This window comes from Leptolyngbya sp. UWPOB_LEPTO1 (assembly GCF_017302695.1).
Lineage (GTDB): Bacteria > Cyanobacteriota > Cyanobacteriia > Leptolyngbyales > Leptolyngbyaceae > Leptolyngbya > Leptolyngbya boryana.
In genome coordinates this window covers 57,672-115,342 of record NZ_JAFLCJ010000003.1, presented here as the reverse complement: position 1 = coordinate 115,342, position 57,671 = coordinate 57,672, and the positions used below count along the sequence as shown (strand labels likewise).

Genomic DNA, 57,671 nt, shown 5'->3' with positions numbered 1-57,671 from the left:
ATTGCCAAGCTGCCGGATCATTTCGGCTGCAACTTCATCAGACTCGTAACCTGAAGGACTCATAACAATAATTTCTCCATTCACTAGCTCCATTCGATAGTCAGGGCAGTGCTGCTGGAGTACTTCTAAATCCTTAACGGTAAGTGCCATAACTGTTTTTAGAGTTTCTTCAATTATCAGCTAATTTTCTGCTCTGTGACTAAGGTGAGGCTGACCCATTCCCCTTTATGGCTGTAGCTTCGCATCAACCGCTGACGCAGATCGGGCTGCAATAACCAACCTACTTCTAAAACAAAGGGATATCCTGATTTCACTTCGGTTGGGCAATTGGAAGAAGCTCCATCAGGGAGCATGACAATCTGACTGCCACTGTCAAACTTGAGAATCGTTCCTTCAATTAAGGCACTGGTTGTGATCGTGCGCCCGAACTGTAATTCTTGATTCAAGCGATCGCCGTCTCGCCAAACCTTTAAATCTGTTGTGTAAGTATCAGGAGATCGCCAATCTGGATAAATTGTTGTCGCTTCTCCTTTCCAAGTCCCGATCAAATCTTCAACCTGAAGCGGCAGACGTTCTGGCGTCTCGGATTCTGCCAGCTTTTCCCGAATCAGCGTCAGTCCAGAAAGCTGCGATTGTTTGTCAAAGAGTTGCACTAAACGCAATCGACGATCGCCATGAATCAATCCTAGCTCTGCCCCAAATTCGGAAAAAGGCGCGCGCTGAATGGAGCCGAACGAAAACGCGCCGTTCTCAAAGAACAGAATATTTCGACCGAGCGTACTGTATTCCAGAACTTTCTCGCTCACAGGCTGATTTGCTGGCTCTAGGCGGACAATTTGCCGCATGGTTCGATTGTCATTGAGTCCCGTGAAAGACACGATCGAGGGAGTATCTTCAATCAATTCCCCAGAGGGCGAAAGCCTTGTAAATGAACCATGCCAAGCCCCTAGATTCTCTAGCAAACAGTCCCATTGAGACTTCATTCAATGCTCCTAAATTTTTGCAAATCGCCGCACAGCGAAGATACTACCCAGGAGTCCAACAAGTCCACCAAACGTCAGCAAAATTAAAGGTAGCGCAATCAAATCGATCGGGCGAGTGGCTCCCGTCGTCAGAAATTGAACAAACTCAGCTTGTCCACTCAGTTGATTGCGAATCAGTTTTTGAATGCCTTGAATCAGCGCAAATGCGATCGCGGAGCCAAAAATCCCAAATGCGACTCCCTGCGCCAAGAATGGCAAATAAATCCAGCTTCGAGTTGCGCCAACTAACTGCATAATCTCAATTTCTTTTCGACGTGCGACCACGATAAACCGAATCGTTGTATTGATTACCGCGATCGCAGTTGCAGTGAGTAGTCCCACGATCGCTGTACTGACTCGATTAAATCCGGTGTTGAGTTGAGCAATCCGCTGCACGGCTTCACTCACGTACTGCACTTCATCGACTCCGCGAACTTTTTTTAATTTCTCGGCTAGAACCGGAACCACGTCCGACGATCGCGCTTTCACTTTCAATTCATCGACCAGTGGGTTGCCTTCAAGCTGCTGCGTTGCATCTCGCAAATTCGATAAGCCGAGTTCTTTTACCAATCGGCTCCAAGCTTCTTCCTTTGTCACATCCTCAACTGAGGCAACTTCAGGAAATCTCTCAACGGTCGATCGCAACACATCTGCTGACACCCCGGTTTCGAGATAGGCTGACACTTCAAGCTGGCTACCAAACTGAGTTAATAAACTCTCTAGTTGCCAAGAAGCCTGTAAACTCATTCCGAACAAAAACAGCAGCACAGTCACCATACTGACCGCTGCCCAATTCATCCAGCCTCCACGTCGCAATCCTAAAAACGTTTCCCGCAGCAAATACTCTAACTTTGTGAAGAACCGCATCGCGCTATGTCTCTCTTTCAGTGCGAAGACCCTTGTAGCCTGCTCAATTGAATCGGGCATCCGAAATTGCCGTGGGATGCGAGATGTTTTCAACTGAAACTTCCTAGTTTTGGGGGATTTTAGCGAGATGAACTTGCGCACACCCAAGCCAGCAAATTCATCAAACTGACGCTAAAATAGAACCAACACGGAATCACTCCGACCTTCGATCAGATTTTTAGGTGAAACATCCCATGCCCTCCTCAGTTCTAGTTGAGAAGAAAAAGTTAGAAAATCCGCCCTTACAGATGCACCATATGGGCGATCGCGTGTTGCGTCAGCCTGCAAAACGAGTCGCTAAGGTAGACGATGAAATCCGTACGATCGTGCGCCAAATGCTGCAAACGATGTATAGCGAGGATGGGATCGGGTTGGCTGCACCGCAAGTTGGTATCCACAAGCAAATCGTTGTCATTGATATCGACCCCGATAAACCTGAAGCTGTGCCGCTGGTCTTGATTAATCCGGTGATTAAGAAATTCGGCAAAGAAACCTGTTCTGGTCAAGAAGGCTGTCTCAGCATTCCGGGTGTTTATCTGGATGTCGAACGTTCTGAAATGATCGAAGTGTCTTTCAAAGATGAAACGGGTCGGATGCGCACCTTGCAAGCGGATGGATTATTGTCTCGTGCGATTCAACATGAAATCGATCACTTGAATGGCGTATTGTTTGTCGATCGCGTGGAAAATCAAATTGCGCTGAATCAAGAATTGAAAAAACGCGGCTTCTCGGCAAGCGATGTCCGCCACATCGGATAATGGTTGTTACCGTCAGTCAATTCTGGCGGTTTTTTAATCATTTAAGGAATTGATATTATGATCATGACTCCTAAGAGCGGCATTCTGCTAGGCGGTTCTTGTGTTGCGGCGATCGCAGCAGTGGGCTGCGTTTTTGAACTGACTTCAGGTAATCCTGAATACGGCACGCTGGTTACAGGTATCATTTTGGCAGTCAGTGCGCCGTTAACTGTCATTTGCTTTCTAGCAGCGGTCGCAGATGCGAGAGCAAATAATCAGTAATTTTAAAGATTTTTAGGGATTTCCTGTTTGTTCTAGCTAAACGTGATAGATCCCTGAAGATAGGTATAGAATGTTGCGCTAGAGTTCTACCTACAATTTCATTTATCTCCTATTTTTCTCTAGCGAACACCCCTTGTTCCACTCCCTTCTATGACGGGCGAAATTAGTCCCATAGCTTGCCTCCGACAACTGTCGATCGGCAATAGTTCTGATCCAAAATTAATTGTTCACGCTTTGTCGATCGACGACACGACTGTGATCGGACGCGATCCTCGTTGCCAAATTGCCGTCGATCCAGTTTTATTTGGGTCGGTCTCGCGTCGTCATGCAGAGGTTCGTCCTTCAGAACAAATCGAAGATGCAGACCGCCCGACCTGGTGGGTCTGCGATCTCAATAGCTCGAATGGAACTTACCTGAACGGCAAGCGATTGCGGGGATGCCAAATTTTGCGATCGGGCGATCGTATTTCATTGGGAAACGATGGACCTGAATATATTTTTGAATATCTAGCAGATTTCAATACTAGTCGTGCGGCGGTAACGGAACGCGGTGCAGTCGTCCCGCCCGCTCGTGAATCAGTCACGTTGACGCAGCTTTTCCCAATTGTTTCAACCGGACGAGATTTAACCAGCAAGGCGTTCTTAGTTCCGGGCATTGTCACAATCGGATTTGTGGTGTCGCTATTTGTTGCTGTTGGACAACCGATTTTGTTCAATCGCTTGTTAGCGGGATACATTGCACTCGTTGGACTGTACTTCGTCTATCGACTATGTGGAAAGCGAAAACCGTGGTGGGTGATGGTGATTGCGGCAATGGGCACTTACTTCTTACTGCGGAGTCCAGTGCTGCTACTGTTTGCAGAATTTTTTAGATCGGTCTTACCTGGACAAGTGACCGCGCCTGGAGAATTGATTAATCCGTTGACGCTGTTTATCCGCATGTTCTTTGGTGCAGGGTTGATGGAAGAATTGCTGAAAGTGATTCCGATCGCGGTTTTGTTTGCGATCGGGCGATTTTTGCCTGCGCCTTGGAACGATCGCGTTGGAATTTGGGAGCCATTGGATGGAATTCTTTTAGGGGCGGCTTCGGCAGTTGGATTTACCCTGGTAGAAACGTTAGGGCAGTATGTGCCCGGAATGATCGAATCGACCTCTCTGCAACTCGGACAAGAAGGCGGATGGGATCAGCTTCGAGGCTTACAAGTTTTGATCCCAAGATTGCTCGGTTCGATTTCGGGGCATATGGCGTATAGCGGATATTTCGGCTATTTTATTGGACTTGCGGTATTGAAGCCTCGGCAGAGTGGGCTGATTTTATTGATTGGATATTTCACGGCTTCGGCGCTACATGCACTTTGGAATGTCATGGGAAGCGTGAGTGAGATTTTATTAGCGTTAGTTGGAATGTTGTCCTATGCGTTTTTGGCAGCGGCAATTCTGAAAGCTCGAACTTTATCACCAACGCGATCGCAAAACTTTGCAACTCGCCTAAAATCGTGACAACAGAAAAATCGCACCTCAGATAGAGACTCCCTGAGCCTTGAGAAGGACGTGATTTCATAGTGCAATGATTACGCTCGAATGGCAGGCATAGATACTGCCTGAACACACATATAGATGTTTCCATTCGACTATGACTTCCTTAAAACTCAAACTGCTTTTACCACTGACGTTTATCTCGATCGCATTTTTTTCAGGCGAACTCAAGGCGAATGCTAATGAAAAGCCGGTCACCTCGAACGGGGCTGCTCTCTTAGGTCAACCGTCGATCGACGTGAATGAATTGGCGGATCTACAAACGGGGCGACTCACCGTCGCTCAAACGACACCTTCTACTCCCAGTGAAATCGCTCCGGGTCGTGCAGTGCCCGGAAGTACACCTTCTGGGACTGAAACCAACCCCGCAGATGTGACACCGAGCAATACAACGCCTGTCACTCCGCAAAATACAACCCCGATCACACCGAACACGACAACCCCGACTACGCCAGATACCTTCACCCCTGGCACAACCCCAGTTACGCCAGATACGACAACCCCTAGCACAACCCCCGGTACAACCCCGATTACGCCGGATAGTACGCCAGGTACGACAACACCAACACCCACTACGATTCCGACTCAAGAATTCGTTCCGGGTCGAGCGACTCGCTCAGGTTCGAGCTATGTTGGAGTTGGTGGCAACATTGGGATTGGCGATGGTGATATTTCGCTAGGGCAAGGAAGCTTTGCTGTCATTAGCAAAATTGGCTTGACTCGCAATTTCTCAGTTCGCCCCTCTGTCCTGTTTAATGATGATGTTGCAATTTTGATTCCTGTGACCTATGACTTTAGCTTTGGCGAGGGTCCGACAGAGGGATTAGGATTTTCAGCGGCTCCTTATTTGGGCGTGGGTGCAGCAATTTCAACAGGCGATCGCGGCAGTGTTGGACTGCTGTTGACGGGTGGTGTTGATGTTCCCATTTCTTCTCAGTTCACAGCGACTGCTGCAGTGAATGCTTCTGTAACAGGACAAGCAGCCGTTGGCATTATGCTTGGAGTTGGCTACAACTTTGCTGGCTTCTAGGTTTGGTTCAGAACAGTAAGAAACTCCGGGTCTCTTCCAAAACTCGGAGTTTTTTGCTGTTTAAATCGCCGTGATGGTTAGAGCGCGGTCATGACTTGCATGAGTTCGTTGGAGAGATCGGGAGTTCCAAAGCTGGAATGCTTGAACAATACGCCTGCGAGGAAGTAAATATTTTGAGAATAGAAGGCTTGTCCTTGCTCGCGTAGTTGTCCAATCCACTTTTTCACTTTTGGCTCAGAACTATAGCAGCCAAACTTTAACGGAGTGACCATAAAATCTGCAACGGTATAGCCTTGGCCTGCTGCCCATTGTAATGTTTCGATTGGGTTTGAATAGCTCGATATCAATAGCATCACGTTTGGATAGTCTAAAGTGAGCAATCGATTGGTAATGGTTGCACCATCTGTTCCGCCATGCAGTAAAGGCATCCGAATCTTGTTGTCAGGAGCGGGGATGTAAGGCGGGTTCGCAATCAAATAGTTTGCATCTGTTGAAGCAAAGTCAAAGAAAGACTGATTGTGCAAAATGTACTTGTCCTGCAAGTTACATTGATCAACTCTAGATTTGGCAACCTCATAAGCTGCTGAGTTTAATTCAAACCCATGAATCTCACTCTGGAAGTGCGATCGCATCAATGAATTAATTACCGGACTGCCATCACCTGCACCAAATTCAACAATCAAATCGCAGTCTGTACATTGAGAAAAAACCAATCGCTCTAGACAATGCGAATAAAAATGAGACTCTTCAGGACAGAAGAAGACTTCGGGTGCTGTGATATTGCGTATAAGTGTTCCAGTCAAGATATTATCCTCGTTTGTTGCAAATTGCTGTGAAAAATGGTGGGGAGATAGGGGAATAGGGGCATAGGGAGAAAGGTAGAAGTGGTTCTTGCTTCCCATCTCCCTATCTCCCTATCCCTCTATCTTTCTCAATTTGACTAACTCCTAGATCCGCTCCCTATCCAATGGTGGGAAGTGACGCTGTTTGAACCCCGTGGCGAATTGTGTTGACGATCGCTGCTCCCGCTCGATCGCCCATCAATTTCTCTTGGTCGTATCCCAAGACTAGCTGCCATGCTTGTTCGGGGTACATGTCTACAAGCGGCAAAGTCACGTTTTCGATCATCCAGCGTCCGTGCCGTTCATCTTCTCGGATATGGAGATCCCAATATCCCATTGCACCATCGGATAGCTCTAACCGCTGTGCTGCTGCGAGATAGTTTCGATACGCTGAAGGACCTGCTACTTCAAAGTAGGCTAATCCACCGTTGTATCTGAGGAAATGCCGCTTACACTCGGTCAGGAGAAAGTTGTGATTCGTGGTTGCGAGTGCTTGCCACGGAACGAGATCAAAGTAAACTTCGGGCTGAGTACTCAAGCGCAACTCAGTCATCATTTGTGCAAAGAAAGTCGAATGCTTGCGAGCGAGACGACCATTCCCGTACTCTTCCAGTAATACCTTGGTTAAAGTTGCTTGCACTTCGTTGGCAGCACCCCCGAGAATTCGGGAGAGCCGACTTGCTTCGACTAAGCCATCAAAAGAAGTGATCGCTAGGAGATAGCGATACCCTTCAAAGGGCATGTGCTTACGCAGGTAGAGTGCATCTTCTGATAAGGTCGGATCGAGATCGGCAGCATAGCGATCGAGCAATGCCTGTTTGATATCAATATCGTGGTACGCCTCAACACTAAGGTGTGCTAATTCCCAGTCTTGCCAAGCCGTTTCGATCTGATTGCGAATTTTTTGGAGATAGAGCGATCGCTCGTTTGTATAATGCGTTAAGTCGTCATACCAGAATAAATTTAAGCGATTAATTCGATAGAGAACGCGCTGCAAAAATAGATGCGCCGCATCGCTACTTTGTGATTGCTGATAGGCTTCTTTGATTGCTGAATTGAGCGCAGTTTCAAAGTACCGAACTTGAGAATCAAATAAGTTCAATCGTTGATCTAAGTTCTCAACTTCGATCAAATTGCCTAACGTCTTTTCAGCTTTATAGTATGGATTGCTTTTGACATCTGCCTCGATCTCGTCTGGTAGTAACACTTGCGCCGACGGAGGCGTAACTAAACTGCCCTGCATGTATTTCTCTGAATCAACTATTTTCGCTCTCATCATGATTGATTTGAACAAAAAGATTCATCCTCCCAAGATAGAGGGTAAATCTTTCTTGAGAGGGGTTTTCAACTTGATCCTGACGAGGGAAATTGAGTATTGATGGCAGTCGAAAAGCCTATCAATACTCAATTTATACCTTTAAAAGATCTTTTAAGAGGATGTTTCAAGAGTATAAAACCCTCTAAGTAAGATCGAGTGAATCGATCGTCGCTTTAATCGCTTCTGCCAGCCTTTGCACATCAGGTTCTCGCATAATACTATGATGATCTCCGGCAAACACCTCAACTTCAATCTGATCAGAGACAAACTTCTCCCACCCAGATTGTTCAATCAGTGACTTAGATTCATCTGTGATCTGACTGAAGTAGAAATAGATCCGACCCGGATAAGCGCAAGATGGAATATAACTGTGAACAGCCTCCCCTCCTCGAAACATCCATTCTCGTTGTGCCTGCTGTGCTGGCGACTCTGGCTTGAACACCCGCTTGATTGAGGTAAGCAGGCGATCGATGAGAGAAGGAACTCGCTTAATCTCGTGCACAACATAGTCGAGCCGATCAGAAGGCTTCAACCCGATTAATTTCTGAGAATGGAAGTACAGCGTCCGAATCACAGGCAGTTCTGGGAGAGGTTTGGGTCTCTGGCGTTGCATCTGTGAAGCTAACCAGCTTTCTGCTAACGCGAGGAATGCAACTTCCTCGCCTTGAGCTTGAAGTTGGAGGGCTGTTTCAAACGCGACCAACCCGCCCATACAAAACCCCCCTAGTAGATAGGGGCCTTGAGGCTGAAGTCTTTTGAGTTCCGCAAGACAAAGCTTTGCTCGATCGCGAATGTGTTCGGCAGGTTCTAGAACCTCCAATAGTCCAGTATCTAGATAAATCAAAGGTTGATCTGCTCCAAGATGCTGAGTGAGTGCAGCGGCTTCAGTCGGATGCTGAGAATACCAAAATAGCGATCGCAGTTGAGTTTGGGCAGCATCAAGCTTGATTTGCTCTTGCTCTAATCGCTGCGCCATTTGCTTGACTGTTGGCGCTTGAAATACGGCAAATAAGGGGAGTTTTCTGCCGATCAGTTGTTCGATCGCGCTTTGAAGCCGCACAGCTAAGAGCGAGTGACCGCCAATCTCAAAGAAATTATCATCTGTGCTAAGTGACTGCATTCCTGAAACGCTCTGCCAAATCTGGAGCAGTTGTGTTTCTAAAGGACTGGTGACTAAATTCGGATTTGCACTATCAGAAAGGTTTTCAGATGACTTGAAATGGTGGAGTTTCGCGCGATCGACTTTACCATTTGGGGTGAGTGGGAAAGTTTCGAGAATATGGAATGCCTGTGGCAGCATATAGTCTGGGAGAGTTTGCTGAAGAAACTGCCGCAATGATTTCGGAGAAATCGTTTGTGTAGACGTGAGATAAGCCTGCAAGGATTTGTCTTGAGCGTCGGTGTGCTCAATGACAACGATCGCATCTTGCACATCAGGATGCTGTCTGAGCGCTGTCTCAATTTCTCCCAGTTCGATCCGAAATCCCCGCAGCTTAATCTGATGATCGAATCGTCCTAAAAAGTCTAGATTGCCATTCGGCAGATAGCGCGCTCGATCGCCCGTTCGATACAGTTGGACTGGAACTCCATCAATTTGAGTCGAAACAAACTGTGAAGCATCGGGACGATGGAGATAGCCCAATGCTAATCCATCTCCCGCGAGACAAATTTCACCGGGAATCCCAACTGGAACGGGTTGAAGATGGCGATCGAGTAAAAAGATTTGCGTATTTGAGATCGGGCGACCAATTGGCAGCGTTGAGGAAACTTGCTCAACGCGATACCAGGAAGAAAAAGTCGTGTTTTCCGTCGGTCCATACACATGTAAAAATTGATCAGGTGCGCCGCACTCGAACACTTGATTGACCCACTGTGGATCAGTTACTTCTCCACCTACAAGTAGATATCGCAGAGTTTGGAATGCAGTAGGAACATGCTGAGCGAGTTGATGAAACAATGCAGTGGTGAGAAACAACACCCGAATCGAGTGAGTCTGCAATGCTGCTGCAAATTCGTTAGGCGAGAGAAGAACAGCTTTGGGTACGATCGCGAGGGTTGTGCCATTGAGTAAAGCACCCCAGATTTCAAACGTAGCGGCATCAAACGAACAATTTGAAACCTGAGCGATCACATCTGAAGCTTGTAAATCGACATAATTCGTATTCAGGACTAATCGCATGACTGCACGATGTGGAACCATCACACCTTTGGGATTGCCAGTAGAACCAGAGGTGTAAAGGATGTAAGCCAAATCCTGTGCAGTATTGACAGGAGCGAGATTCTCTGGAATGTTCTCTAGCTGGAGCGCATCAAGATTGATCACTTGGCAGTTCGAGAATGCTGCCGGAAAGATTGATTCACTCTCATGCAGAAGAATGCGAGCTTGGGTATCTTCGAGCATGTAGCTCAGACGATCGACTGGATAAGTGGGATCGAGTGGGAGATAAGCCCCTCCTGCTTTGAGAATTGCCAGCAGCGCAATGATCAGCTTGGGCGATCGCTCTAAGTGAACTGCGATCGCTTGATTAGGTTGAACGTCTAAAGTTCTCAAATAGTGTGCAAGTTGATTCGCTTGCTGATTAAGTTCGCGATAGCTGTAGCGCTGCTCGTCCATGACGAGTGCGATCGCGTCAGGAGTTTGTTCGACTTGAGCTTCAAACTGTTGATGAATGCAAGTCGTTCGAGGATAGTCTGTATGGGTTTGATTCCAGTCTAGGAACTGCTGTTTTTCAGAAAGTGTAAGAATGGGCAGGGTTGAGATCGACTGATCCGGTGCTTCGATGATTCCATTGAGAAGAATTTCAAAGTGCTGGCTCATTTGTTCGATCGTGCTGCGGTCAAGAACCTCTGTGCGATAGAGCCACGAAACTTTTAATCCTTGAGTACTTTCGGTACAGGACAGCACCAGATCGAATTGAGCAGTTTCCGTGTCGATCAAAATTGGGGTTGAATTGGCAATGCTCAGAGACGAATCAGATGCATTTTTCAGCACAAACATGACTTGAACTAAAGGATTCTGATTCAAGCGGCGTTCTGGTTGCAGTTCTTCAACGAGCTTCTCAAAGGGCAAATCTTGATGTTCGTAAGCAGAGAGAACAACATCACGCACTCGACTCAAGAGCGATCGAAATGTGGGTTGATCGCTCAAATCTGTCCGAAGGACAAGTGTATTGACGAAAAAACCAATTAAGCCTTCAACATCAACCCATTTCCGATTCGCGATCGCAGAGCCAATCAGCATATCTTCTTGCTGAGTATAGCGGTATAGCAATGTTTTAAAAGCAGTTAGTAACATCATAAATAGAGTTACTTTTTCTTGCTGCGCGAATTGCTGAATGGTTTGAGTAAGTGTTTTGGAGAGAGTTAGAGAATATCTTTCACCTGCATCAGTTTGAACTGTTGAACAACTTGGGGTTGCCTTTGTAAAACAGTTGGAAAGTTCCAGAACGGGCAATTCTCCGGCTAAGCGTTGCTTCCAGTAATCAAGCTGTTGAGTTAAAACGTCGCCGCTGAGCCATTGTTTTTGCCATTGAGCAAAATCAGCATATTGAATCGGCAGTGCAGGGAGTGAGATCGGATTACCCGCTGTAAACGCAGTATAGTAGGCATCGATTTCGCGCAGGAGAATGTTCCCTGACCAACCATCTGAAGCAATGTGATGGAGCAATAAGAGTAAAGCTTGTTCACCATCGGGAAGACGAAATAGCGTAACTTTGAGCATCAAATCCTGACGCAGATCAAATGATTGCTGAGCCGCTCGAGTCAACGATCGCTGAAGTTCACTTTTCTGCTCCAAATCAATGATGACGAGATTTACAGGACGCGGCGGATGAATCACCTGAACAGGTTCATCTGCAATCAGATCAAATGTGGTACGGAGGACTTCATGACGCTCCACGATCGTATTGAGCGCTTGCTGTAGGGCAGAAAGATTTAGCTCAGACGGAAAGTGAAGTGCGATCGGAATATTGTAAATCGCAGTATCCGGTTGCAGTTGCGCGAGAAACCAGAGTCGTTGTTGAGCAAAAGAAAGCGCACAGGGGGATTGCTGCGATCGCTTTGGAATTTGAGAAATGGCAGGTTTTTGCTGTTTTTTGAGAAGCTGTGCTTCAAGTAAGGCACGTTTTTCGGGCGAGAGTTGCGCCAATCGCTGGTTGAGTAAATCAGTTGACCGCATCAGATCCGTCCTCAAGTAGATTGAGCAGTTGAAGTAACTCTTCGTCCTCTAATGTTTCAAGCTGCTGTTGAGTGATGGCGATCGCTAACTCTGCGATCGTCGGTGATTCAAACAAGCAACGGAGCGGCAAATTGATGTGCAACTCAGCATCAATGCGGGTGATGATTCGAGTCGCCATTAAGGAGTGTCCTCCTAACTCAAAGAAATTATCATTGACGCTGATTTCTTTGAGACCAAGTACCTGTTGCCAGATCTCTGCAAGCTTTGCTTCGATAGGCGTGCGTGGTAAAGCGGCATCACTCTCTAGCTGCTTCGTTGGAGCCGGAAGCGATCGCCGATCAATTTTCCCCGTTGGTGTGAGCGGCAAGGTGTCGAGAACCACGATCGCGTTCGGGATCATGTAATCCGGTAACTTTGATTTCAGAAACGATCGCAACTCAGCGACATCCACAGGTTGAGCGAGTACGACATAGGCGACAAGCGTTTTTTCGTTAGATTGGTCTTCTCGTACGATTGCGACAGCGATTTGTACTGCTTTTTGCTCCATGAGTACGGATTCAATCTCACCTAGCTCAATCCGAAATCCGCGAATTTTCACCTGATGATCGATCCGACCTAAGTACTCAACATTGCCGTCTGGGAGATATCGCACTAGATCGCCCGTTTTGTACAATCGGGTTCCTTTGGCAATGTCTTGCAAACTGGGTGGAATAGGAATAAACCGTTCTGTGGTGAGATCTGGACGATTAAGATAAGCGATCGCTAAGCCATCCCCACCAATGTGCAGTTCACCAGGAACGCCAATCGGCAACGGTTGTAAATGTCGATCAAGAACATAGAGCTGCGTATTCGCGATCGGGCGACCAATTGCAGGTGATTTTTCAGCCGTTCTCACTCGATAGAGGGTCGAATAGATGGTGGTTTCGGTGGGTCCGTAAAGATTCCAAACGCAATTACTCTGAGCGAGAAGACGACTCGCGAGATCTTTAGATAAGGCTTCTCCACCACAGAGGATTTTCAAGTGAGGCTGGCTCTGCCATTGAGATCCAAGTAAAATTTGCCAGGTTGCAGGCGTAAAATTTGCGATCGTTGCCCCGCTCGACTGCATTAACGCAGCAAGACGCTTGCCGTCGCGCACGACTTCTTGTGGAGCAATGACGAGTTTTGCTCCTGCAATTAAAGGCGAGTACAGTTCAAAAGCAGCCACATCGAAGCAAAAAGACGCAACTGCAACCCAAGTATCGTTGGCATTGAGTGAAAAAAATCTCTGTCCTGCCCACACTGCATTGACCAGAGATTGATGAGCAATGATCACTCCTTTAGGCTTTCCGGTTGAGCCAGATGTGTAGAGGAGGTAGGCTCGATCAGATAGGGTTGTCGTGAGTGTCGGATTTTCTGAATTCAGAATCTCACTGTGTTGATCGAGGACAATGAGATGGACAGGATGAGCATCAAAAGCATCAACATGCCAAGATTGAGTGACTAAAATCGAGAGTTCTGCGTCTTCTAACATTAAAGCTAGGCGCGATCTCGGATAAGTTGGATCAAGCGGCACATAAGCTCCCCCCGCTTTGAGAATTCCTAGCATTCCAACAATCATGTCGAGTGAGCGATCGACACACAATCCGACAAATTGGTTCGGAACAACTCCCAATCGTTGCAAGTGATGAGCAAGTTGATTTGCGCGTTGATTCAGTTCTCGATAGGTCAGGGATGCTGCTGAAAATTCAACAGCGATCGCATCGGGTGTTTTCTCAACTTGAGCTTCAAATAACTGATGAATGCAACAATCTGGATAATCGTGCTCAGTATTATTCCATTCGACTAAAGACTGATATTGTTCGGCTTCTGTGAGTAAAGGAAGTTCTGATAATGTGCGATCGCAATTCTGTACAATCCCGGAAAGTAACGTGAGTAAATGCCCACTCATGCGCTCGATCGTTTCTGGCTCAAATAAGTCTGTGTTGTACTCAAACCTTGCTTGTAGCTGTCGATCAACTTGACTCATTTCCAACGTCAGATCAAACTTAGCAATCTCTCTGTCTAGAGACATAGGGTGCAATTCCAGCCCAGAAAGAGTTTGCACTTTTTCTGGTAGGTTTCGCAGTGCAAACATCGTTTGGAACAGAGGATTTTGACTCAGACTGCGCTCAGGCTGCAAAGCTTGTACTAGTTTCTCAAACGGAAAACTCTGGTGGCTGTAGGCATCTAATGCCATTTCTCGCACGCGTTTTACCAAAGTGCGAAACGTCGGTTGCCCACTCAGATCTGATCTCAGCACGAGCGTATTGGCAAAAAAACCAATCAAGGGTTCAGTCTCGATCCGATTTCGATTCGCGATCGGAGTTCCAATCCAAAGGTCTTCTTGCTGCGTATAGCGATAGAGTAAGGTGTTAAACGCTGCCAGAAGTACCATAAACAAAGTAGCTTGTTCTTGCTGCGCGAGTTGAATCAACGCTGTGGTTAATGCTTCCGGCACTGTGAAACGGTAGTGTGCGCCTGTGAAGGTTTGCACGGCTGGACGGGCGTGATCTGTGGGTAGCTCCAACATTGGAATTGTTCCACCCAATTGCTTTGTCCAATACTCAAACTGCGATCGCAATTTTCCCGTTTCAAATTGCTGGTGTTGCCAGAGTGCAAAATCTCCATACTGAATTGGTAATTCAGAAAGCGATGAGGGGTGTTGCTTCAAAGCTGCTTCGTAGAGTTCACCTAACTCTTGCCAGAAAATCCCGACTGACCAACCATCAGAAATCAAATGATGCTGAACGAGTAAAAGCACAGATTCAGCGTGATCAAGCTGCAGTAAAGTCATTCGCCATAAGGGGTTTTCAGCCAGATCAAACGGTTGGCAGATCACTTGCTGAATGTGCTGTTGGCAGATAATTTCCCGCTCAGACTCAAGCTGAGATCGCAAATCAATTTCGGCAAACTCGATCGCAGGGTCGCCTATAATCTGCACAGGTTCGCCATTGCTCAGTCCAATCGTGGTTCGCAGGATTTCGTGTCGTTGAGCGATCGCGCTTAATGCCTGTTGCAACACCTCAACGTTCAACTGTCCCTGCACTCGCACCGCATCAGCAATGTTATATACCGGACTCTCTGGCTCTAACTGTGCCAAGAACCACAATCGCTGCTGTGTGAACGAAAGTGGAATGGGCTGTGCTGGATCGCGATGGGGAATAGTTGCAGGTTTAGCGCTCTGTTCCTGCTGCTGAAGTTTTTGTTGTAGGAGCGTGCGCTGTGCGGGAGATAGGTTGGCAAGGCGTTGGGCAAGATCTTTCATAGGTCTGGGGACTTTTACAACGATAGGTTTTCGATGAGTGCTAGGCGTTCCGCTTCTGGTCGATCCTGCAATTGATTGAACAGCGACATTAGCGTGCTAGACTCCGCACATAAGGCATCAATTCTTTCTGCTTGCTCCATGAGAGTTGGAGATTGAAATAAGGCGACCAATGGCATCTCAATCTCGAAGATCTGAGTAATCCGCACGATGATTTGAGTTGCTTTGAGTGAATCTCCTCCTAAGGCAAAGAAATTGTCGTGTCGTCCGAGGTTGCAGTCCGTTCCTAAAACTTCAGCCCAAATAGCAGCAAGTTTCTGTTCCGACTCAGTTCGAGGAACAACAAACTCAGGTTTCAATTGATCAACGAGCTTTTCAAACAAACCAATCCGTTGTAGCTTTCCAGTTGCGCCCGTGGGAATGGCATCGACCATCACGACTTGACTGGGCACTTTGAAATCTGCCATCTTTTGGAACAAGATCTGGCGAATTTTTATTGCACTCAAATTAGCTCCCGGATGTAGGACAACTGCGGCTGCAACATCTTCGCCCAGAGTCGGATGCGGGACTGCAAATGTCACCGCTTGAAAGACTTCTGGGATGTCCATCAGTACGGCATCAACTTCTAAAGGTGCAATCTTTTCTCCACCCCGATTGATGATTTCTTTTAATCGCCCTTGCAAGAATAGAAAGCCATCGGCATCGAAATAGCCTTGATCTCCGGTTCTAAACCAACCTTGAGTCAATGCTTTTGCTGTCGCTTCCGGATTCTGTTCATATCCAGATGTGACATTTGCACCTCGAATCACAACTTCCCCGATCGCACTCGGTTGAAGCAATTGTCCTGTTTCATCCATGATCGCAACCTCTAGCCCGATCGCTTTTCCGACTGAGCCAGCTTTACGATCGCTAGGTGACAGCAGATTACTGGTCATTTGATGGGCTGCTTCGGTCATGCCATACGCTTCGATGACAGGAACTTTAAAGGTTGTTTCTAGTAAATTTTTGACCTGAGTGGGGAGTGCAGCAGAAGAAGAACGAATCAAACGCAGAGCCGAGTGCTCAAGTCGATCGCGCTGTTGTTCGGCTTGAGTCAAAATGGCTTGATGAATAGTAGGAACTGCACTGTACCAAGTCGGCTGAAAAGTTTCAAACCAGTCAAAAAATCGAGCGGCTTGAAATCCCGGTGTACAAATCACTTGCCCACCTGCTGCGATCGATGCAAGTAGTACGCCGACCAATCCATGAATGTGAAACAGGGGCATTAAACTCAGACAGCGATCACTTGGCGTTAATTCCAAAGTTGTCGCCACATTGTTGGCAGAAGTCCATAGGTTGCGATGGGTGAGAGGAACCATTTTTGGACGAGAGGTTGTGCCTGAGGTGTGCAGGATCAGTGCGACATCATCAGGTTTTGCAAACTCAGGATGTCCATCACACACTGCGTGACCTTCTAGCTCAAATTGTCCTGCTGAGGTTGGAATGAGGTCGAGAACTGGAATGTTGCGAGCCTGGGCGCTCGAACGTGCGGGTGAGGGTTGTCCGGCGAGAATGATCAGTGCTTTTGCTTGCAAGTCGTCTAAATAGAAATCAAATTCTGCACGTTGATAATTTGGATTCAGCGGCGCACAGGTCGCACAACTCGCGATCGCGAGAAAAACAACTGCCATTTCCGTCCCATTGGGGAGCACAACTGCAATCCGATCGTTGGGCTGAATCCCGTGGGCTGTGAGGATGTGGGTAACTTTTGTAATCTGACTGTGGAGGGCTTCATAGGTTAAGCCAGATTGCGGAGGTTCGTAGACAGATCGAAGCGCGATTGAGCTAGGCTGACATTCCGCTTGAACTGCAACGAGATGATGAAGCGTGAGATTCGCATCGCTGTATCTCAATAGAAACCTCCATGACAGAAGTTAAAATTACAACATATTATACTGACGGACTCTCAGATGACCCGGAAATTGCGATCGGCGAATCTGAATGCCAAATCATGTCTTAATTGCGACGCATGATCCCTTGGCATTCAAAAATTTCAGATATACAGATAAACCAGACTAAACAGAGATTTGAGCGATCCAGTCTTTTCCAAAAGGCTCCGCACGGTTAGCCCTAGCATCCCATTTCGGTATGGGTGAATGGGTCTCAACGATTACCTGCAAAATATTCTCTAAGCCTTCTTCCCAAACTTTGACTTCAAATCATCTAACGACGCTGGCTTTTGCTGCGATTTCGATTTTTCTGGGGTTCTTCGTTCGGGTTGTTTCTGTCCTGAGGTCTTCACTGCTTGAGAGGCTTTTGAACCCGATTGTTCTCCTGACTTCATTGATAAACTGATTCGTTTCAGTGCTTCATTCACTTCTAAAACGCGCACTTTGACAACCTGTCCAACTTTCACAATTTGATTCGGATCGCTGACAAAGCGATCGCTCATTTGCGACACGTGAATCAAGCCGTCCTGATGCACACCGATATCAACAAATGCTCCAAAATTCGCCACATTGGTGACAATTCCTTCGAGTTCCATGCCGACTCGGAGATCTGAAATTTCTTTGATGCCTTCTTTGAAGGTTGCGTACTTAAATTCAGCACGCGGATCACGTCCAGGTTTTTCTAGTTCTGCAATGATGTCGCGCAGTGTCGGTTCACCGATCGCGTCTGTCACATACTTCTTTAAATTCGTTTTAAGTTGCGCTGCGATCTGCGCCGTTTGGGTCAGAGGGACGTTGAGATCTTTAGCGATCGCTTCTAAAATTGCGTAGCTTTCTGGGTGAACGGCAGTATTGTCTAATGGATTTTTACCGTCGCGAATTCTCAGAAAACCCGCAGCTTGTTCAAAGGTTTTTGCACCCAATTTTGGGACTTTGAGCAATGAGTTACGATCTTTGAACGCACCATTCTGATTGCGATAGTTCACAATGTTATTCGCAACCGTTGAACTCACACCAGAAACAAACATTAATAGCTCTTTCGATGCTGTATTGAGGTCAACTCCGACATAGTTTACGCAACTTTCAACCGTTTCATCTAGCTTTTTCTTCAGTAGCTTTTGATCCACATCATGTTGATACTGTCCGACTCCGATCGATTTTGGATCAATCTTGACTAATTCTGCTAACGGATCTTGCAAACGCCGTCCAATGCTAATTGCGCCTCTGACGGTGATATCAAGTTCGGGAAACTCTGCGATCGCAACTGGACTTGCTGAATAAATTGAAGCACCGGATTCATTCACAATCACTTTAATCGGCTTGCGTTCTAAAGTCGTTAAAACTTCTGCGACAAATTCATCAGTTTCGCGGCTCGCAGTTCCATTTCCGATCGCAATGAGTTCAATTTGATATTGCTCAATCAACTTCTTCAAAGACACGGCTGCTTGCTTGCGCTTCTCAGCCCCAGTGTGTGGAAAGATTGCTTCGTATTTGAGAAATTGACCCGTTTGATCCAGGACTGAAACTTTGCAGCCTGTTCGGAAACCCGGATCGACGGCGAGCGTTGGCTTCATTCCAGCCGGAGCCGAAAGCAGTAACTCGCGCAAATTAGTTTCAAAGGTTTTAATCGATTCGATATCGGCTTCTTGTTTTTTCTGCGATCGTACTTCTGAAATGATCGAAGTTTTCATCAAGCGATTGAACGCATCTTTGAGCATCGATTGATAAAATTCTCGAACAGGTTTTGCCTTTGTCCGAATCGTTTCTGACTCTAGATACTGCTGTACCGAATCCTCATCAAAGCTGAGATCAAAGCTCAGAATTCCTTCTGCCTCTCCACGGTATAGAGCGAGTAGGTTATGAGGTGCAATCTTAGTAATCTTCGCTTGATAGTTGCGGTACATTTCAAACTTTGTACTGCCCTCGGGATAGTCATCTTTGATCCGCGACACAAAGATTCCAGACTCCAAGAAAAACTCGCGCAGATACGCCCGAAATTCAGCCTTCTCGGCAACTTCTTCCGCCAAGATATCCGAAGCTCCTTGCAAAGCTTCCTCGATGGTTTTAACGCCTTTTTCTTCAGATAAATACCGCTTTGCTTCGTCTTCTAATGACGCGACAGATGCGTTGGGCTGATTCAAAGCAGCGATAAAAACAGCCAACTCACCTAAGCCTTTCTCGCGTGCGATCGTGGCTCTGGTTCTGCGCTTCGGACGATATGGCAGATACAAATCTTCTAGTTCATTCTTCTGCAAACAGGCTTCGATTTTGAGTTTCAATTCTTCCGTGAGTTTGCCTTGAGACTCGATCGATTCGAGAATGGTTTTCTTGCGTTCTTCTAATTCGGTCAGATAAGTAAAGCGATCGAACAAATCCCGCAACTGCACCTCGTCCATTTCGCCAGTTCGCTCTTTGCGATACCGTGCAATAAACGGAACCGTTGCCCCTTCTGCAAACAGTTCGAGTGCATTGCTGATCTGAAACGATCGCAGTGAGAGTTCTTCTGCCAGAAGTTGAGGGATATTCATGATCTCGGAACCCACGCTAAAAATTCTGCTGAGTTCCGAGTGTACCTTAGAATCGCTGAGGTGTCACAGTTCCCGGAGTTGTTGCGGGTGGAGCAGGCGTACTGCCGCCAGGAGAGGGCTGCGCCGGAGAGGGAGTAACGGGTGCAGGTAATGTGACTGGCGAAGTATTCGTTGCACCGGGTAAAACGGTCGGCTGCAAATCGCGGGTAATATCACTCGCGCTGATGCAAGCCGAGATCGATTGCTCGGTGGTCAACTTCAAGTCTCGACTCAAATCGACGACACAATTAGAAAACCGAGCAGGGAGCAAACTTTGACGGCAGCCATTTAAGACATTGACCAAAGCAGTTTGCGGCGCGCGACGACGAATATCGACAACACAGGTCGAAGCTTCTACTGGGCGGCGGACTTGCCGACAGACTGAGAGTGCATCCTCGGCGGACACTTCATTGCGGGTAATACGATCGACACAAATCCCCAAATCTTTGGGACGGATCGCTTTTGCACAGGCATCCGCAGCAATTTGAGCTTCGACTTTTCCACGCGTTAAATCCCGCGCACAAGCTCCAAAATCGGCTTCATCAACACCGGGACGAATAAATACGTCATCCAGCACGCCTGCTTTCACAGGTGATGCTAATGCGATTAAAGTTCCAATCACTGTCGATGTAATCAGCGATCGAGTGATTTTAGACTGCATCATTTTTGAGATCGACATCCTAAGAGTCCTCGCCCCACAGGTATACAGGAGAATTGTGGCACATTGCTGCTGAGTAGCGGCTATCAAATCGGTTTGTTCACTAAATGTTAAAAGCTAAAGTGCAATTACAAGGCTAGATTTTGCGTACGATCGCAAAAATGCAATAGAAAACTTTAAGATGACTGCCCCGGCAATTCCGACAAAAAACGCTCTACGTTTACAAGAACCTCCGGCAAGACCGTATTCATAATGTCCCACAGAATTTCATGATCAACCTGTTCGTAGCGATGAGCAATAATATTCCGTAATCCGATCATATTCCCCCAATCTACGTCAGGATGTGCCCGTTGAAACTCAGTTGAAACCCGACGAGCCGCCTCACCTAAAATCTCAAAATTGCGCTCGACTACACGACGTAACCAGAGTGTCTCTAGATATTCCATCTCAGAGACTCCAGCCATAAACTGTTGAATCTCTCGAATTGCTTCAGCTATATCCCAAAGTGCCGCAGCATCACGATCATGACTTTGCATAAATGATCTGACAGGTGCGTAAAATTTCTGCTCGACGATAAGGATTTGTCAAAAGCTCTTTTCGGACTAAATCCACTTTCCGCCCAAACAACTGCTCCAACTCAGTTTGCAAATTCTGCCAAGCTCTCCAAGACAGCCGATAACCTCTTTCAAACACCACTAAAACATCGACATCACTCGGATCGTTGCCTGTCACTCGAAAGTCATCTCGCAGTACCGATCCAAACACCCCAAATTCTGCAATGCGGTGACGATCGCACAATGCTTTAATCTCTAACACCTCTACTCTCAGACGCGCTTGCAACAGTTCCGCAATGGGTTGTGTCTGCAAAGCGATTGGTGCTGTTGTAACTGGCTCCATCGTCATGACGTGAAATACCACTCCTGTGTTCTACAGATCATAGCTAGCTTTGGAAAGAGTCAGTGAAAGTCTCACGACCCTGATTTTTGAGTAATGTGCAGCATTGTTATCGTGGCATCTTGTTTCTCAACAAAGTCACCGAATTTCTGAAGTGCGAAAATGCTTCAATAGCCGCTATTCCAACGCATTGAAGCGATCGACGATGAGGTGAGATGGGAATAGTCTGAGGTTTTCGTTTCATCGTCGATCGCTTTCACGACTCGTCGATACAAATCCTCTGCCTGCTGCGGAGAATTGCCAATGCTGGTCAATCCCAATTTCCCAAATTCAGACAGACATCCCATCAGGTGAAACACTGTTCCCGTTTCTGTACTCGTATCGAAGTGCAATTCGTGATAAGCAATGATATCCATCAAATCATTGGGTAATAATCCTCGGTATTGCGATTTCTGTAAATTATCCGTTGCCATATAGTACTTGGGTCGTCCCTGTTGGCTATAAAATAAGCCACTTGAAAGGTCATAACGCCCGTTAGTCAAAAATTTCAGCGTCATGAATGGGTGAGTTGTGCCACCTTTTCGGAGATTGATCTCGATCGCATAAACTTTCCATCCTTCTTCCCCACGTACTGCAACAAAATCGACTCCGAATCGCTCCAGCGCTCCCTTTGCGGCTAACGTCCGTCCCACGTGCAAGCTCAAATCCTGAATGCTCATTCGGTACGCTTCATCTGCCGGAAAACGACAGCCGAGATAGATTTGTCCATTCAAAATCTGGTCGTGAGTCGAGAGGATTTCGACTTCTCCATCGGGTGTGACGCGACCCTGCACACTTGGCGAAAACTTATGGTCTCCTTCGATAAAGGCTTCTGCGATCGCGCCCAATTCTGAAATTCGACCCCCATAATTTTCCCAAGTTTCCGACTTTGCCTCGAATTTGAGATGAGCAAAGTGATCGTAAATCTTTGCCACTCGCTGCTGATGCGAAATGGTTCCAGGCTTCACTTCTCCTAATTGTCGCAGATCTAAAATTGCATTTCCTTCTCCTGAAAATCCTTCATTCAGCTTAATCACGACTCGTTTTAATTCGGGATTGCGTTCCCATAACTCAGCGGTGGCAACCGCTAGATCTTTTGCATTCCAAACTAAATCACTGCCGTCTGGAAAAGGAATGCCACTTTCGGCAAAAATCTGCCGACTGCCGCTCTTGGTTCCCCAGTGCAGAAGGGTCGGATCAAGTGCATACAACGGAATGCCTAACTGCACCGACAAATCCCTCTCACACGCTGTCGAGTTGTAGCAAATCATGTATGCCCGCTCTGGGTTTACTGCTTGTCGAATCCGATCGAGTAAACGCGGTCGATCCAGAATTTTCTCAGTCAGAGGTTTCGTTGATGAATCATAAGTCGAAAGCAACAGCAAGCGATCGCGCGCATGGGAAAATGGAATACCAGGTAATAGCTGAAGATAATAATCGACGACACTCGGATGAATCGGTTGCGAAGTCACATAAACCAACCGAGTCCGAGGATTTCGCAATCGAATCAGCGAAAAGAGCAGTCGTTCTTCATAATGCAAAAAACCTTCAATTTTGAGCAGTTCATGCTGATCAATACTTAGCGACGGAATGACGATGATATCAGCATCACTCGTGTCAAACTCAACTACATTGCGCCAGCGATCGCGCAACTGATTCTGTAACTTCTGAAACTCAAGGGTTGGGTCAAGCATGTTCATGGCGCACAATTCGCGATCAAGCTGATACTCGCGATCATATCTACTGAGATTAAGGCACAGTGAAAATAGCAAGAAAGCGTAAAAATGAATAAATCAGACTTAAGAAAAATCTATCTTCAGAAGCGTCTTTCTCTCTCTCAAGTGGAGTGGAAATCAAAAAGTCACGCGATCGTTGAACATCTCAAAATTTCAGAGCTAGTGCGATCGAGCCAAACGATTCTCTCGTATTGCAGCTTCCGCCAAGAACCTGATTTAAGCGAATTGCTGACGCTGCCGAAAATTTGGGGACTCCCGCGCTGTGTGGATCAGTCTCTCTTTTGGCATGTTGCTGGCAATCTACGATCGGGCAAGTTTGGCATTCAAGAACCTGATCCCGATAGTCCTCAAATTAATGTTTCAGAAGTAGATTTAATCCTTGTCCCTTGTGTGATGTGCGATCGAAAGGGCTACCGATTGGGATATGGTGGGGGATTTTACGATCGCCTATTCAGTCAACCGGAATGGCGCGAGAAAAAGGCGATCGGCATTCTATTTGATTTTGCAGTTGTGGATGAATTAGCGATCGATGAGTGGGATCAGCCGTTAAATGCAATTTGTACAGAATCCGGACTCTACAGCCAATTGAATCATTAGAATGAGGGCATCAGATCGCTTCGGAGTGAATTTTCTGATGGAAAGCAACACTTCCCCACACCCGCACCAGGAATGGTTCGATCGAGGCAAAGAAGATGCTTGGTCAGGTCGCTCAAAGCAACCCCCTGAGCATGATCCACAGGCTGCTAGTTTTTACGACTTGGGCTATAGCGAAGGAGAAATCGAACACCCACATACAAGCGAGCCGCAGTTTAAAGCAGACTGACTTTTAGAAGATGTTTGAAAATATCAACAGTTTCCCCGCTTCGTTCTATCTCGCCCCTAGAAGTCGGGGCTAACAGTGTGAAGTCCTTTGGAACGGATTGAAGATCTGATTGTGATTGGCTGTTAGTCCCTTGAGTGGACTTCGTTCTACTAGCCCGGAATTCCATTCCAGGGCGGGTGAGTGCAAGGAACAATACTGTTCAAACACTCTCTTAAATCGCTTTCGTTGCTTTCAGCATGTGATACACAATCAACAACTGTGTCATGGCTAACGGATAGCTCTGAATCATCTCGCCCGTTGTCCCTGAAACTTTTCCCAACTCTGTATCGCTTGTCGGATTACAAACATTCGACAAGGCTGGAAGCTCATCACAGATAAAGCGCTCTAGATGCACAACTTGATCCTTCGTGGCATGTCCATCGATTTCTAGCACATCGACAGGCTTACCCATATCGCGATCGAGTCCCAACCGAATCGCCGACTGCGTGGGAGAATCTTCTCCAACGACCCGCGTTAACTCAGGATGAGGGATCGTCGGACGCAGCACTAATTTCACATCCAATTGTCCATTTGAATCCGTCGTCGATGGGCAAAAACTCACGACTAAATCTGACCAGCTTCGCTGCGGACGAATGTAAGCTTCAGAATCTGGCTCCCGCTTCTGCAATTCTTCTAAAACCTGTTCTTCTGTATAGCCCCGCTTTTGCGTATCTCGCTTAACCTTCCACTGTGCCCGTAACGTTTCGGGTGGGGCAAGATACACTTTCACGTCGTAAGCGTCTCTTGCCACACGAGTTGAATATCCGAGCAGTCCTTCTACAATGACAAACTTGCTCGGCTTGATATAAGTTGGGGCTTCAAAGGTTCCCGTCTTATGGCTGTAATTCGGCTTCAGAATCGGCTGCCCTGATCGCAGCAGCGATAAATGCTGCTGCATGATATCCAAGTGATTACAGTCAGGATGCAAGGCTGTAATTCCAATCTGGGCACGTTGGGTGCGATCGTACTTGTGATAGTCGTCTGTACAAATTGTCGTTACATTTTCTTCACCCAACACCTGAGCAATCCCGCGTGTCAGTGTGGTTTTGCCTGCTGCACTATCTCCCACAATGCCGAGAATGATTGGACGCGACATGATTTCTCCTAGGACTTCACAAGGGCAATCTATCCTTGTAAGGAAAGCACTAATCTCCCTAAATGGAAAGTGACGTGAATCAAATCTTTAAGAAGATTCAGTCTCCAGTGACAATCTTTGGCACTTTGAAGAAATCGCCGTCGCGATCGGGTGCACCTTCGAGAATGGTTTCGCGATCAGTATAGGGTTGAAGCCGATCGACTCGAACGACATTCGAGACATCGATCGCGCGTGTGGTGGGTGGTACATCACTGACATCCAACTCACTCAACTGCTCAAAGTAGTCGAGAATATCGTTCAACTGGGTTGTAAATTTCCCCTCTTCTTCAGGAGTCAATTCTAGGCGAGCTAAGTGCGCGACTTTCTGAACCTGTTCGCGATCGATCATACAAACTCTCTCAAACTAAATCGCTTAGAAGTATACATCCATCCCCGATCGACCGGTTGTTTTTAGCCAGTTCTGAGCTTCGATATAGTTGTTCGGAGCTTGTAGAATTGCCCGCTTCCAGTAGTCTGCGGCTTGATCAAAGAATTTGTCGCCTTCGTCGTCGTTACCTTCTTCTTTGGCTTTCTCGCCCAAATAGTGATAAATCACTGCAATGTTATTCAAAGCTTGAGGCAGGCGAGGATTTTCATCAATCGCTTCGTGGTATAGGGTCAAAGCTCTGTCGTGATCCCCATTGCTGGCGTAGATCAAGCCCATGTTGTAGAGAATGTAGCTACGATCGTTAGAATCTTCTTCGAGTTTCAGTGCTTCTTCATAGTTTTCAAGGGCTTCTGCATATTCCCCATCAGCCTGTGCAGACATGCCATCTCGATAATAAGCAAAAGCTTCTTTTTCTTTGCGACTCGCCGGAAAGACCTTCAAGATCAAATCCGCCATGACGGTGAAGCTTTTATCGATGAAGTTGTCGTTACGTTGAGATCTAGGCATAAACGTTTGTTAAATCGTGAGACTGTCTTTCAGTTTAGCGCCTTAATGAACCAGCCCAAGCAATCGATCCGCTCATCATGATGTCACGGAACAGTAGAAAGTCCGGTATCAGGTTCTGCTTCTGTCCCAAAATTGGGTTGAGGAGAGAGCGGAGAGCATGGAACGCTGATGGACTGTCCACCGTCACCGCGTGAATCCATTCGGACGAATAAATAGGCAAGATTGAGATCGTGTAAAGTGCCCGTGACAAACTCAATATTGTTCAACGACCAATATTGTAGAACTTTCAAATCATCAACTGCACTTTCGTAAAATGCCGTAACGGCGGAAGTTGGATAATTGAGTATCGCTTTTGCAAGAAAACTTTTAGGTTGAAGCTTGGTCTGAATCACTTGTTCTTGCATCTGATGAATCACCTGCCTGCGTAACTCTTCTTCCGCAAGTGAGCGAAATGCTTGTTTAACAAGATCTAAGTTCTGCGTAGCAAATTCTAGTGCTTGTGATTGACTGCAAGAAATCCTCTGCTCTAATAACTCTGTCACAGCGCAGTATCGATCGAAAACTTCTGCATAAGGAGCTGTAATCGGAACACCCAGAATTGCAAACGCATCTGACTGCATTATTTTTCACAAAACTCTTTCGTCGATTATAGCGACCTTGAAATTTATAAAAAGGCACATCCCTGATTACAGCAGGGATGTGCCTCTAGTGGAAGTCTAAAATTTCTGAGCAAATCTTACGATCGTACTTGGACTGGCATGACCAAATACGTCATCTTCAAGCTACCCAGTGGCGATAAAATTACTGGACTTGTTGACGTGTTCAATTGCATTTGCACTTCTGCGGTATTGATTGCCTTCAATCCGTCTAACAGATAGCGAACATTAAATGCAATCTCCATGCCTTCGCCCGAAATCTGAGCCGGGATCGCTTCTCGTCCACTTCCGACATCTTGAGCATCTACCGACAAAGTAAGCTGTTGCGCGGCAGGATCAAGATGGACTTTCACAATATTATTCTTCTGATCTGCGAGTACCGAAATCCGCTCTAAAGAACTCAAAAACAATCTGCGATCGATCGTCAATTGATGCGTAAACTGACGTGGCACAAGCTGCCGATAATTCGGATATTGACCTTCTAGCAGTCGGCTCGTCAGACGCTGATCCGCCCACTCAAACACTACTTGACCTTGATCAAAGCGCACATCTACCGCATTGCCATTTTGACGATCGAGCATTTTCATCAATTCCTGCAACGCCTTCGCGGGAACTGTCACATCTAATTGCGGTTCTGATTCAGACTTTGCATCTTCTTCGATCGTTTTGACCACAGCAAGTCTGTGTCCATCAGTCGCTGCAAACTCCAAACCGTCCGGCTGTAAGCTCACATGAACTCCCGTCAAAACTTGCTTCGTCTCATCAGCACTTGCCGCAAATAGCGATCCCCGCAGTCCATCTACTAAAGCATCTGCAACGAGATGCGTCTGCTCACCTTCTTCAATCTTCGGCAACTCAGGAAACTCCTCAGCTCCCATTCCCCGAACTTGATAGCGTCCCGATGCAGAAGTCAAAGTCGTGACATGACTGCCTTCAGCATCGCTCTCGATCGTCACATCGCCATCCGGCAAACGCGAGATAATATCGCTCAACAATTTCGCAGGCAGAGTTAACACTCCACTCTCTTCGACCTGTGCCGGAAAGCTTGTTTGAATTCCTAAACTGAGATCAAATGCGCTCAAAATCACACGCTGTGTCGACTGATCCGCTTTCAACAATACATTTGCCAAAACCGGATGAGTCGGGCGCGAAGAAACGGCGCGACTGACAAGAGACAGATGAGAATTAAGATGGGTTTGGGCGCAGACCAGTTTCATGGCAGTAGTCAGGATATAGGACGAAGAGAAAGGCTGTGGAAAAAGTAGTAATAACTCTATATCAAGGGAAGACGTGAATCTTTAGATCTACATCTAGCGTTTTCATGTGATGCTTGAGCATCGTAACACTAGATAGCCAGATTGATCAAAGATCAAATTTCTAGGCAAATCAGATGCTTTTTCAGTACTATTGTACGACCTGTGGAAAATGTGGAAAACTCAGCGATCGACGATTTTTTCACAACAAATACGATCGCAGCCTGTGGAAAAACTTTCCCAGTCTCACATCTCAAGCTAAAATTTCCGCAGATTTAGCCCAATTTCCCACAAGTTTTTCCACAGAAAACTGCAAGTTTTCCACAGAAGCCGTTGATTAATAAGGAAAAACTATAAATTTCAGTAGTTAGATTAGTGTTGATTTGCCATAAAGTACCCTACGCTGAAGGAACGCTCAGGCTTACCCAGAAGTCATACGATCAACTTCTAACGGTTTTCCTCGTATGACAGTTCACACTGATCGCCCTCTTCGCCTTAATCTGCCGACTCTCTGCCCTATGGCTTCGATCGCCCGCAAAAATCTATTTGAAGATATTCCCCGTTTTCTCGTTGCTCAAGCCGGCATTATTTTCGCGGTCAGCCTAGTCACGATCCAGATTGGAATTCTTCGCGGTTTCAGTCGTTCCACCGCTCGCATCATTGATCAGTCCAGCGCTGATCTCTGGGTTGCCTCGAAAGATATTGTCCATCTCGAATTGTCTTCTCCCATGCCGGCTCAGCGCGTTGAAGAAGCGCAGAAAGTTGCAGGAGTTGAGCGTGCAGAAGCGTTAATGATTCGATCGAGTATTTGGCGCGATAGCCAAGGGCGAATTACGCCAATTCGGATTTATGGCTTTGATCCCAATAGTCGGCTGTTTGCAGGTTGGCAAGTGACTCAGGGTAAGCTCGAAGCCTTGAATCAGCCCTACACCGTCATTGTCGATTACAACAGCTTAAAAAATTTGGGACTCCAGGAACTAAACGAGCGCGGCGCAATCGGCGCATTCCGAGCATTACCTGCTCAATATGTAGGCTTGACCCAAGATACGCAGTCGATCGCATCTAGCGCCTTTATCTATACGTCTTTAGAGAATGCAAATGCTTATGGGTTAGGCGGCACAGACACAGGCGTAACCTGCACCCGGCAATCGAACGGCGAAATAGCTTGTACCAGTCAAAATTCTTCTTTCACATCTCCTGACCCAAATCCTGCTGCACCTCGTCGCGTCAATGTCCAAGACCCGATCTCCTTTGTGCTGATTCGGGCGCAGCCCGGACAAGATCTCCAGCAGCTAAAACAGCGATTAGAATCTGCCCTACCGGACACTCGCGCCTATACTCAGTCTGAAATCGCAGAACTGACCCGCTCTTATTGGACGAATCGGACTGGAGTTGGTTTTGTCTTGGGATTAGGTGCAACAGTAGGATTTATCGTCGGCATGGTGATTGTCGGACAGATTTTATATTCATCTGTTTCCGACCATATTCGCGAGTTTGGAACTCTCAAAGCAATGGGCGCGTCAAACTGGATAATCTACAGCGTGATTTTAGAACAAGCGCTTTGGATGGCAGTCTTGGGCTACATTCCCAGTATTGCGTTCTGTCTCGGTTTGGGTATGTGGACACAGGCGGCTCAAGGCATCATGATTTTAATTACTCCCGCCACAGGCGTTGGCATTTTTGTGCTGACGGTTGTGATGTGTGTCGGTTCAGCAATGTTTGCGGTGCAAAAAGTGACCCGAGTCGATCCCGCGATCGTCTTCAAGGCATGAACTCTATGGAATTTCCCTGAAATTGCGAAGATTCAGCGTAGAATCTTGAATAATCATTACGCATCTATACATAGAATGATATCTCTCGCAATCTGGAATGACGCTAATTATTCACATAGCTGTCACATGAATTCATCCCGTAGCATAATTTGACCTCATACAATAGAGCAATAGAGTTTCTCCTTTTTGAAGGTGATGAAGCTGCCCAAATTGTTTAACGTTTTGTTGAACCTTGGTACAGATTCGAATCTTTGTCTGGAGTTTGACTCGACCTGCCTGAAGTCATGATCAGAAAAGACTGTTTCGACACTCCTCCACACACCCTCTCCTTATAAACTGTTTTCCTACCGTTTGTTAAACGAATGACTGCAACCCCGATTAATGTGAGTTATCAGACTGAGAGCCGGGTGATTGAACCTTGTTCTAACAGTTTGGATGGAGCAGATAACGCGATTTCTGCCTGTGGAGTAGAAATGGTCTATCAGACTGGTGGCGATCGCTATCATGCTCTGCGCCATGTGGATTTGACAGTGCGATATGGCGATATTCAGCTTCTGATGGGTCCTTCAGGATCAGGAAAGACCACACTGTTGTCAATTTTGGCAGGAATTCTGACTCCCACTGCGGGCAGTGTGCGCTTGCTGGGACAAGAAATCACCAAACTGTCAAGCTCCAAGTTAGCCCAATTTCGCCTCGAAAATATTGGCTTTATCTTTCAAGGCTTTAACTTGTTTCCAGCGCTGAGCGCGATCGAGAATATTGAAGTCGCGCTTAATCTCAAGGGGATTCGGGGATCAGCAGCGCGTCAGCAAGCGATGCAACTGTTAGATCAAGTTGGACTTGCCGATCGAGCAAAATTGCATCCTCAAGATCTCTCTGGCGGTCAGAAACAAAGAGTTGCGATCGCACGTGCCCTAGCTGGAAATCCAACGTTGATCATGGCGGACGAACCGACTGCGGCGTTAGATTCGCACAACGGTCATGCCGTAATTGAATTGCTGCGAACTTTAGCAAAAGAGAGAGGGCGGACGGTTTTGATCGTGACGCATGACCCTCGGATTGCGGATGTCGCCGATCACATTGCTTACCTCGAAGATGGGATTTTGACGAATGGCGAGCGATCGGAGATCAGTCGGATGCGAGAGTCTCTGATTGCGAATAACCTATCTTGAGGTGGATCGATTTAACAGGTGAAACCGGATACTTTATTCATGTGAGCAAAACGAGTTGAATAACTACCTAGTTCACAAAGTTGTACCGTTAATTTCTCGCTATACAGAACCCATTAATTAGTTTCAAAAACGCTATATCTAAACCCCAAAGCGCCGTCTTGTATGATGGCGCTTTTTAACGTTTTCTTGCCTGAATGACCTGAAGACTTCCACCTGCATAAAGCTGTTGGGTTTGAATTTCAAATCCAATTTCTTCTAGTAATTCGATCAGATTAGTTTGAATCAATTGCCAAGCGGTTTCTGTCTCAAATAGCCAGAAAAATATCGCCAACCCAGGTACAAAAATAGGGTTGGTTGGGGCATGAAAATCGACCATTGTAAACACACCATTCGGTTTCAAAACTCGATGCACTTGTTGCAAAATTTGCCGTAATTGTTGAGGCTGCATTTCATGCATTGCCGCACTGGTATGCACTACATCAAAAGATTGATCCGGTAACGGATTCTGCTCGGCAAATGCCTCAACATATTCTGCTTCTGGAACATTCTTTTTCGCGCGTTGAATCGATAAAGGAGAGGCATCTAAGCCTGTCACATTGCGCGATCGCTGCACCAAAAATTGCGTAGTCTGCCCACTGCCACAGCAGAGATCCAGCACTTTCGTCTCTGGCTCGATCGTCAATCCCTGTAAGGCTAATTGTCGAAATCGGGCTTCTCCGCCCACACTCAATGCTGCAATCCTCGAAATCCCGTCATACAGCCATTGATATTGATAACTCCAATCTCTCAAAATCGTTGCCATCATTCACCTCGCATTCGCTTCAATGCATGATCAACTGCCATTTGCTGATCTCGTTGCGTTATCCATTGATGATAAGTCCGCGTGTGAACCAGTACCGAATGCCCCATCATTTTTGCTGCTACCGTATCCGACAGCCCAAAATGAATCGTTCTGACTGCCCAAGCATGACGTAAATCGTAAGGAGAAAAGGGCACACCATACCGCCGAAATTGTGCCGTGACCCGTTGCCCAACTTGTCGCAACGTGGTCTTATTTAAGTCTGTTTCAACAGGTGGGAGTTGAAACTCTCTTAAATTAAAAGTTTCAATCCACTCTGGATAAAACGCCCAAACCTGATGGCTTCCCGTTTTTGTTGTGGGCAGAACTTCGATCGAGGTTTCCCCGCGCTTTAACCCATTCAAATTGCAGTAAAACACCTCATGATTTCTCAATCCAAACGTTGCCATCATTCCATACACAAATTGCCAACCTGGATTCGGGATCTTTTCCCAGGCGCTCAAAATTTCCTGATCAGAGGGCAACGTGCGGGCTTGAGTTTTGCTCGCGCCATATCCGCCGGATAGCTTTTTCAGATCTTTGGGCAGCGTCAGGTTGAGAAATTCGGCAAATGCGCTGAATGTGGTGCAGCAGAGTTGGCGGCTTCGGGAATTGAGGGGGATAGATTCAACGGTTTTGTAAATCGCTTCGATCAGCGTAAGAGTGGGAGACTCAGCCGCGATCGCGCTTAACTTCCGTAGATACGGGGCATAAGCGCTAGACCAAGTGGTTTTCGTCGCAGCAGGATTGATGGCTCGCTCAGGCTGATTTAAAAAGTCTTGCTCAAAGGCGGCAATCTGCTGGCTCAGATCTTGCTGGCTCAATCGCTTTCCGTCTGTGAAGCTCAGGTACTCTCGCCAATCGAATTGATTTTGAATTAACTGGGCAGCAACAATTTTTGCTTCTTGCTCGATTTGCTTCAATCCTGCTGCTGTCGCTGGAATTCCTAAGCTCAGACGCTGTTGATACGGGCGTAATTTAGAACTGCCCGGACGCGGGGGTAAGGTTCCTCGCAGCGCGAGTTTTACGCCACGCCGCTCGATCTGAAGTCCGAGTTGGGCTGCTTTGAGACGTTGATTCGTCTGAACAATTCGAGCATCTAAATCTGCCATATGCGATCGCAAAAAGCCTGAAACACCAAAACGATAGAGCATTCAAATCAAGAATCTGTGCTGTTGTCTAACCTATTCCAGTTCAAATCTAGATTCTAAAAGCGACCCTTTTGTCAAGGATTTCATTCTAATGGGGGTTGAGCAAATGTTAACCCCAGTTGATATTTGTTCAGAATGTTCAATATGATCGAATTTTTCGCTGAGATTTAGTTAATTTGCTTCGGTGTAGCTCAGATTTTATTGTTAAAATCGGTAACGAAGCTGAGAATAAACAAGGATTTAATATCGCTATGGGTCGAGTAGGGGTCTTATTACTGAATCTTGGGGGACCGGATAAGATCGAAGATGTCCGCCCCTTTCTGTACAACTTATTTGCTGACCCGGAAATCATTCGTCTGCCGTTCCCGTGGTTGCAGAGTCCATTAGCCTGGTTGATTTCGACCCTACGCGCAAAGCGATCTCAAGAAAATTATATGCAGATTGGTGGCGGTTCTCCGCTGCGTCGCATTACCGAAGAACAAGCACAAGCCCTTCAAGACCAACTGCGCCAGCGCGGACAAGACGTGAGCGTTTATATCGGAATGCGCTATTGGCATCCGTTTACCGAGGAAGCCATTTCTCGGATCAAGCGCGACCAAATTGAGAAATTAGTGATTTTGCCGCTCTATCCACAGTTTTCGATTAGTACCAGCGGTTCCAGCTTCCGACTTCTAGAACAGCTTTGGGAACAAGACCCGGTGCTTCAGAAGATCGACTACACCGTGATTCCAACTTGGTACGATCGACCTGGCTATCTCGCTGCCATGGCAGACTTGATTGCCCAAGAGATTGACCAATTTGAGAAACCTGAAGATGTGCATGTCTTCTTTAGCGCACATGGCGTTCCGGTGAGCTATGTCGAAGAAGCAGGCGATCCCTATCAGCGCGAAATCGAAGAATGCACGTCGCTGATCATGAAGACGCTCAATCGATCGAATCCTTATACCTTGGCATATCAAAGTCGAGTCGGTCCGGTTGAATGGCTGCAACCTTATACCGAAGAAGCACTAGAAGAGTTAGCGGCTGAAGGAGTCAAGAACTTAGCCGTGGTTCCGATTAGCTTTGTCTCTGAGCATATTGAGACGCTGCAAGAAATCGATATGGAATATCGTGAGATCGCTGAAGAAGCTGGAATTGAGAAATTTGGACGGGTTCCTGCTTTGAATACGCATCCCATCTTTATTCAAGAATTAGCAACCATGGTGACGGATGCGTTAAATGCGCCGTCTGTCCATTTTTCAGAAGTGGCTCATCCTCAGAAGCGAGTCAAGATGTATCCCCAAGAAGGTTGGGAATGGGGCATGACGACTTCAGCCGAGGTCTGGAATGGGCGAGTTGCGATGATCGGGTTAATTGCTTTGGCGATCGAGATGCTCTTAGGGCGCGGTCCACTGCACGCTTTCGGGTTACTCGGCTAAGACAGGAAGCTTGATCGTGAATTCTGTTCCGACAGCGGGAGTAGATTCACAGATCAGCTTTCCTTGATGTTTTTCCACAATAATCTGGTGAGCGATCGCCAGCCCTAAACCTGTCCCTTTGCCGACAGGTTTTGTTGTAAATGAGGGTTTGAAAATATCTTGCTGAGTGGCTTCGCTCATGCCAATGCCGTTATCTCGAATGCGGACGATCGCAGTACTGTCTTGAAGTTCAGTGATGACATGAATCTGGTTCGGATTCGCGGCAATCTCCTTGTAAGAACGACCTTGATTTGCTTCTTCGATCGCATCGATTGCGTTGGCTAAGAGATTCATAAACACCTGATTGAGTTGCCCTGGATAGCACAGTACAGGTGGAAGATCTGCATAGTCTCGGGTAATTTGAATCGCAGGACGCTCGGGAGTGGGATTGAGTCGATGTTGTAACAACAGCAGCGTACTGTCTAATCCGTCTTGCAGATTTAGCTCGATCGTATTGTCGTTGTCGCTGCGAGAAAAGGTTCGGAGTGCTCGACTGATATGATTCATCCGCTCGGTTGCAACTCCTAGTGTACTGAGCAATCGAGGCAAATCCTGCATCAGAAAAGGGAGATCAATCTCTTCAGCATTGTGAACGATCGCTTCGGCAGGATTGGGATAGTGCTGTTCATAGAGATGCAGATGGTGGATTAGACGTCGGAGATAGCGCTCTGCATGTCTGAGATTACCCGTCATTGAGTTGAGGGGATTGTTGATTTCATGTCCGATGCCAGAGACAAGTTGCCCGAGCATCGACATTTTTTCTTGCTGAACCAGTTGGAGTTGAGCCTGTTGCAGATCGTTGAGCGATCGCGAAAGTTGATGCGTTCGTTCTGCGACCCGCTGTTCTAATTGCTCATTCAGGTCTTTGAGTTGCTGAGTTTGGCGGCGGAGTTTGATATGGGTTTTCACGCGCGCCAGCACTTCGACTTGTTGAAATGGTTTCGTAATGTAGTCGATCGCACCCAAGTGAAGTCCTTTGACTTTATCCTCGGCATTTGCCAGTGCAGTCATGAAGATAATCGGAATTTCTTGGGTGAGGGGATTGGATTTGATGCGATCGCAGGTGGCAAATCCGTCAATGCCCGGTAGGAGTACATCTAACACAATCAAATCTGGCAAGATAGTTTCGAGTTGCTGTAAAGCATCTTCGCCGCTTTTAGCCGACAAGACAGAGAATCCTGCTGTTTCAAGCACATCTGCTAAGATACGCACATTCGTTGTGCTATCGTCCACGATTAAGACTAAATTTTGGTCAGACATTTCAACAGCTTCCTACCTCTGCATTACGATATCCGCGTTCGTCTATTTTGGCTGAGTTATTTCGTAAGAAATTGACTCAGATCATCGAGAAATTGGCTCAGATCATCTGGTATCGCATTCCAGGAACTTGCGTAATTAAGCCGAGCAATTCTAGATGCATTAATGAGCTAGAGACGGATGCTGTTGGCATTTCCGCAGTTTGGACAATCAAATCAAAAGAAACAGCCGCGTGCTCAGAGCGTTGTGCGATCGTGTGAATGGTCTGCAACACTTTTGCAAGGCTGGGATCTAAATTCGCCAGCGTCACGATATCCGGATTTTGCGGCTGATCGAGGGCTGGAATCGTGCCAATCATTTCTAAAAATTGTGATGTCCCTAAAATGATTTGTGCGCCTTTGCTGATCAGGGTCAGACAGCCGATCGCATTCGGGTTATCCAAGCTGCCCGGCAGTGCGTACACATCTCGTCCATAATCATTGGCAAGATTTGCGGTGATCAGTGCGCCTGATTTTTCTGGGGCTTCAGTCACGATCAGGGCGCGGGATAATCCGGCAACGATGCGATTACGCTGAGGGAAATGTCTGCGATCGGGCTGAGTTCCGGCGGGATATTCGCTTAACGCTAATCCGGTTTTGAGTAACTGATGGTAGAGTTGGCGATTTTTGTAGGGATAAACGACATCTACGCCTGTTCCCAGAATTGCCACTGTTTTGCCCCCGGCTTCTAAGCAACTCTGATGTGCCTCGGTATCGACTCCCGCTGCCAGCCCGGAGATCACGATAAACCCGTTATTGGCTAGAGTTGCGCTGAGTTTTCGTGTCCAACGTTTGCCATATTCGGAAGGTTGGCGAGTTCCAACGAGAGCGATCGCACTTTGGCGATCGAATTCTCGAATTAGCTCGATTTGCCCTCGATAATATAAAACCGGAGGCGGGTCAGGGATTTCAAAGAGTAATCGAGGATAGTCTGGATCGGCGGGAGTGAGAAAATTTTGGGATTGATCTAGGCGATCGACTGAAATTTGATCGCGACTTGTACAAATTGCGATCGCGCTTTGCGCTCCGATGCCCTCGACTTGAAGCAATTCTTCAGGTTTGGCTGTCCAAGCCGTTTTCAAACTGCCAAATTGAAGGTAAATGCGTTTTTGCAAGATGGGACCAACTCCTGCAACTCGCGACCAGGCTAACCAAAACGCACGTTCCTCACTCAAGCATCGATCCTCAAATCATGAAATCAGTGTTCCCGCACTGATCCCCAAGGTCAAAATTCGTTTTTGAGATCGTAAGTTTTCCGACGGCAAAAGCTGGCATTTTAGAAGCAAGCTGTTTTGCGATCGTCAGGCTTGCTTATGCTTGAGGTATTCAAATACGCTTTTATCTCCGATATCGGGAGGGATGGGTTGAATCAGTTTTCGGATTGCAAATATAGCAAATAAGACTGCCCAACCGCCCAGTAAAACTTGCTCCCAGACCAAGGGCAATATGCCACTTAAATGCCCAAGCAGTAATGAGGGCACGATCGGAGTCAGAAATTTGGTCTCAAAACGATTAAAACAGAATGCTTCTTTAACGAAAATTCCAGTCAAAGCAGCGAAGGTAAACCCGATGCCAAAAATGGTGATCGGATGCTGATACACATACAGTGCGAGCGGTTCAGAACTCAGCAAGAGCATTCCAATCGAAGCCAATCCGCCAATTGCCCAGAATGCCTGAAGTGCGAGGTGTAACGGTTTCAGGTAAATATGAATCGTGAATAGGCTCACGCCTAACGCCGTCCAAAATACAAAGTAAAGCGGCGTTATCCAGGCAAAGTTTTGCGAGAATGCTAGTCCAACCGCGATCGCAAAACTCAAAGCAGCGATCGCTAATCCGCTGCGATAAAGGATCACGCCCTGGCGATCGTGATCATCAATGCTAAATTCTCCGAACTGTCCTTGGTATACGATCGGCTCTTGAGTTTGCATAGGACATTCATAACTCGATTTGCTCTATGCTACTGCGATTCTGCCTGTTCGTCCTCAAGCGCCTGAATGGCTAGCAATAATTCTTCTTCTTGTGCTTCAAAGTCTGCTTCAGAAATCTCGCCCATATCAAACGCGAGTTGTAACGCCAGAAGTCGCTTACTGAGATTTTCGGTTTGATCGAGTTCTGTATCGACTCGTTCTTGAATCTGTTCTGCAATCCAACCAATCCCAGTCACAGGCGCAAATAAAAGGCGTAAAACCATAGAATTTACTCCCGCTCGAATTGAGCAAAGTTATACGGTGCAGTGAAATCGTTGTATCGAATTTTCAAGCGCCCGTCGAATTGTTGATCTAGTCTTTCCACGGCTTGACTAAATTCTGATTCGGATTCCCACGGAATCAGGTAGGCAGCGTTGTAAATCATCGCTTCAGTCAGGACATCGTTCTCGACAATCTCGATCGCCATTGCATTCAAAGTGGTTTGAAACTCAGTAATAATGGCTTCGCGTCGATCGCTCATCGCATGTTCGATCGCTTGCCCGATGCGGACAATTTCATCCATGCTCAGCGATTTTCCTTCTAAGCTATCGCGCTGCTCTCGAAGTTCAGCATTCTCTGCCATCAACGCTTGTAATTCTTCGGCACTGTCCCAAAACAGTTTGATACTAACTTCGCGCCGTCCATCTAGCTTTTCAAATAGAGTTTTTAAATGGTCAAAATGCGGAGCAGTAAGTTGATCGGAGACGGTTTCCCAAGTCTCGATCGTTAATCCAAACTGAAGCGGTAAAAGTGTCCGATAGCCTGCCTGCATTGCTTGCTCTAACACTTTTTCATGCCCAAGCAGGTTCCGACGACTCGCGAGATAGCGTTGCTGCTGTGCTTCCGAGTAGAGGAACGCAAACCCATCTACAATCTGAGTCTGTACAGGTTTTTGATCGAGTCCTTGCAGGTCGAGATCTTGAGGACCGGGAGCGGGGAAAATGCCGTACAAATATAAATTGCTCATCGTTTCAACCGGGGCTAAATGGGCTTTGCAGTCAGAACTAGCTGGAGTTTTGCGTGAATCAGATCGATTTGAGCGAGACCGAGATCAACATTGCCTTCGAGAACGACACCTGTGTTGAGTAAGCGATCGAGCAACTCTAAAATCGTTGGACTGGTCGATCGTTCTCCAGGATAGTACCCGCCATTTTTCGGAAGCAATGTGCCAACTTCACCGAGATCAATGTTTAAATCAGCCGGATCAATCTCAAAGACATCGCACAATCGTATGACTTGTGCTTCAAGTTGACGAAGACTATCTGCGGCACGATCGAGATCCGCATCGTTGAGTTCTCCGCTATCCATCCGACGAATCACTTGTGCTTCCATCAATTGTCGAATCAGTTCGACCACGGTGAGAAGCAAGGGAGCAAGACCTGCATCGGGCTTAGCTTTCGGGGCAAGAGAAGACATAGCTTACAGATCTTGGAGCAGTGATTTCAAGGTTTCGGCTGGGGTCGCGGGTGGTTTTGGCAGAGATGGCGAAACTGCTGGACGCAAAGCTTTTAGCTCTGTTTCTAGCGATTCTACTCGCTCCATCAGTGCGCGATTGGCTTCGAGCAGCTCTCTCGATTGAGCACTGTAATGGGGATTGTTCTCCCACCAGTTGATTCCCATCTCACGTGCCTTATCGACTGAAGAAATCAACAATCGAATCCGAATCGTCAATAATTCAGTCGTCGCAACGGAAACTGAAATGTCTCCAGCAATTACAATTCCTTTGTCTAAAACACGCTCTAATACATCTGCCAAGGTGGAACCTTGGGTGGCCGTGGGCATCGGTCTCTGAATGCTCTTCGTCGGGTTCGTCACACTTAGCTCTCCAATGCAGGCTCGACAGCAAAGAAACGTCGATCGCGGTGAATGACTAAACCTTGAATGGTCAAAGCTCGAATCGATTCGAGCAGTTCAGTTCGGACGAGACTGAATTCACTTTCAAGGTCTGAGAGTCCTGCACCTTTCGATCGAAGTAAATAGCGATAAATTTGCTGCTCTTGAGAAATCTCATCGGCAATCTCATTCATCGTACTCGCTTCTTCGAGTTCTGGCAGATCACTTAAGAGCGCTTCGACTTGTTGGTTGAGAGGAGCCGCTTCGAGTGGCTCTTGAAGTGCTAATTCCGCACGTTCTTCTGCATCTAAAAAGGGTACTTGCACGGGTTGAGCACTTGCAATTTGCTCAACTGCTGCTTGTATCGTTGAAATTACAGGGATTTCAATTGCTTCAGTTTGCTCATTGAGGGATGCTTGAACGGTTTGAGCAATTTGCTCAACGGTTGCTTGTGGGGTTGAAATGACGGGGATTTCAATTGCTCCAATTTGCTCATTGAGAAGTGCCCACAAAATTTTGGTTGCATCTTCAGGCGCGATGCCAATGCGTGAGAGCAAGACATCTGAGCAGATATCCCGAAATTCTGCGTCTTCAGGGAGGACAGCAATGTGATGTTCTTGGCAGACTTTTGCAATCATCAAGCACGATCTCAAGCCAGAAGCTTTCTCTGCGCCTGTTTTTTGTCGAAACGCTCGCACAAATCGCACAATAAATGCAGCACTCGATCGCTCAATTTCTGTCTTCTGAATCAGAATTTCTTGCTGCGTCAGTTCATCTGGCTCAGGCATATTGATGGTGACCAAGCGATCCATCAAAGCGTCCTGGGTCGAATGCACGCCACAATATTCTTCTGGATTCGAGGTAAGAATCGCTCGAAAATGCGGATTGACTCGAATGTATTCGGTCTGATTGCTCGTCGGAGGTAAGACGAGTAGCTTTTCTTCTAAGGCTGAGAGCAGCACATTATTGACTTCAGGACGCGATCGATTAAATTCGTCATAGACGAGTGTGAATCCTTCTCGGCAAGCTAATGTCAATCGAGAATCTACCCAAGTGTGTTTCATCTCGTCTTCAACCTTCATCACGCTATGAATGAAGTTATCGACGACTTTCTTACGGGTGTAGCCTGCTTGCGCGCCAATCATGTCTGAACTTTTCGAGTCGTCATCGCCATACATCAGCATGATGGGACGAGCTAGCAAATCAGCTAAGTGCAGTGCTAGGGTCGTTTTACCGACCCCTGCACAGCCGCGCAAGTGAACTGAAAAACCAGACTGCAAATAACGTAGTGCGCGCAGCGTAATGCGATCGAGCGCGGGCGTACTGACAAAGTGGCGGGGGCTAGCTCTTAATACAGTCGTCACAGGGCGTGTCCTTTCCTTATTGATGGATTAAATAAACGCGATCTTTTTGAGTGATTTTGCCTTGCTGAATGAGCGATCGCAGTCCTTCTACAGCCTGAAGTCGAGTAATGCCGAGTGCGGATTCAATTTCAGTTAATCGCGCACCTTGCATGTCTGCGATGTAGTCATAAATTCTCTGCTCATCTGAGGAGAGTGCAGGAACTGCTTTTACCTCAATCTTAGGCATTACAGCAGTTGATGGTGCTGATGTTGCAACTTGGAACCCTCGTCCTCTCTTTTCGGGCTTTTTCAGGACAATGATCGGCTTAGCAGCGGGTTTTACGACAGGAGGTTCTACAGGTTCTACAACTGCTACAGGCTTCGGTGTAGCGGGTTGGGCGGGTTGAGACGCTGGCTCAGAAATGTCTCCCCAAACGCTATGGGAAAGTTCAGTGCGATACTGTTGTAGCTGTGCTCGAAATTCAGCAAATTTCTTGAACAGTGCGGCTAATTCAGTTTCGCGATCGAGTTGAGCTTGTGCTGCTTTTTCCTGGCGCTCTAAGGCACAATCTGCGAGAAATGCGTCAACAGTTGTGTGAAGTTGCTCAACAAAGATGCGTAGGTTTCGCGAGTGTCGAACCTGATTTTTGATTCTCTGCTGGCGTGCGTCATCTAGCTGCGCTTGAACTTCAATCTGAAGGATCTGAAGATCGGCTTGAATTTCTCGCCGGAGTGATTCTACAGTTTGCTTGAGTGTGGATCGAAATGCACTGAGGTCATGTCTCAACTGTTGTGAAATGAGACTGCGCTCAGCTTGGGCGACCGCTAAAAATTCTTGAGTCTGTTCTTGGAGCGTTTCACAGAACTGATGCAAATTTTGACGGCGCAAGCTGGTGTCGTAAGCGAAGGTTTCGCGAAATAAACTCAGATCACTTCGGAGTTGAGACGCATTCAGTTGACGTTGTTCATGCGTTGCTTGGAGGAGCGCAGAAACGGCTTGACGGCGCTGTGCTACCTGTTGCAGTCTTACTTGTCGTTGCTGTTGCCAGGAATCTTTGAAAGCCATTGCTGTAAGTACTTGAGTTTAAAATTCAAAAAACAGAGGAGATCTCGATCTCCTCTGTTTCGTAAAACTATGCAGCAGGAACTGCAGCTTGAGCCGTCAAGCCGACAGCTTCAGCATATTTCAAGTAGGTTTCTACAGATGCGATGACGACGCGAGCTTCAATTGCTAACAATTCAATCCCTACGAGCGAAACACGCACCCAAGCATCAACAACAATACCTTTGTCGAGAATGCGATCCACAACTTCTGCCAAGCTCGAAGAAGAGTTTACTTTTTCAACAGCCATGATGGTTTGTAATTCCGTGATTAAGAGTAGTTGAATGTGGAAGTGTTCCGGCTCAGATTCTGATGGATTAGTCTTCCACACTTAACATGGACAGATTCTGATTTAAGACTATCGAGAACAATCACGTAATCTTTATATTTCAAGTCTTTCAGTCCCGCAGTTTCACGGATTGTGCTGCTATTCGATAGCAGCACACTTCTACCGACGTTGGCTTAGGAGTGCTTGATACGCGATCGCGAAATCTTCTCCGTTAATTGCTAGATTTTCTGGTTCAGTCATTCCTTGAGCACGATAGCGTCGAATCGCTTGCAGTGCTGCTTGATTGCTTAAAAGTGCTAAGTCCGCCCCGTTCCAGCCTTCGGTCTGAGCTGCGATCGCGGCTAAGTCAACTTCGGATAAAGGTCGATCGAGATTGTGAACTCGCAAAACTTCTAAACGACTCGCTTCATCGGGTAAATTGACTTGAATTTGCAAGTCCAAACGTCCTGCACGTAGTAACGCAGGATCAACCTCATCCGGGCGATTGGTCGCTGCAATTAAAAGAATCGCACCACAGTCTTGTAACCCATCAAGTTCAGTTAGCAATTGACCGACGACGCGATCGCTGACTCCCGAATCGCCGTTAAATTTGCCACGGACGGGAGCGAGCGTATCAATCTCATCAATGAACACAACACAAGGGGAAGCCTGACGTGCTTTGTTAAACAGATCTCGAACTTCTTGTTCTGCTGCTCCAACCCAACGGCTCATCAATTCTGCACCGTTCACCGAGATAAAATTCGCTCTTGCTTGAGAAGCGACCGCTTTCGCGAGTAAAGTTTTCCCGGTTCCAGGTAATCCCCACAGGAGAATTCCTCGCGGTGCTTTGGCTCCTGTTTGTTGATAGAGTTCAGGATAAAGCATTGCACCTTCTGCTGCTTCTTGTAAGGTGCGTTTTGTGGCTTCTAATCCACCGATTTGATCCCAATTGACCTGCGGTGATTCGACTTCAACCGATCGCAGAACAGACGGTTTTACTTCTTTCAAGGCTTGTAGAAAATCGGATTGGTCGATCGTTAATTCATCGGGAACTGCATTTAATGAGGGAACTTGCCGTCGCAAGGCTGTATAAGCTGCTTTTTGACAGACTGCTTTGAGGTCTGCGCCGACCATGCCAATCGTGAGATCGGCAACCGAGTCGAGATTGACAGATTTGAGAGGCATCGATCGCGTCAGAATTTTGAGAATTTCCAAGCGTCCATCGCGATCGGGGACGCGGAACTGAATTTCTCGATCGAATCGTCCCGGTCTGCGTAATGCTGGATCAAGATGATCCGGACGGTTGGTTGCTGCGAGAACAATTACACCTTTTGTCTGTGCAAATCCATCCATTAAGGTGAGTAATTGGGCGACGACTCGCTTTTCGACTTCGCCTTCGACTTTGGCACGATCAGGCGCTAAGCTGTCGATTTCGTCGATAAAGATAATGCAAGGAGCCGACGCTGCCGCTTTCTCAAAAATACTGCGAAGTCGCCCTTCTGCTTCACCATAGTATTTGCCCATTACCTCAGGAGCAGCGATCGCGATGTAATTGACACCCAGCTCTTCCGCTAGTGCCCGTGCAGTCAAAGTTTTTCCGGTTCCTGGCGATCCGGCTAGCAATACACCTCGAATCGGTTCAAGTCCCAGTTTTGCGAGAACTTCTGGACGTTTGAGGGGCAATTCAACTAATTCTCTGAGTTCTTTAAGAACTTCACCCAGTCCGCCCACATCCTGAAGTGAAGCAGTCGAATCGGCAGGCGGTGGAGTCACGATTACATCTTGAGTCGGAGCTTGAGGAGAACGATTCGCGCCCATGCTACTCACGCCGATGCCGCCTGTGTTGCGGGGAATGCTGCTAAAAGCGGCACGATTGACTTGAATATTGGCTTTGAGTTCACCTTTTTCGGCTTTTTCTTCTAGCACTTTGGCAAGTTCTAAAAGTTGCTCAAATCCTTTAAATAGCTCACTCATTGGGTGGTACTGGGTGGGAAGACTACAAATACTGATTGGATCGGGGTGGCGATGGGTTTTGAGCTTCTTCAGTTTCTGCACTGAAGAGAATCTCCCAAGAATTTGCACCAAACTCGAATTCATTCAGTACAAGGATTGTGCCCAAACTCGATCGCAGAACTATGTTGAATTCGTTTGATTCTCTCCATCTGGCAATGTTTAGCGGTAAAGGCGGTGTTGGGAAATCGACACTATCAAGCGCATTTGCTTGTCGCTGGGCAAAACAGTTTCCTAACGATCGTATTTTGCTGCTTTCCACTGATCCGGCTCACTCTTTAGGTGATGTTTTGCAGATGGAAGTTAGCAATACGGCTCAAACCATCGAGAGCTTGCCGAATTTAAGCGTCAGGGCATTGGATGCTGAATTGCTGCTAAAAGACTTCAAAGCGGAATATGGGGAGATTCTAGAGCGATTAGTCGAGCGAGGCAGCTTTGTTGGGCAAGGTGATTTAGCGTCAGTTTGGGAATTGGGCTGGTCGGGCTTAGATGAATTGATGGGGATTCTTGAAATTCAGCGATTATTGCGCGATCGCGTTGTGGATCGGATCGTAGTGGATATGGCTCCAAGCGGTCATACGCTGGCACTGTTTAATCTGATGGAGTTTCTCGAAGAGTTTTTATCGGCTCTCGAACTCTTTCAGCTCAAGCATCGAACAATGAGCGAGGCTTTTACAGGTCGCTACACACCGGATGAAGTCGATCGCTTTCTAGAATCGATGCGCCGAGATTTAACCGACGGTCGCCAATTACTTCAAGATTCAGCAAGATCTGCTTGTTTTGTTGTCGCGATCGCAGAATGGCTCAGTTTGCTGGAATCTCAGAGATTAATCAAAGCTCTAGAAGCGCTTAAAATTCCTTTTGGCGGAGTGTTCCTCAATCAAGTTCACGCTGAACGGGAGGAATTGGTTCGCAAGTTTCAAGAGATTGCAGATCCGGTGCTGACATTCTCACAACAGTCTCAGGAACCGATTGGAATTGCAGCCCTTGATCGCTTAATTACAACTCATTCAGAATTCGTCCCTTCAGCGATTCCAATTGCACCGTCTCAGTCTCTTCCCGATTTCATCCTAGAACAGCGTAAGTTAATTCTGGTCGGCGGAAAAGGAGGGGTGGGTAAAACGACAGTTGCAGCCGCGATCGCGCTCAATCTTTCTCGGCAGCATCCGGATCGAAAAATTCGAGTCATCTCGATCGATCCGGCTCATTCCTTGGGCGATGCTTTTGGCACTCAGCTTGGACATGAGCCAACTGACATTCTTCCCAACCTCAGCGCTCAAGAAGTCGATGCTCGAACCTTACTCGATCGCTTTCGGGAAGAGTATCTTTGGGAATTAGCGGACATGATGAGTGGCAAAACTCAAGATGAATCGCTGCAAATTGCTTACACGCCAGAAGCATGGCGCAAAATCATGGCTCAAGCCCTTCCGGGCATTGATGAAATGCTCGCGCTCCTCGAAGTTATGGAACTGCTGGAATCGAATGCACAAGATCTGATCATTCTCGATACAGCTCCGACTGGGCATCTCTTGCGCTTTCTCGAAATGCCGTCTGTGTTAACGGATTGGCTCACCTGGATTTTTAAGCTCTGGCTGAAATATCAGAACGTCGCGGGACATACTGAACTGATGAGCCGCTTACGCACGTTAAGACTGCGAATTATCAAGACTCACAAACAGCTTCAAAACGCTGAGCATACCGAATTTATTGGCGTGGTTCAGGCACGATCGACGATTTTTGCCGAAACCGAGCGCTTAGTGCGATCGCTCGAACCATTGCAGATTCATCAGCGGTTTATCGTCAATAATCGCGCAACTCAAAGATTAGAAGAATTCGCTGGTAAAACAGTTGTGAATCTTCCCAACGCGCCCAGTGATCTTGCTCCAATGGCTCAAATCGAAAAGATTTCAGAATGGCTGATCGCGCCCAACTCTATTGCTTCACTCGTTTCTTTCAATCCACAATCCCAAATCTAAAATCCAAAACGCCGATGAAAGTCGTATCCTAAGAATAGTGTGAAGTTTTTTAAACTGAACGCTTAACCCTTTCTCCAAGACTCTATGAAATGTATTATCGATCGCCGTGCCCAATTTTCGGCAAGTCATCGGTACTATCTGCCGGAACTCAGCGAAGCGGAGAATATTGAACGCTTTGGGGCATGTACTCGATCTCCCGGACATGGACACAACTATGTGCTGTATGTCTCCATGTTGGGAGATTTAGACGAATACGGCATGGTTCTAAACTTGTCTGATGTTAAGCATGTCATCCGGCAAGAAGTGACCAGTCAGCTTGACTTCTCTTACTTAAATGATGCGTGGCCTGAGTTTCAACAGACTCTTCCCACCACCGAAAATATTGCTCGATCGATTTGGAAAAGGCTGGAATCGCATTTACCGATCGTCAATATCCGGCTCTACGAACATCCTGAACTCTGGGCAGATTATCTAGGAAACAACATGGAAGCCTATCTCACCATTAGCACTCACTTTAGTGCGGCTCATCGTCTCGCTCGTCCTGATTTGAGTTTTGAGCAAAACTGCGAAATCTACGGCAAGTGCGCTCGTCCGAATGGTCATGGTCATAACTATCATTTAGAAGTCACGATCAAAGGCGAAATCGACCCCCGCACCGGAATGATTGCTGATCTCGTCGCCTTTCAGAAAGCAGTAGATGACTATGTGGTTGAGCCATTTGATCATACGTTTCTGAACAAAGATATTCCTTACTTTGAGAAAGTTGTGCCGACTGCGGAAAATATTGCCGTGCATATTCGCGACTTACTAGAAGATCCCATTCAGCAAATTGGGGCACGCCTCTATAAAGTGAAGCTGATTGAAAGCCCGAATAATTCTTGTGAAGTGTTCGGTGCTTCTGTCAGTGATGTGATGCCCCTGTTAATGCGCGAACCTGCATTTGCAGGTGCATAATCTCACACAATTTGTTTCTCAGCAAAAACAGCCGATCGTGGTTTCAACGATCGGCTGTTTCCGTATAAATTCTATGTCTTAAAAATTAGTCGTGCCATTTTTCAAATCGCGTGTAGTATGCACAAATAGGTGTCTCTAATCATACAGAGGAGGTCTAAGTATCGACGCTGAACTGATTGAAACAACACCTTTTTAGGATTGCGAAATGCGATCTCTCATGTGCGCGAAAAGCAAAGAAACAATTACATCAAACTGATCAAATTAGAGTAGTTTCTTATCTAAAACTGCTCCATTTTCATTGCTTAAAAGTACCGTAAATACTGGGCTTTCAGGATTTTTAACTTTTTGGATTGAGATGTTTATTCTTGTAAAAACCTGGGCAGTCTAAATTCGTTACACCAGATGTTTGTTGAACTCAATCATTCATAAAATAGCAGATTTTTCCTGTTGTTTTCCGTATGATTACCCAGAATTTTCTGAGTCGAGTTCAGCACCCAAACAGCAGCAAACTTGCAATATTTTTATTGCGAAACCTGTCACTCATTCACTCAATAGCGGGCTAACAAAACTGTGGTTAACGGTATCAAGAGTTTATTCTCAAAACAGTCAAAGGGGGTTGGCATTGAGTTAGCCGCCGATCGCCTCAACATTGCGGTACTTCGCAAGCAGGGGCAAGGATTTCGGCTTGGCACTTATGCAACCGTTCCCATTCCTGAAGGTGTCTTTCATGAAGGACAAATCACCGATCCGCCTGCCATGGCAGAGATCATTCAGTCTGCGTTAGCCGAACACAAAATTAAAGTGAAACAGGTGGCAACTGCGGTATCTGGTGGACGTGATACGGTGACTCGAATTATCCCCGTTCCAGCAGAACTCGACGATCGAGAACTGCGCGAAATGGTGCTGAATCAAGAAGCGGGTCTATATCTTCCATTCCCTCGGGAAGAAGCGGACGTAGACTATCAGAAATTAGGGCTATTTATCGATGAAGATGGGATCGAGAAAGTCCAAGTCTTACTGGTTGCAACTCGGAAAGAGGTAACGGATTCGTATATCAATACGTTCCAGCAAGCAGGGCTGAAAATAGATGTCTTAGAAGTTAGCAGTTTCTCACTGATTCGTACGATTCGCGAACAATTACGGCAGTTTGCTCCTCAAGAAGCTGTTGCGATCGTCGATATCGAATTCGAGAGCACTGAAATCTCAATCACAGTAGATGGTGTGCCTCAATTCTCGCGAACGGTTCCGATCGGAACTTATCAAATTCAATCTGCACTCTCTCGTGCGATGAATTTACCGCCTTCGCGCAACATTGACCTGCTGCAAGGTATGACGATTCCAACGGCTGATTCTAATCGTCCAGGTGGCAATCCGGGTGCAGCAGCCATGCTGCGAGTGTTGGGCGAGCTAGGAGATGAACTGCGGCGATCGATTGATTTTTACCTGAATCAAGGCGAAAACTTAGAAATTGCTCAATTGATGTTAGCAGGACCTGGAGCCGCAATCGGACAGATTGACGAGTTCTTTACCCAGCGATTGAGCTTGCCTTGTAACTTAATCGATCCGATCTCAGCCCTATCGATCAGTGGCGAGGATATTCCAGTCAATCTCCGTCCAGGTCTGGGTGTCGTGCTGGGTTTAGGACTGCGGGAGGCGTGGTAAATGTACAGTTTAGATGTCAATTTTCTCAACGATAGACCGGATATTAAGCCCGATAAGCGACGGAGTGTCGGTCGTCCAAAACCGACAGGTTCACCTGAAGAAAAGCGTCCTTTATATTTTGGGTTTGCGGCACTGATCTTTTTCCCAGTGCTTGCAGGTGTCCTCTTCGGGATTCTCACCTTGCGCAATGGCGACTTAGAACGTCAGCAAGCGGATCTCGATACTCAACTCGGTAATTTAGAAACTGAGAAGAAGAATCTCTCATCGATTCAAGCGGAGACGAAACAGGTCGAAGAAGAAGCCCAGGCACTCGCATCGGTCTTTAACCAAATCAAGCCTTGGTCAGCGATGACCCAGGATATTCGCGATCGCTTGCCTTCGAGTATTCAACTGGCATCGATTACTCAGCAGAAAGTCGAGATCAATCAGGCTCAACCTGCTCCAGCCGCCCCAGCAGCAGGAACTCCGGCAGCAGCAGCAAAACCTCCAGTTTCTGGGCAGATCGAAATCAGAGGGCTGGCGAATTCGATGAATGATGTCAATGATTTCTTGTTGACGTTACAACAGTCGAACTTCTTGAAAGCAGAAGCAACTAAAGTGGTCAGTGCGGAGTTGGGTGAGGAGAAAACGCTGCAATTACCCGATTTTCCTGGGCTGAAGCGCGAAGGTGAGATTAAGCCGCCCCGCTTGCCGAGAAAAGTGCAATTTGTCATTTCAGCCGCGATTAACGATGTGCCTGCTTCGGAACTGATTCGAGAACTCGATCGTAAAGGGGCAGTGGGTCTTGTGACTCGGATTGAATCTTTGAAAGAACGCGGTGTGATTTCGACGACCCCCAAAGCACCTGCTAAACCTGATGCGACTGAAAAGAATGGAGCGAAGAAGCCATGACGACTGATTTTATGACGGAATCGGAGTTGGAGAATTCTCCAAGCTATCCGACTGCGTTTGGAGTTACTTTTACTCCAGCAATTGGCGGAGTGTTGTTAGGAGTGCTCGGGCTTGTTGCAGCAGGTGGCATCGTCTCTTATCTGGTCATGCCTGCTTGGGAGACGAATCAATCCTTAAATAGCAGCGTTAGAGAGAAGACCGAACAGCTTGAACAGCAAGGAGAAATCCGGAAACAGATTCAGAATGCAAAGGATCAATTAGCAAAAGCCAAGCAAAAGCGCGATCAGGTCTATGGCTTGTTTGCGAGTGAAAAAACGTTGAATACCTTGCTGCTCGATCTCAATCAACTGATTGAAAGAAATAATGCAGGTTTACTAGCTGCGACAAATACCAAGCTCAATGCTTGCCCAGTGTATGTGCAGCAGTTGTTTGCGACTCCGGGTGGTGCTCAAGAGTTTAAAGATAAGTTTGGAGATTTAGTCGCTGAAGCCAAACTCAAGCGGTTTAAGCCGGATGAGAAAGGTGCTGTGGTGATTAGCGATGGTTCACTCGGCACACCGATTAACGGGAAGTTAAAGCGGCAATCGATCAGTATTGATATCCGAGGTAACTTTAATCAGACTCAATCGATTTTTAGAACGATCGAGCGACTTCAGCCGTTACTGCTGATTCGCAATCTCGATGTCAAAGTGATCGATAACAAGATTTCCGAAGGGTTGTATGAGATTCAGCCGGATGGCACGATTCGCTACTTGACGAACTGCCAACCGGACAACCAGATTGCAACCACATTCGAGATGGATGCGCTGTTGCCGTTGACCGATGCTGATCGTAAGGCACTGCAAGCTGTTCCGCCTTTAACTCCGGCGAAATAGCTAAAGATTGAACCTTTATTTCCTATTTACCCCCAAGAGGAGTGTTAACTCGTGAAAGAGCTTCGAGCAATCAGTCTAGCAACTGCCGCGACCGTTGCCTTATTCAGTGGTCAAGCTGCATCTGCGAATCCGACGCAAGTCACTAATGTTCGCATCAATCCGAATGGTGCTGGCTTTGATGTGATCCTAGAAACCCAAGGTGGAAAAGCGCCTCAAGTTTTCAATGTCAATCAAGGCAATACTTGGAATGCTTACGTTTTTAATGCTCAAATTAGCCAACCCTTCCGTCAGGCAAATCCTGCGCCTGGAATTGCTCAAGTTTCTGTAGTTCCTTCGGGTGCGAATGGGGTGCAGGTAACGGTTGTGGGAACAACAACTGCACCGATCGGGCAAATTGCGAGCCGCAATGCTCAAGGTGTGATCTTGAATGTGTCGGGTGCGGGGGGTGGCAGTGCGCCGGATGCTCCTGCGAGTGTTCCAGCGAATGCTCCGACTGCTGCGGTTCCGTTGAATGTTCCGCCTGCTCCGATGGCTCAAGCAGCGCCTTCGACATCGTTACCCGGAACTGCGATCGCGCAAGCAAGACCGACTTCGACGACTCCGGTGACTCCATTTGTGCCGAGCGCGCAAGTTCCGAGTCAAGCTCAGCCAACGGTTCCAGTTGCCCCGACTCCGCCTCTGATGAGACGAGCAGTTGCTCCTCCTGTCGGCGATCAAGCGGTGTCACAAATTGATGCGTCTCCGACGACCATTGACCTGGGAACGAATGAACGAATTCCACGATTGGTCTTGAGAGATGCACCCGTTCGGGAAGTGCTTTCTTTGCTAGCACGGGCAGCGAATCTGAACTTGGCTTATAGCGAATCTGGTGCAGGAGCAGCAGGAGCAGGACAGGCTGCAAGACCCAATGGACCTACGATTTCTTTGGATATCCAGAACGAAGCGGTTCAGGACGTGTTCAACTATGTGTTGCGAGTTGCTTGTATTCCGGTTGCAAATGCAGGACCAGCAGCAGGCGCAAATGGTGGTGGTGCATGTGCAGCACTCGATGTGAATCGAGTAGGACGAACCATCTTTGTTGGTCCTCGCTTGCCGGATGATGCGCGCAATATCATCACCCGCACGATTCGGCTCAACCAGGTTTCAGTTGCAGATGCTTCAGCCTTTTTAACGACACAAGGGGCAGAAACACAGCGTCCTTTTGAGCAGGTGCAAATTCAGACGATCGGAGAAGGTGCAGCAGCACGAACGATCGAAACTCGCACTCCTACGATTTTGTCTCTCAGAGCAACAGAAGGCAGCGCACCACTCGTATTACGCGGACTCGCTGTTTCCTCGAACGATCGATTAAATTCGATTACGTTGACGGGTTCACCTCGTAAAGTTGAAGTTGCAACTCGCCTTTTGGGTCAACTTGATGCCCGTAAGCGCCAGGTTGCACTGAATGTGAAAATTGTAGATGTTAACTTGCTGAAGACCGAAGACTTCAACACGAGTTTCTCGTTTGGGATTGGCAACAATTTCTTTAACGTCGATCGAGGAGCAGCCGTCTTTAACTTCGGCTCGACGCGACCAGCAACGAATGCAGAAGCAGCAGGTAGTTTGACAGGTCGTCCGACGATCGATAATCCTTATTCAGGTGCTAACATCTTCTATGATCTGAATGGTCAACCTGTTACTATTGCGAACACCGCCCCAGGCACAAGAATCATCAATGGAGATCAGGTTACTGAGAATCCACCGCCTCTCAGCATTCGAGATGGAAACTGGTACAGTCAGCGCGCTGGGATTTCGTCTGATCCATTTCAAGCAGGGATCACTGAAGCAACCACAGCAACACCAACTGTAATTACTAGAACTCCTGGGACAAATGGTTCCCCTCCGACTGTAACCGTTACACCGGGAGCATTTGGAACGGTTACTGGTGCTCTACCATCTTTATTTCAGTTTCCAACCCAATTCTTAGCTCGCTTGCAATCTCAGGTTACAAGTGGTAACGCAAAGATTCTTGCTTCTCCAACGGTTGTTGTTCAAGATGGAGAGCGCTCGACGGTTCGGCTGACGCAAGAAGTCTTCAGCGGATTTAGAAGAAATTCTCAGGTGAATGGAACGCAGAGTACTGAAACGAATGAGCCAATCATCCGGGAAGCAGGTTTGATTCTGAATCTGATTGTCGATCGTATTGATGACAATGGTTTCGTTACGTTGCGCGTGAACCCTGTCATTTCTGCGCCTTCTAATGCAGTCAATTCGCCTCAAGGTCCGATTACGCTGATCAGCGGTCGGAGTGTTGAGTCGGGTGCGATTCGAGTCCGCGATGGACAAACGCTGATTCTTTCTGGAATCATTCAAGAGACCGATCGAGCTTCTGTCACGAAGGTTCCTATCCTAGGAGATCTGCCGTTACTCGGAGCATTGTTTAGAAGCACGAACCGCAACAACACTCGTCAGGAAGTTGTGGTGATGGTCACTCCACAAGTCATTGATGATGGCGATCAGGCTTCTTTCGGTTATGGTTATGTTCCAGGTAGAGAAGTGCGTCAGTTCTTGCAACAGCAAGAAAGTCGCTAATCAGATGGTGCGATACGTAATCTGATCTCACTGAAAATGTTCACTCAATACCAGAGTTCAGTAAAGACTGAACTCTGGTTTTTTTATGCGATCGTTTGCGGATGAACAATGCGGAGATTTGCGATCGCTGTGAAATCATTCGGATTGAAGGTTAGTCAATGATCAACACTATGCACTAGCATCACAGCAACTAGGCAAATATTATGCGATCGCTTTCCCATCACGCAATTTGAGTTGATCAAAAAAGCCTCCAGAGTATCCTGGAGGCTCAGTTCTATCTATCAATACTCAAGCTAAGATTCTTTCTTTGTCTCAGAGAACAGACACTTATCAGAATCACATCCTGCTGGGCCTGCTTCAATCAAGTCACCACCATCATGTCGTACCAAAGCTGCATAGAAGTCATCGGTCGATCGACGTTCTAACACTTCAGCTTGCAATTTCTGATAGGTCGCTTGATCGATTTTCTCAAACGGTAAGCGAGGGAAAGGAGCATCAAAGCGCGCTAGTAACGCTGCACTAATGTAGCCTTCATCGTTTTCGATCGCTTGATGAATCCGATGTGCTAATCCTTCTACTTCATCTTCTCGAAGCTCGATCGTAGCGCTGGTATTGTGAGCAGTATAGTATTTCTGAACTTGGAGATAGAAGTCCATTTGAGCGAGAGCCGAGAACTTCTCAATCTCAATCTGGTCGGCTCCTGGAATGTTTGCCCAAGGCACTTCCACGGGAATCTCAACTAGCCATTCTGTACACCGTGGATCAAATGGATCATTCAACAAATTGCCGTTTTCATCCTTATCGGACTGAGACGGAACAATGCTGTATCCATAATCCAAACACGCCAGTGCAACCGGATCATTCTTCCGGAAAGTAATGCGTCGAATAAAGCGCTGAGCTTTGGGCGGATGCCAACCTGAACTCGCACCTGTTAACAAAGATTTTGTTCCAGCAGGTTGAACCGTGGTACAACGATTCGGGCGACGAATCCCTTGGCGATCGCAGTACTCACCGACTACTCGATGCACAATCTCTTTCCAGCGCGATAGATATTCTTTTTCGCGCTCTTTGAACTGCATTCCAGTCAAAGTATCGGGTCTACCTGCTTCCCACCAGCGCAACCACTCTGTTCCGAATGCATTCACAAAGAAGTCAAACAGTCCGGTGAAGGAAACTCCAACGATCGGATCTACTTCTCGCGAATACTGATAGCGAGGCTCAGCAAATCGGTGATTGAGCAAAGCTGCAACTGAAAGTGCGCCTGCTGTAAATGCCTGCTCTTGAGCTTCGTAGTCCAGCGGATCAATCTGATTCAGGTGAACCTCAGACAAGTTACAGTGGAAGTCCTCACCAAGAATTTCTCCACATGGATTCAGCCCGTACCGTCCCAACCGATGCTCAAGTTCCTTGAGCGGCATGTTTGGATGTTTGGCTTGAATCCATTGCTGCCCATTGCCTGCTTCATACGCCCGAAGAAACTCGGATTTTAATTCGGGAGTAGTCAGAATATCAGCATTCGATCGAGCAATTGCTTCTGGAGCATACTGAATCGCACCTTCGCCCGAATAGAACTGCTTGCGAACTGCTTCTACACATTCTTCTAAGGTTGGCTTGTGGTGATAAACCCGAGTGTGATTTGCCATGCGGAGCACGTCACGATCGGGATCAATTCGCCAGTTTCCTTGCTCATCTTGCTGCCAGAGGTTGTCTTTTGCACCAGCAAACTCAGCATCTTCACTGCTGCCTTGACGCATCCCGGCAGATCGTCGAATGTTACCAGCAACAACACAAGCGGCAGCTTCATCAATCAGTAAGCAGCATTCAATTGGGCTAAGCTTGCGACCGAGTGCGCGATTGAGAACTTTGGCACAACGTGCATAGAGTTCAGGTAATTTGATCGGATTCGCAACGCCCCCAAATCCTTTCAATCTTTCACCTGCGGGACGGACATGACCTAAATCGATCGAGACTTCGACATCGCCTGTAAACCGCTCATCGGTTGAGAGTTCTAGCAAACTCTGATAGGACTTCACCCAACCTTGACGACTATCACCCACTTGAATCGTGACTTGATTGCCGTTGATCTCAAGCGCGGTTGCTTCTTCTCTTAAAAAGTCCGCTACTTCGCCAATTTCGCGGGTTACAGTCACATTCAAGCGATTGCGAATGGCAGGTAAACGATCGGTATATTTCGGTTCTAATATTGCCCCTGTTCCACTGCCCATCATGGCAAGATCCATCATCAGACCAAAGGCGCGCCAGTCGATCAGATTCGTACTCGTACAGTTGTACGATCCTGAGAAATTTTCTGGTTTGGCAATCCAATTTGTTCCACCGACCCAGAGCCACCGACCCGACGGCAAACAGTGCAGCGATCGCTGCATCTGTTCGATCAATTCTTGCTCTTCTGGGGTAAAATTGCCAAGGTCAGCGAGTCCTTGGATTGTCCGCTGGCTGACTTGTGCCCAAGACTCGCGACGAGTTTCGCTCAGCTTGCGGCTATAGGTTCGGTAAAAAACCGGATTTGCGGCAGGAGCCGAAGCCGGAAATTGACTGTTCTTTGAGTCAAACTCTGGCAAATCAGAGCCAGACGACCCTATTGGGCGTGCGATATCTTGAACCATGCGAAACTCCCTTTGTCTAGGTCTAGCGTCCTGAATTGAATTTAAAGAGATGAGCAACGCCATATATAGCGTTTTGTCTAATAGCGATCTACTCTACACCATCTTTCTCGAAAGTGGATCATTTTTTCTTAGTTCGAGCGTACTAAATTAGCGTAGCAGGAATTTCCTCGATCGTATATTTGTTCTATACAATCGGATGCGACCTTGCTTCCGTCTAAGGTTTTGTCTATGATTTGGCGTTAAACAATCCTGGTCAAATCATTAATCTGTTGTAAAAGAGAATAGTTTTCGTTTCCATTTCACAAACCTGACACTCGATTGTTCGATCGCTGTCCTAAAATGCTGAGATAGTCCCACATGCTCGATCGCTGAACCCCGACTGCATATGATGTCTTCTTCTGCCTTCTCCAACTTTCTCCGCGACCTCCCCGAAACCCTCCAGCAACCTGCGGCGTTGGCGATGCTCGGCTCTGTGGGCGCACATCTGATCCTGTTTGCGACTCTGCCTGCTTTTACTTCCTCCCCAGACCCCGCGCAGTCCGAGATTCGCCGCGTCCGTCTGCTCGAACCTCCTCAGAGCAGCAGCGCTCCTCAAGCTTCAACGTCCCGTCTTGGACTTCCTGCTATCCCGAACACTGCTAACAGCAAAATTCAACTTCCTCAAACTGGACAGACGATTCCCCCAGTTCCAAATCCCCTCTACACGCTTCCTGATCTCACGCCGCTGCCGATTCCTTCTTCTCCGCTTCCGCAGCGGCGCAACCTGGGTAGAAGTCTGACGCAAGCAGAGATTGATGCGATTCGAGAACGCATCAGAAAATTTCAAGCGCTTCAACAGCCTCCAACTCCTCCTCAAACCAAGCCCACAACTCCTCCCGAAACTCCTGCCCCAACGAACCCACAATCTCCTTCAGGGCTAACTGAGGCGAATCCGGCTGAAGTGGCACGAGGTACGACTCCAGTTCCGCCTGGAACCCCCAATCAGTCTGAGCAACCGCAACCTTCTACACCGCCTACACCCGTTCCGCAAACCCGTACCGATCAACTTCTCGCACTGACGCGCTACAATCCTCAAGGCACGACAAACCAAGACATTGCTGTCAATTCCCAAAACTTTACGCAATCTCTGAAAGACAAAGGATTGGTGTGGGAGCGGATTCTGCTGAGAAAGCCTGACGATCCGATTCAAGAAGTTCCTTTTCCTGATGGTTTTGTGCTGCAAAATTATCAAGAACGTCAACATCCTGCTGCGATCGCGGTACTTGTGGACAAAGACGGCAAACTGTTAGACAAGCCTCAGCTTCTTGCAAGTACTGGCTATGGGCTTTTGAATCAGAAGGCAGAAGAAATTGTTCGAGCCAATGCAACTCCAGAGAAAGTCGTCGATCTGATCCAGAAATACGAAGCGGCAAAAGCAGAGAACGATAGAAATAAAGCTCAAGCCTATCTTCTGGTGTATGAGCTTAAGTTTAAAGTTCCTGAGAGATCAACTGCTTCGGTCACACCTCCTGCCAATTAGATTTTTAGGATCACCCTGAAATTGCCGCGATCGCATGTCTCAATGATGCTGATCCGAAACTGCTGATGAATTCTCATCACCTAGAAGTCGAATCGTGAAACCGCGATCGCGATCGCAATTGCTGAGCTTCCTTGAGGTTTAAGCTCGTACAAGTCGCTGAAGTTGGCGGCTCTCTAGCTCTAAAATGCGTCGAGCAAAATCAGGATCACGATCGAGTAAATCATCGATCGCATCGATTGGAATAGCAAGGATGCGGGTCACTTCGCTTTCTGCAACGATCGTATTTTCGGAATTGCTATGCGTCAGCACCTCTAACTCATCTAAAATCTGCCCAGGATGCAAATGCTCAACCCGAACTCCGTTCTCGGATGAGTAGTGAATTCCTGCTGCACCTTCTAGCAGTAGAAGCAATTCGCGGCAAGTATCGCCTGTCTCTGTGATCACCTCTCCTTTTGAATACGGCTTGACTTGGGAGCGCTGCTCAATCTCGATTAAAGTTTGAGACTGAATTCGGTGGAAGAAATCACTGTTTGATAAATAAACTAACTTCTCAAGCGTCGGGAGCTGTCTGAGATCTGAAGATGGGAGTTGTTTCGCAGTGTCTTGAACAAGAGGATGATCAGGAAGCTTGTGCG

General features: G+C 47.1%; 49 protein-coding genes (2 of these 49 cut by a window edge). 16 read left to right on the top strand and 33 right to left on the bottom strand.

Annotated features, from left to right (window positions below):
- The 3 genes in view from J0L70_RS05840 to J0L70_RS05830 are tightly spaced (at most 26 nt apart) and all read right to left on the bottom strand, a layout consistent with a single transcriptional unit that may run on beyond the window.
- Positions 1-150 carry the beginning of a Uma2 family endonuclease gene (locus tag J0L70_RS05840; protein WP_287453525.1) on the bottom strand. Its footprint begins 393 nt before the window's first position, so only the first 150 of its 543 coding nucleotides appear in the window; the start codon lies at positions 148-150; the stop codon falls past the left edge of the window.
- Between the two features lie 26 nt (positions 151-176).
- Complete coding sequence (locus J0L70_RS05835) at positions 177-983, bottom strand: DUF3598 family protein (protein WP_287453524.1); 807 nt, start codon at positions 981-983, stop codon at positions 177-179.
- A gap of 9 nt (positions 984-992) precedes the next feature.
- Positions 993-1,949: a cell division protein FtsX gene (locus J0L70_RS05830; RefSeq protein WP_287453522.1), complete on the bottom strand. Its 957-nt coding sequence runs from the start codon at positions 1,947-1,949 to the stop codon at positions 993-995.
- 173 nt (positions 1,950-2,122) lie between these two features.
- On the opposite strand from J0L70_RS05830, the gene def reads away from it, so the two are divergent.
- From def to J0L70_RS05810, 4 genes are all read left to right on the top strand, one after another.
- A complete protein-coding gene (gene def / locus J0L70_RS05825; protein WP_017289438.1) occupies positions 2,123-2,686 on the top strand; it encodes a peptide deformylase in 564 nt (187 codons plus the stop codon).
- Between the two features lie 57 nt (positions 2,687-2,743).
- A complete protein-coding gene (locus tag J0L70_RS05820; RefSeq protein ID WP_017289437.1) occupies positions 2,744-2,947 on the top strand; it encodes a hypothetical protein in 204 nt (67 codons plus the stop codon).
- Between the two features lie 150 nt (positions 2,948-3,097).
- On the top strand, positions 3,098-4,447 hold the full coding sequence (locus tag J0L70_RS05815; RefSeq protein ID WP_017289436.1) for a PrsW family glutamic-type intramembrane protease: 1,350 nt from the start codon (positions 3,098-3,100) through the stop codon (positions 4,445-4,447).
- 133 nt (positions 4,448-4,580) lie between these two features.
- Positions 4,581-5,513 carry a hypothetical protein gene (locus J0L70_RS05810; RefSeq protein WP_017289435.1) on the top strand — a complete coding sequence of 311 codons (933 nt, stop codon included), beginning with the start codon at positions 4,581-4,583 and terminating at the stop codon, positions 5,511-5,513.
- A 77-nt stretch (positions 5,514-5,590) separates the two neighbouring features.
- On the opposite strand, the gene J0L70_RS05805 is transcribed toward J0L70_RS05810, so the two are convergent.
- From J0L70_RS05805 to J0L70_RS05760, 10 genes are all read right to left on the bottom strand, one after another.
- On the bottom strand, positions 5,591-6,316 hold the full coding sequence (locus J0L70_RS05805) for an SAM-dependent methyltransferase (RefSeq protein ID WP_199323791.1): 726 nt from the start codon (positions 6,314-6,316) through the stop codon (positions 5,591-5,593).
- A gap of 157 nt (positions 6,317-6,473) precedes the next feature.
- Entirely contained in the window at positions 6,474-7,634 is a 1,161-nt protein-coding gene (locus J0L70_RS05800) for an iron-containing redox enzyme family protein (RefSeq protein ID WP_287453517.1), read from the bottom strand.
- Between the two features lie 181 nt (positions 7,635-7,815).
- Positions 7,816-11,850, bottom strand: coding sequence for a non-ribosomal peptide synthetase (locus tag J0L70_RS05795; RefSeq protein WP_287453515.1), 4,035 nt, complete (start codon positions 11,848-11,850; stop codon positions 7,816-7,818).
- Complete coding sequence (locus J0L70_RS05790) at positions 11,837-15,136, bottom strand: non-ribosomal peptide synthetase (RefSeq protein WP_268181785.1); 3,300 nt, start codon at positions 15,134-15,136, stop codon at positions 11,837-11,839. The genes J0L70_RS05795 and J0L70_RS05790 overlap by 14 nt, the downstream gene beginning before the upstream one ends.
- 14 nt (positions 15,137-15,150) lie before the next feature.
- On the bottom strand, positions 15,151-17,025 hold the full coding sequence (locus J0L70_RS05785) for an AMP-binding protein (RefSeq protein WP_287453512.1): 1,875 nt from the start codon (positions 17,023-17,025) through the stop codon (positions 15,151-15,153).
- A gap of 275 nt (positions 17,026-17,300) precedes the next feature.
- Positions 17,301-19,589, bottom strand: a complete 2,289-nt coding sequence (locus J0L70_RS05780) for a Tex family protein (protein WP_287453510.1) — start codon at positions 19,587-19,589, stop codon at positions 17,301-17,303.
- Between the two features lie 46 nt (positions 19,590-19,635).
- Positions 19,636-20,307: a hypothetical protein gene (locus J0L70_RS05775; RefSeq protein ID WP_017289427.1), complete on the bottom strand. Its 672-nt coding sequence runs from the start codon at positions 20,305-20,307 to the stop codon at positions 19,636-19,638.
- 155 nt (positions 20,308-20,462) lie between these two features.
- Positions 20,463-20,822, bottom strand: a complete 360-nt coding sequence (locus J0L70_RS05770) for a HepT-like ribonuclease domain-containing protein (protein WP_190651249.1) — start codon at positions 20,820-20,822, stop codon at positions 20,463-20,465.
- Positions 20,809-21,183 carry a nucleotidyltransferase family protein gene (locus J0L70_RS05765; protein ID WP_071596232.1) on the bottom strand — a complete coding sequence of 125 codons (375 nt, stop codon included), beginning with the start codon at positions 21,181-21,183 and terminating at the stop codon, positions 20,809-20,811. The genes J0L70_RS05770 and J0L70_RS05765 overlap by 14 nt, the downstream gene beginning before the upstream one ends.
- Before the next feature lie 164 nt (positions 21,184-21,347).
- On the bottom strand, positions 21,348-22,919 hold the full coding sequence (locus tag J0L70_RS05760) for a peptide ligase PGM1-related protein (protein WP_353736613.1): 1,572 nt from the start codon (positions 22,917-22,919) through the stop codon (positions 21,348-21,350).
- Positions 22,920-23,003: 84 nt separating this feature from the next.
- Here J0L70_RS05760 and J0L70_RS05755 point away from each other — a divergent pair, with 84 nt between their 5' ends.
- Both J0L70_RS05755 and J0L70_RS05750 read left to right on the top strand, forming a co-directional pair.
- Positions 23,004-23,552, top strand: coding sequence for a 5-formyltetrahydrofolate cyclo-ligase (locus J0L70_RS05755; protein WP_287453507.1), 549 nt, complete (start codon positions 23,004-23,006; stop codon positions 23,550-23,552).
- Between the two features lie 37 nt (positions 23,553-23,589).
- Positions 23,590-23,778, top strand: a complete 189-nt coding sequence (locus J0L70_RS05750) for a hypothetical protein (protein WP_287453506.1) — start codon at positions 23,590-23,592, stop codon at positions 23,776-23,778.
- A 211-nt stretch (positions 23,779-23,989) separates the two neighbouring features.
- Here J0L70_RS05750 and J0L70_RS05745 read toward each other — a convergent pair whose 3' ends face one another.
- The 5 genes from J0L70_RS05745 to dnaN form a co-directional block, all read right to left on the bottom strand.
- Positions 23,990-24,913: a phosphoribulokinase gene (locus J0L70_RS05745; RefSeq protein ID WP_017289421.1), complete on the bottom strand. Its 924-nt coding sequence runs from the start codon at positions 24,911-24,913 to the stop codon at positions 23,990-23,992.
- Positions 24,914-25,010: 97 nt separating this feature from the next.
- Positions 25,011-25,301, bottom strand: a complete 291-nt coding sequence (gene gatC / locus J0L70_RS05740; protein WP_268181803.1) for an Asp-tRNA(Asn)/Glu-tRNA(Gln) amidotransferase subunit GatC — start codon at positions 25,299-25,301, stop codon at positions 25,011-25,013.
- 24 nt (positions 25,302-25,325) lie between these two features.
- Positions 25,326-25,847, bottom strand: coding sequence for a photosystem I assembly protein Ycf3 (locus J0L70_RS05735; protein WP_017289419.1), 522 nt, complete (start codon positions 25,845-25,847; stop codon positions 25,326-25,328).
- An 83-nt stretch (positions 25,848-25,930) separates the two neighbouring features.
- Positions 25,931-26,467 (bottom strand): hypothetical protein, encoded by a 537-nt coding sequence (locus J0L70_RS05730; RefSeq protein WP_017289418.1) that lies wholly within the window; start codon positions 26,465-26,467, stop codon positions 25,931-25,933.
- 116 nt (positions 26,468-26,583) lie between these two features.
- Complete coding sequence (gene dnaN, locus J0L70_RS05725) at positions 26,584-27,720, bottom strand: DNA polymerase III subunit beta (protein ID WP_017289417.1); 1,137 nt, start codon at positions 27,718-27,720, stop codon at positions 26,584-26,586.
- Positions 27,721-28,274: 554 nt separating this feature from the next.
- Here dnaN and J0L70_RS05720 point away from each other — a divergent pair.
- Positions 28,275-29,528, top strand: a complete 1,254-nt coding sequence (locus J0L70_RS05720; RefSeq protein ID WP_268181808.1) for an FtsX-like permease family protein — start codon at positions 28,275-28,277, stop codon at positions 29,526-29,528.
- A 362-nt stretch (positions 29,529-29,890) separates the two neighbouring features.
- Positions 29,891-30,700, top strand: a complete 810-nt coding sequence (locus tag J0L70_RS05715) for an ABC transporter ATP-binding protein (protein WP_287453505.1) — start codon at positions 29,891-29,893, stop codon at positions 30,698-30,700.
- A 175-nt stretch (positions 30,701-30,875) separates the two neighbouring features.
- Here the strand turns inward: J0L70_RS05715 and J0L70_RS05710 are convergent, their stop codons facing one another.
- Together J0L70_RS05710 and J0L70_RS05705 are read right to left on the bottom strand one after the other, a co-directional pair.
- Positions 30,876-31,502 (bottom strand): class I SAM-dependent methyltransferase, encoded by a 627-nt coding sequence (locus J0L70_RS05710; protein WP_287453504.1) that lies wholly within the window; start codon positions 31,500-31,502, stop codon positions 30,876-30,878.
- Positions 31,502-32,692 (bottom strand): site-specific integrase, encoded by a 1,191-nt coding sequence (locus J0L70_RS05705; protein ID WP_287453503.1) that lies wholly within the window; start codon positions 32,690-32,692, stop codon positions 31,502-31,504. The genes J0L70_RS05710 and J0L70_RS05705 overlap by 1 nt, the downstream gene beginning before the upstream one ends.
- Positions 32,693-32,940: 248 nt before the next feature.
- Here J0L70_RS05705 and hemH point away from each other — a divergent pair, with 248 nt between their 5' ends.
- Positions 32,941-34,107: a ferrochelatase gene (gene hemH / locus J0L70_RS05700; protein ID WP_017289411.1), complete on the top strand. Its 1,167-nt coding sequence runs from the start codon at positions 32,941-32,943 to the stop codon at positions 34,105-34,107.
- Here the strand turns inward: hemH and J0L70_RS05695 are convergent.
- The 11 genes from J0L70_RS05695 to J0L70_RS05645 all read right to left on the bottom strand — a co-directional run bounded on the left by J0L70_RS05695 (position 34,096) and on the right by J0L70_RS05645 (position 43,928).
- Positions 34,096-35,406, bottom strand: a complete 1,311-nt coding sequence (locus tag J0L70_RS05695; RefSeq protein WP_190651267.1) for a sensor histidine kinase — start codon at positions 35,404-35,406, stop codon at positions 34,096-34,098. The genes hemH and J0L70_RS05695 overlap by 12 nt on opposite strands.
- 97 nt (positions 35,407-35,503) lie before the next feature.
- Positions 35,504-36,616, bottom strand: a complete 1,113-nt coding sequence (gene dprA, locus J0L70_RS05690) for a DNA-processing protein DprA (protein WP_287453502.1) — start codon at positions 36,614-36,616, stop codon at positions 35,504-35,506.
- A 126-nt stretch (positions 36,617-36,742) separates the two neighbouring features.
- On the bottom strand, positions 36,743-37,369 hold the full coding sequence (locus J0L70_RS05685) for a DUF2301 domain-containing membrane protein (RefSeq protein ID WP_287453501.1): 627 nt from the start codon (positions 37,367-37,369) through the stop codon (positions 36,743-36,745).
- 29 nt (positions 37,370-37,398) lie between these two features.
- Entirely contained in the window at positions 37,399-37,632 is a 234-nt protein-coding gene (locus J0L70_RS05680) for a gas vesicle protein GvpG (RefSeq protein WP_017289407.1), read from the bottom strand.
- Between the two features lie 5 nt (positions 37,633-37,637).
- Complete coding sequence (gvpF, locus tag J0L70_RS05675) at positions 37,638-38,375, bottom strand: gas vesicle protein GvpF (protein ID WP_287453500.1); 738 nt, start codon at positions 38,373-38,375, stop codon at positions 37,638-37,640.
- Between the two features lie 14 nt (positions 38,376-38,389).
- Positions 38,390-38,824: a gas vesicle protein K gene (locus tag J0L70_RS05670; RefSeq protein WP_017289405.1), complete on the bottom strand. Its 435-nt coding sequence runs from the start codon at positions 38,822-38,824 to the stop codon at positions 38,390-38,392.
- 3 nt (positions 38,825-38,827) lie between these two features.
- On the bottom strand, positions 38,828-39,190 hold the full coding sequence (locus tag J0L70_RS05665; protein ID WP_051077878.1) for a gas vesicle protein: 363 nt from the start codon (positions 39,188-39,190) through the stop codon (positions 38,828-38,830).
- Positions 39,191-39,225: 35 nt separating this feature from the next.
- Complete coding sequence (gene gvpN / locus J0L70_RS05660; protein WP_287453499.1) at positions 39,226-40,605, bottom strand: gas vesicle protein GvpN; 1,380 nt, start codon at positions 40,603-40,605, stop codon at positions 39,226-39,228.
- 16 nt (positions 40,606-40,621) lie between these two features.
- Positions 40,622-41,650 (bottom strand): hypothetical protein, encoded by a 1,029-nt coding sequence (locus tag J0L70_RS05655; protein ID WP_287453498.1) that lies wholly within the window; start codon positions 41,648-41,650, stop codon positions 40,622-40,624.
- 67 nt (positions 41,651-41,717) lie between these two features.
- The gene (gvpA, locus tag J0L70_RS05650; protein ID WP_009768191.1) at positions 41,718-41,936 is read right to left on the bottom strand and encodes a gas vesicle structural protein GvpA; all 219 of its coding nucleotides are present in this window, start codon (positions 41,934-41,936) and stop codon (positions 41,718-41,720) included.
- A 198-nt stretch (positions 41,937-42,134) separates the two neighbouring features.
- Positions 42,135-43,928, bottom strand: coding sequence for an AAA family ATPase (locus J0L70_RS05645; RefSeq protein ID WP_287453496.1), 1,794 nt, complete (start codon positions 43,926-43,928; stop codon positions 42,135-42,137).
- Between the two features lie 161 nt (positions 43,929-44,089).
- Between J0L70_RS05645 and J0L70_RS05640 the strand changes: the two genes are divergently transcribed.
- The 6 genes from J0L70_RS05640 (at position 44,090) to J0L70_RS05615 (ending at position 52,893) form a co-directional block, all read left to right on the top strand.
- Positions 44,090-45,940, top strand: coding sequence for an ArsA family ATPase (locus J0L70_RS05640; RefSeq protein WP_287453495.1), 1,851 nt, complete (start codon positions 44,090-44,092; stop codon positions 45,938-45,940).
- Positions 45,941-46,024: 84 nt separating this feature from the next.
- The gene (locus tag J0L70_RS05635) at positions 46,025-46,894 is read left to right on the top strand and encodes a 6-carboxytetrahydropterin synthase (protein ID WP_287453494.1); all 870 of its coding nucleotides are present in this window, start codon (positions 46,025-46,027) and stop codon (positions 46,892-46,894) included.
- Positions 46,895-47,464: 570 nt separating this feature from the next.
- Positions 47,465-48,556, top strand: coding sequence for a type IV pilus assembly protein PilM (pilM, locus tag J0L70_RS05630; RefSeq protein ID WP_017289398.1), 1,092 nt, complete (start codon positions 47,465-47,467; stop codon positions 48,554-48,556).
- Positions 48,557-49,447: a PilN domain-containing protein gene (locus J0L70_RS05625; protein ID WP_017289397.1), complete on the top strand. Its 891-nt coding sequence runs from the start codon at positions 48,557-48,559 to the stop codon at positions 49,445-49,447.
- Positions 49,444-50,322 (top strand): hypothetical protein, encoded by an 879-nt coding sequence (locus J0L70_RS05620; protein WP_017289396.1) that lies wholly within the window; start codon positions 49,444-49,446, stop codon positions 50,320-50,322. Before J0L70_RS05625 ends, J0L70_RS05620 begins: the two co-directional genes overlap by 4 nt.
- A 51-nt stretch (positions 50,323-50,373) precedes the next feature.
- A complete protein-coding gene (locus J0L70_RS05615) occupies positions 50,374-52,893 on the top strand; it encodes a type IV pilus secretin family protein (RefSeq protein ID WP_287453493.1) in 2,520 nt (839 codons plus the stop codon).
- A 293-nt stretch (positions 52,894-53,186) separates the two neighbouring features.
- On the opposite strand, the gene nrdJ is transcribed toward J0L70_RS05615, so the two are convergent.
- Entirely contained in the window at positions 53,187-55,517 is a 2,331-nt protein-coding gene (nrdJ, locus tag J0L70_RS05610) for a ribonucleoside-triphosphate reductase, adenosylcobalamin-dependent (RefSeq protein WP_287453492.1), read from the bottom strand.
- Positions 55,518-55,902: 385 nt separating this feature from the next.
- Here nrdJ and J0L70_RS05605 point away from each other — a divergent pair, with 385 nt between their 5' ends.
- Positions 55,903-57,036, top strand: a complete 1,134-nt coding sequence (locus J0L70_RS05605; RefSeq protein ID WP_287453490.1) for a hypothetical protein — start codon at positions 55,903-55,905, stop codon at positions 57,034-57,036.
- A gap of 138 nt (positions 57,037-57,174) precedes the next feature.
- Here the strand turns inward: J0L70_RS05605 and J0L70_RS05600 are convergent, their stop codons facing one another.
- Positions 57,175-57,671, bottom strand: partial view of a cyclic nucleotide-binding domain-containing protein gene (locus tag J0L70_RS05600; RefSeq protein WP_287453489.1) — the 3' end only. The gene runs 2,086 nt beyond the window's last position; only the last 497 of its 2,583 coding nucleotides appear in the window; the start codon falls outside the window, past its right edge; it ends in the stop codon at positions 57,175-57,177.

What these genes read in the sequence shown, in the direction of transcription:
- J0L70_RS05635 (WP_287453494.1), top strand. Translation starts at nt 46,025, where the DNA reads ATGAAATGTATTATCGATCGCCGTGCCCAATTTTCGGCAAGTCATCGG.
- J0L70_RS05755 (WP_287453507.1), top strand. Translation starts at nt 23,004, where the DNA reads ATGAATAAATCAGACTTAAGAAAAATCTATCTTCAGAAGCGTCTTTCT.
- def (WP_017289438.1), top strand. Translation starts at nt 2,123, where the DNA reads ATGCCCTCCTCAGTTCTAGTTGAGAAGAAAAAGTTAGAAAATCCGCCC.
- J0L70_RS05625 (WP_017289397.1), top strand. Translation starts at nt 48,557, where the DNA reads ATGTACAGTTTAGATGTCAATTTTCTCAACGATAGACCGGATATTAAG.
- gatC (WP_268181803.1), bottom strand. Translation starts at nt 25,301, where the DNA reads ATGATCGATCGCGAACAGGTTCAGAAAGTCGCGCACTTAGCTCGCCTA.
- J0L70_RS05770 (WP_190651249.1), bottom strand. Translation starts at nt 20,822, where the DNA reads ATGCAAAGTCATGATCGTGATGCTGCGGCACTTTGGGATATAGCTGAA.
- J0L70_RS05605 (WP_287453490.1), top strand. Translation starts at nt 55,903, where the DNA reads ATGATGTCTTCTTCTGCCTTCTCCAACTTTCTCCGCGACCTCCCCGAA.
- J0L70_RS05730 (WP_017289418.1), bottom strand. Translation starts at nt 26,467, where the DNA reads ATGCAGTCAGATGCGTTTGCAATTCTGGGTGTTCCGATTACAGCTCCT.
- J0L70_RS05685 (WP_287453501.1), bottom strand. Translation starts at nt 37,369, where the DNA reads ATGCAAACTCAAGAGCCGATCGTATACCAAGGACAGTTCGGAGAATTT.
- J0L70_RS05620 (WP_017289396.1), top strand. Translation starts at nt 49,444, where the DNA reads ATGACGACTGATTTTATGACGGAATCGGAGTTGGAGAATTCTCCAAGC.
- J0L70_RS05705 (WP_287453503.1), bottom strand. Translation starts at nt 32,692, where the DNA reads ATGCTCTATCGTTTTGGTGTTTCAGGCTTTTTGCGATCGCATATGGCA.
- J0L70_RS05760 (WP_353736613.1), bottom strand. Translation starts at nt 22,919, where the DNA reads ATGAACATGCTTGACCCAACCCTTGAGTTTCAGAAGTTACAGAATCAG.
- J0L70_RS05735 (WP_017289419.1), bottom strand. Translation starts at nt 25,847, where the DNA reads ATGCCTAGATCTCAACGTAACGACAACTTCATCGATAAAAGCTTCACC.
- J0L70_RS05800 (WP_287453517.1), bottom strand. Translation starts at nt 7,634, where the DNA reads ATGATGAGAGCGAAAATAGTTGATTCAGAGAAATACATGCAGGGCAGT.
- nrdJ (WP_287453492.1), bottom strand. Translation starts at nt 55,517, where the DNA reads ATGGTTCAAGATATCGCACGCCCAATAGGGTCGTCTGGCTCTGATTTG.
- J0L70_RS05670 (WP_017289405.1), bottom strand. Translation starts at nt 38,824, where the DNA reads ATGTCTTCTCTTGCCCCGAAAGCTAAGCCCGATGCAGGTCTTGCTCCC.
- J0L70_RS05745 (WP_017289421.1), bottom strand. Translation starts at nt 24,913, where the DNA reads ATGTCGCGTCCAATCATTCTCGGCATTGTGGGAGATAGTGCAGCAGGC.
- J0L70_RS05780 (WP_287453510.1), bottom strand. Translation starts at nt 19,589, where the DNA reads ATGAATATCCCTCAACTTCTGGCAGAAGAACTCTCACTGCGATCGTTT.
- J0L70_RS05835 (WP_287453524.1), bottom strand. Translation starts at nt 983, where the DNA reads ATGAAGTCTCAATGGGACTGTTTGCTAGAGAATCTAGGGGCTTGGCAT.
- J0L70_RS05815 (WP_017289436.1), top strand. Translation starts at nt 3,098, where the DNA reads ATGACGGGCGAAATTAGTCCCATAGCTTGCCTCCGACAACTGTCGATC.
- J0L70_RS05665 (WP_051077878.1), bottom strand. Translation starts at nt 39,190, where the DNA reads ATGCCCACGGCCACCCAAGGTTCCACCTTGGCAGATGTATTAGAGCGT.
- J0L70_RS05795 (WP_287453515.1), bottom strand. Translation starts at nt 11,850, where the DNA reads ATGCGGTCAACTGATTTACTCAACCAGCGATTGGCGCAACTCTCGCCC.
- J0L70_RS05640 (WP_287453495.1), top strand. Translation starts at nt 44,090, where the DNA reads ATGTTGAATTCGTTTGATTCTCTCCATCTGGCAATGTTTAGCGGTAAA.
- J0L70_RS05680 (WP_017289407.1), bottom strand. Translation starts at nt 37,632, where the DNA reads ATGGTTTTACGCCTTTTATTTGCGCCTGTGACTGGGATTGGTTGGATT.
- J0L70_RS05710 (WP_287453504.1), bottom strand. Translation starts at nt 31,502, where the DNA reads ATGGCAACGATTTTGAGAGATTGGAGTTATCAATATCAATGGCTGTAT.
- J0L70_RS05765 (WP_071596232.1), bottom strand. Translation starts at nt 21,183, where the DNA reads ATGGAGCCAGTTACAACAGCACCAATCGCTTTGCAGACACAACCCATT.
- gvpF (WP_287453500.1), bottom strand. Translation starts at nt 38,375, where the DNA reads ATGAGCAATTTATATTTGTACGGCATTTTCCCCGCTCCCGGTCCTCAA.
- J0L70_RS05655 (WP_287453498.1), bottom strand. Translation starts at nt 41,650, where the DNA reads ATGGCTTTCAAAGATTCCTGGCAACAGCAACGACAAGTAAGACTGCAA.
- J0L70_RS05775 (WP_017289427.1), bottom strand. Translation starts at nt 20,307, where the DNA reads ATGTCGATCTCAAAAATGATGCAGTCTAAAATCACTCGATCGCTGATT.
- hemH (WP_017289411.1), top strand. Translation starts at nt 32,941, where the DNA reads ATGGGTCGAGTAGGGGTCTTATTACTGAATCTTGGGGGACCGGATAAG.
- gvpA (WP_009768191.1), bottom strand. Translation starts at nt 41,936, where the DNA reads ATGGCTGTTGAAAAAGTAAACTCTTCTTCGAGCTTGGCAGAAGTTGTG.
- J0L70_RS05790 (WP_268181785.1), bottom strand. Translation starts at nt 15,136, where the DNA reads ATGAAAGATCTTGCCCAACGCCTTGCCAACCTATCTCCCGCACAGCGC.
- J0L70_RS05830 (WP_287453522.1), bottom strand. Translation starts at nt 1,949, where the DNA reads ATGCCCGATTCAATTGAGCAGGCTACAAGGGTCTTCGCACTGAAAGAG.
- J0L70_RS05715 (WP_287453505.1), top strand. Translation starts at nt 29,891, where the DNA reads ATGACTGCAACCCCGATTAATGTGAGTTATCAGACTGAGAGCCGGGTG.
- J0L70_RS05720 (WP_268181808.1), top strand. Translation starts at nt 28,275, where the DNA reads ATGGCTTCGATCGCCCGCAAAAATCTATTTGAAGATATTCCCCGTTTT.
- J0L70_RS05645 (WP_287453496.1), bottom strand. Translation starts at nt 43,928, where the DNA reads ATGAGTGAGCTATTTAAAGGATTTGAGCAACTTTTAGAACTTGCCAAA.
- J0L70_RS05820 (WP_017289437.1), top strand. Translation starts at nt 2,744, where the DNA reads ATGATCATGACTCCTAAGAGCGGCATTCTGCTAGGCGGTTCTTGTGTT.
- J0L70_RS05750 (WP_287453506.1), top strand. Translation starts at nt 23,590, where the DNA reads ATGGAAAGCAACACTTCCCCACACCCGCACCAGGAATGGTTCGATCGA.
- dnaN (WP_017289417.1), bottom strand. Translation starts at nt 27,720, where the DNA reads ATGAAACTGGTCTGCGCCCAAACCCATCTTAATTCTCATCTGTCTCTT.
- J0L70_RS05810 (WP_017289435.1), top strand. Translation starts at nt 4,581, where the DNA reads ATGACTTCCTTAAAACTCAAACTGCTTTTACCACTGACGTTTATCTCG.
- J0L70_RS05695 (WP_190651267.1), bottom strand. Translation starts at nt 35,406, where the DNA reads ATGTCTGACCAAAATTTAGTCTTAATCGTGGACGATAGCACAACGAAT.